The following is a 55,878-nucleotide window of genomic DNA, read 5'->3' as shown; positions in this document are numbered from 1 at the left end:
TTCGGCGTCGCGGCCCATGCCGGCGGTACGCACGATCAGGCCGACGTCATCCGGCACGTTGAGCAGGTCCAGCGCTTCCTTCAGCGCCTGCCGATCCTCGCCCTCGATCCGGCGCGAGACGCCGCCCGCCTTCGGGTTGTTCGGCATCAGCACCATGTAGCGGCCGGCGAGGCTGATGTAGGTGGTCAGTGCAGCGCCCTTGTTGCCGCGCTCTTCCTTCTCGACCTGGACGACCAGTTCCTGGCCTTCCTTCAGCAGCTCGCGGATGTTCGCCTTGTGCGGATCCAGGCCCGGGGTGAAGTACTCGCGGGCAATTTCCTTGATCGGCAGGAAGCCGTGGCGCTCGGCGCCATAGTCGACGAAACAGGCTTCCAGGGAGGCTTCGACGCGGGTGATGCGGCCCTTGTAGATGTTGGCCTTTTTCTGTTCGCGCGACGGGATTTCGATATCGAGGTCGTACAGGGTCTGGCCATCGACGATGGCCACACGCAACTCTTCACGCTGAGTTGCGTTGATCAACATGCGCTTCATTGTATTGTTTTCCTTGGACCTTCCGCGCGTCGCGTGCCTCGGTGGCGCCACTGGGGGCGGCCTGCCGGGGATCGCGCCGCTTGCGGGAGGGCGGCAAAAGTACGACACCATTCCGGGTGCCGGCGATGATTCCTCTAGCTGTCACGCCGCGGCTGCCTGCTCCTTCGAAGGATTCGGACAAACCGCCATCCGACCCGTTACGATGAAAGGGAGCAGCGACCGGGCGCCCGGGGAAGGCGGCCGGCGCAATCCTCGCCGACGTGACGGACGGGGCCCGCACGATCACTGGATCGGGCAGGGCGAAGCGCCGGTCGAGTATCCTATTGAAGCGGATTTTTTTCAATGCAGACGGTAACTTCCCCTGACGTACCTCACGGGGTGCGTCAAGTCGAGGTCGGCCCGGAACGGGACGGCCAACGGATCGACAACGCCTTGGCCACGATGCTGAAAGGCGTTCCGAAGAGTGTCATCTATCGCATCCTTCGCACCGGCCAGGTGCGGGTGAACGGCAAGCGCGCGAAGCCGGACACGCGGCTGGTCGCCGGTGACCTGCTGCGGATTCCGCCGGTCCGCGTCGCAGAAAAGCATGAGACGCGTGGGCCGGCCGCCGGCCAAGTCGCCGAGGCGGCGGCCGCGGTGATCTTCGAGGACAAGCATTTCCTGGTGATCGACAAGCCCTCGGGCATGGCCAGCCATGGCGGCAGCGGGGTCAGCCACGGGGCGATCGAGCTGATGCGCGCGGCCCGTCCGAACGAGCATCTGGAACTGGTCCATCGCCTCGATCGGGACACCAGTGGTGTGCTCGTGTTCGCCAAGACCCGGGCCGGGCTGACCGGCCTGCAGGCGGCGATCCGCGAAGGGCAGGTGGTCAAGCAGTACCTCTGCCTGATGGTAGGGCATCCGTCCAAGGCCAAGTTCAACGTCAACGCGCCGCTGGCCAAGTCGGTGCTCCAGGGCGGAGAGCGCATGGTAAGAGTTTCCGATAACGGCAAGCCATCGCTCACTTTTTTCCAGGAAATGGAACAGTATCCCGGTGCCCGGCTGATGCAGGCGACGCTGGGTACGGGGCGCACCCACCAGATCCGCGTGCATGCTGCGCATATCGGCCACCCGCTGGCGGGCGACCCGAAATACGGCGACAAGGAAGCCAACAAACGCTTCCGCGACCGCGGCCTGCACCGTCTGTTCCTGCACGCCTCGCACATGGGTTTCGAGCTCGACGGCCGTTCGTACGGTTTCTCCGCGCCGCTTCCAGAGGACTTGAAGTCTTTTCTGGATGTCCTTGGATCTAAAAGAAAAAGCGTGCGCTGACCTCCAGCGATCGCAGCACCGGGCCAACCAGCGTGGCGCCGACGACGAGGGCGCTGGCGGCGTGGGCGAGGGCAACCGGAAGCAGGCTGCGGGTGCGTGAGAAGCACGCGGCCCAGAACAGCTCGGCCAGCAGGCATAGCTGCATCAGCGTGCCGTTTGGCGTATGCATCAGGGCGAATAACGCGGCTACGCCCAGGACGGGCCACGGCCCGGATGGCGGGATCCGCTCCAGGCGCGGCAGGGCGAAGCCGAGCAGCAGCCACTGCTGCAGCATCGCCCAGCCAACATAGACCAGCGCGCGGCCCGGCTTTACCGGTTCGAACGGGTGACCCCAGACCAGGCCGACCGCGATCGCCACCGGTACCAGCAGCAGCGGAGCCCACCATCTTGCCGTGGTCCATGGGCCGATCCAGTTCCACCGACCTTCGGTCCGGTCCTGTCGATGGATCCAGCCGGCGAAGGCCAAGGCTCCGCCGAAGGCGCAGGTGGCCGGCCAGCCCGACCGCTCACCCCACTGCAGGCCCGCGACCAGCCACAGCGGGCCGGCGAAGGCTGCCAACAGGGCGAGTCCCGGTGCGCGCGGACGTCGCGCCAGAAGGAGCAGGACTGCGAGGTATGCCGCACAGGCCAGCCAGCCGAAGATCGCGGGCATGGACTTGCCGGGCGGGCGCGGCGGATGGTCGGTCCGCAACGCCAGCGCGCCGGCTTGCCGATGCACGGCATCGTCGCGCCAGGCCAGCAACTGTTCGGCCGACGCGTCGGCCGGAAGCCACACCCACGGCGACGGGATCGAGCCGTCCAGTGCCGCCAGTTGTTCCCTTACGCTCGCCGGCGCGGCCGGCGATGCCGTGGTTGAGGGGTGTCCGTCCGCCCGGTCGGGCGAAGCGAGGGCCACCTGCTGCAGCGTCCACGTGGTCCCGGCGGCGGCCTGGACGCGCAGGCGCAGCATGGTGGCGGCGAGAGGCAGTGGGCAGCGCTGCCCGCCTGCATCGACGGCGTCCAGTTTGCGCAGGTCGATGCGCAGCGGCGTACCGGCCGGCCAGGGCAGGGCCGGGGTGAGACAGGCCCTGCCGCGGCCGTCGGCCCAGACCACGCCTACCCGTGCCGCCGCCCGGCCCGCGGAGCGGAGGGCGAGTATCGGCCAATGGGCGAGATCCAGCCGCTGCGCGACCGGAAAGCCGAGCTCGAACGGTTCGGGGCCAGTGCTCATGATCGCCAGACCGCCGGGGGCGGGGCGAACGCGTCCGTGGCCGAAGACCCTCCCTGCTACCAGGTCGCGCGGGGCGCGCGGGGACCATTCCCAGCGCGGCTGGTCCTGCCGCAGGGCCTGCTCCACCCGGCCGGCGGCGTGCGCCAGATGGACGGCCACGAGTTCCGCGGCGAGCCAGCGAAACGCCAGCAGCGCGATGGCCGTGCATGCCAGCAGGCCGGCAGCACGCGCGAGGCGGATTCCGCCCGAGGGCACTGTCAGCGGGCGAGCAGCGCTTCGACGCGGGCGGCGCAGATGAAGTCGTTGAGCGAGAGGCCGCCGACATCGTGAGTCGACCACAGCACCTTGCAGTGGCCGTAACCGGCTTCGAGATCGGGGTGGTGGTCTTCCTGGTTGGCCATGAAGCCGACGGCATTGATGAAGCCGAGCGTGCGATGGAAGTCGTCGAAGCGGAAGTCCTTGACGATCGCCTTGCCATCGTTGGCCAGCGACCAGCCGGGCATCCCGGCAAGCAGTCCGGCGACCGTGGCCGCGTCCAGCGCATGCTCGCTGCCCCTGCGCGGGGTGCAGTGTTGCTGGGCGAGATCGTCGATGTGCATGCCTTTCTCCGGAGCCAGGGTTCGGGGATGCGAAGGGTCGGAGCTGTGCGGCGAAATGTCAAAGCGGGCGACATGCTTTCGAAACAGCACTAAAATGGTGCTGTTTTCACCCGGGCGGCTCCACGGCACCCATCCAATCGACCGGTATCCCCATGATCGACATCTCCGAGCGGGCCCAGGCCCATTTCCGCAAACTGCTCGCGCAACAGGGCGACGAGGAGCTGGGCATCCGGCTGCGGGTCACCGCCGCGGGCACTCCCGCTGCCGATTGCGAGCTCGAATTCTGCGAGCGGCGGGACCTGACCGGTCGCGAGTGGACGCTCGAGTGCGAGGGCTTTCTGTTCTACCTCGAGGGCGACAGCGTACGGTGGCTCAACGAGGCCAGCATCGATTTCGAGCCGAACCCCACCGGTGGTCAGCTCAACATCCGTGCACCGGGCATCAAGGGGCAGATCCCCGGCCAGGATGCCGGACTGGTGGAGCGCGTGCAGTACGTGCTGGAGGCGGAGATCAATCCGCGCCTGGCCTCGCACGGCGGGCGGGTCAGCCTGCGCGAGATCGATGCCGAGGGCGTGGTGGTACTGCAGTTCGGTGGCGGCTGCCACGGTTGCGGCATGGTCGACGTGACCCTGAAGCAGGGCGTGGAGAAGACCCTGCGCGAGCGGGTGCCGGAGGTGACCGCGGTGCGCGATGCCACCGATCACGCCAAGGGCAGCCAGCCCTACTACGAGGGGCGCCGCGGCGACTCCGCCATGGGGTAGGCGGCAGACAAGAAAAAAGCCCGCCGAAGCGGGCTTTTTCGTGTCCTGTGGCAACGCAGACGCTTACTTGTCGCCCTGGATGTGCCCATTCAGCGTGCTGAGCTTGGTCGGCAGGCTGGAGAAGTAGGCGGTGATGTCCTCGATATCCTGATCGGACAGCGTGGCGGCGAAGCCCTTCATGATGGGGTTGTTGCGGCCGCCGGTCTGGTATTCGTGCAGGGCCTGCTCGAGGTAGCCCTGGTACTGGCCGGCCAGGCGCGGGTACTGCGGATCGACTGCGTTGCCGTCGGCGCCGTGGCAGGCGAAGCAGGCCGCAGCCTTGGTCTTGCCGGCCTGCGGATTGCCGGCCGCCATCAGGGAGGAGGAGGCGAACGCCAGCGCGGCGAACGAGATCAGGGTGAGCGCACGGGTCATGCGGAATCCTTTGGCAGCTTACTTGGCGAGGCTGGAGAGGTAGGCGGCGATGTCCTGGATGTCCTTGTCGGACAGACTCTGCGCCTGGGCCATCATCGTCGGATGGGTGCGGCCGCCGCTCTTGTACTCGTGCAGCGCATTGATGATGTACTGCTCGTTTTGGCCGGCGATGCGCGGCACCGGGTAATCCGGGTAGGCGTTCGTGTAGCCCTCGACGCCGTGGCAGCCGTTGCAGGTGTAGACGAGCTTGCGCCCGGCAGCCTTGTCGCCTTCGGCATGTGCGCTGCCCACGGTGAACAGGGCGGCGGCCGCGGCGAGGCCGAGCAGTTGCAGTCGAGTCATTGCGTTAGATCCCCAGAGTCCGGCAAGTACGTGACACCAAAGTCACCGAAGTATAGAGGCTGCCCGAGACCAGCGACAACAATCCGCCGGCACGCGCGCGCGGCCGCGGGGGCGCCGCGCGAGGGCAGTTTCTTGCGGCTCAGAACAGGCTGCGGAAGATGTGCACGCCGGCGCTGTATTCGCCGATCAGGGTGCCGATGCTGACCAGGAAAAAGTTGAGCAGGGTGCGGGCCACGCGGTTCTTCCACCAGCCGGTCCAGTGGCCGACCTGCTCGCGCAGGGTCTCGAAGTCGCCCACCCGCGGCTTGCGCACCCAGGCTTCCGCCATCGCGCTGATGCCGCCGGCCGGCACGCCGGGGCGGAACGGCTTGATCGGGGCGGCCACGAACGCCGCCGCCACGCTCAGCGGATGCCCGCCGGCGACCAGCGCACCGAGCGCGGCGAAGCCGCCGGTGAACAGCACCCAGTGCCAGAGCGCATCGGCGCCCAGTGCCGCATTGCGGTGGAAGGCGTAGGCGATCATCGCGAACACCGCGAGTACCAGGCCGATGGCCAGCCACTTCGGCCAGCGCGCTTTGGGGGGTGTCTGGGCCAGCTCGGCAGCGGTGGCGCTCGGGTCGCTTCGATCGTCGCGCAGTTGCGCGGCCAGGCCCTTCAGGTGGCCTGCACCGATCACCACCAGTACCTTGTGCGTCGAGGGCGCGGCGAGTCCGGCTTCCTCGCGCAGACGCGCGGCCATGAAGCTGTCGCGCTCGCCGATCAGGCTGCGGTAGAGCGGCTCGGACTGGCTGGCGAATTCGCTGAAGGCGCTCTCCAGCAGGTCGCTCTGCTTGAGTTTCTCGATCTCGTGTTCGGCGATGTCCTCGCGGTCGAACACGCTGGCCAGCAGACTGCCCAACAGCCCGAAGCGCTGCCAGAAGCCGACGCTGCGCCAGGCGCGCTTGAGCGTGGTGCCGACATCGCGATCGACCAGCCACACCGGCGTGCTCCGCGCTTCGGCCCCGTCCATCGCCGCCTTCATCTCGGCGCCCGGCTGGATGCCGTACTGGTCGGCCAGTCGCTGCTGGAACGAGGAGAGCACCAGGCTGGCCGCCACCATGCCGGCCTTGCCCTGGCGGATCACCTGGAACAGGTCGGTGCGGCGGAACGCCTCCGGGTCGCGCATGCCGTGCGCGCGGCTGTCGCACAGCTCCACCGCCACGGCATCGAAGGTTTCGTGCGCGAGCATCGCCTGGACCGCGTCCACGCTGGCACGCGACACGTGAGCCGTACCGAGCAGCACGTACTCCACGCCGTCGCGCTCGACGCGCTCGATCGGCTGGTCGACCAGCGCGGCGGGAAGGGAGGACAGATCGGCGGCGTCAGCGGTCATGCGTTGGAACCGGGGCGGGGGAATGCCAAGCATGGGGACCGCGCCGGTGCCGGACAAGCGCGACCGTCGGCACGGTTCAGTCGCGGGGCGTGGATTCAGTCACGGAATCGCCTGAGCAGATCGCCGTAGGCATCGATGCGGCGGTCGCGCAGGAACGGCCAGATCCGCCGCACGTGCTCGCTGCGCGCCATGTCCACGTCGACGACCAGCAGTTCGCGCGCGTCGGTGCCGGCGCGGGCGAGGAATTCGCCCTGCGGCCCGGCCACGAAGCTGGTGCCCCAGAACTGGATGCCCGCGCCCACGCCCGACGGATCCGCCTCGTAGCCGGTGCGGTTGCACGACAGCAGCGGCAGGCCATTGGCCACCGCGTGGCCGCGCTGCACGGTGACCCACGCCTCGCGCTGGCGGTCCTTCTCGTCCTGCGCGTCGTTCGGGTCCCAGCCGATCGCGGTGGGGTAGAGCAGCAGGTCGGCGCCGGCCAGTGCCATCAGGCGCGCCGCTTCCGGATACCACTGGTCCCAGCACACCAGCACGCCGAGGCGGCCGACCGAGGTATCGATCGGCTCGAAGCCCAGGTCGCCGGGCGTGAAGTAGAACTTTTCGTAGAACGCCGGATCGTCCGGGATGTGCATCTTGCGGTACTTGCCGGCGATCGCCGCCGAGCGGTCGAACACCACCGCGGTGTTGTGGTACAGCCCGGTGGCGCGCTTCTCGAACAGCGAGGCGACCACCACCAGCTTGAGCTCCTCGGCGAGCTTGCCGATGCGCGCGGTACTGTGGCCGGGGATCGTCTCGGCCAGGTCGAATTCGTCCACCGACTCGCGCTGGCAGAAATACGGGCCGTTGTGCAGCTCCTGCAGCAGCACCAGTTCGGCGCCGGCGGCAGCCGCTTCGCGCAGGCCGGCCTCGATCGCGTCGAGGTTGGCGTCGCGGCTGCCGCGATGGGTTTCCTGCAGCAGGGCGACCTTGAGTGTCTTGCGGGTCATCTCGGGAATCCTGTGTCGTGGAACGTCGTCGGCTCAGCCGACCAGCCCGGCCGGCAACTGCATGGTGATGCAGTGCAGGCTGCCGTTCTGCCAGATCAGCGCCCGGCAGGGCACCTGCACGACCTCGCGGCCCGGGTGCGCCTCGCCGATGATCCGCGCCGCTTCGTCATCGGCCGCATCGCCATAGGCGGGCACCAGCACTGCACCGTTGACGATCAGGTAGTTCGCGTACGACGCCGCCAGGCGCCGCCCTTCGTCGATGATCGGTCGGGCCCACGGCAGTGGGTGCAGCGCGTACGGACGACCGTCGGCCGTGCGCAGCGCGGCCAGCTCGCTGCCCATCCGCTGCAGTTCATCGAAATGGGGATCGCTGGCGTCGTCGCAAGCCTGGTACACGATCCGGTCGCCGGGCGCGAAGCGCGCCAGCGTATCGATATGGGCGTCGGTATCGTCGCCTTCCAGGTAACCGTAGTCGAGCCAGAGGATGCGCGAGGCGTGCAGGCCGTCGCGCAGGATGGCGTTCATTTCCTCGCGGGACTGCTCCGGATGGCGCTGGTTGAGGCAGCGCCAGGTGGTCAGCACGGTGCCGGCGCCATCGCTTTCGATGCCGCCACCTTCCAGCGCCCAGTCGATGCGGCGGTGCGCGGCCTGGCCGAACACGCCGGCGTCGACCAGGCCGGCGATCAGTGCGTCGTCCTGCTCGGCGCCGAACTTGCCACCCCAGCCGGTGAAGCGGAAGTCGGTCAGCTGGAAGCGACCGGCGCCGTCGCGCAGGGTGATCGGGCCGGAGTCGCGCAGCCAGGTGTCGTCATACGGCAGTTCGACGAAGCGGACGCGGTCGAGACGGGCCCCCGCCTCGCGGACCAGACGTTCGGCATGGGCGCGCACGGTGGCGTCGGGCACCACGATCACCAGCGATTCGAAGCGGGTCACCGCAGCGGACAGGGCGGCATAGGTGGTCTCGACGGACGCCAGCCGGTCGGCCCAGTCGGTGCCGGCGTGCGGCCAGGCGATCAGCACCGCGGCCTGCGGTTCCCATTCGGCCGGCAGGCGCAGGGTGGAGTCGTTCATCGGGGACATTCGCTCGTCGGGGAAACACGGAACGGCGAATTGTAAGGCACCGGGCTACCCGGTGCGGCAGCCCCGGCCTGCAGGCCGGGGCCGTGGTCGATTACTTCGCGGCCGCCGGATCGGTGTTGTTGCCGGCCGGGGTGTTCAGCACGCTGTGGATCACGTGGTTCTTCTCGAAGTACACGATGAACGTCGCGTAATCCCAGCGGTTGATGACCGGGTGCTTGGCGCTGTCCCCGCCGCGCGGGCTGAGCTTGCGCTGCGGCGCGCCGTACTTCTTTTCCACCTGCGCCATGGTCATGCCGCGGGTGGGCAGGTTCATGCCCTTTTCCTGCTTGACGCGGTTGATCAGCAGGTTGTCCGCGCGGGCGGCGGGCGACAGCGCGACGGCGCCGACGGCCAGGGCGCAGGCCAGTGCCAGGCTGAAACGACGGTTGATCATGATCCCCTCTCCACGGAATGCGTGCTGCGCCGTTTTAGCAGAAGCCCCGACGCTTAGCCACGGCGCGCTGCGGTGTTTGCGATGGGTTGGGCGTTCCCCACCCGTTATGATGTGCGGCTGCGGGCGCGGCGTGCGCCCGGTCCGGACGAATCTTCCCGCATGATCGCTTTTCGCCACTTCGCCCTGCGCCGCGGCAGCCGGCTGCTGCTCTCCGACATCGACCTGGTGATCCAGAGCGGCTGGCGGCTGGGTGTGATCGGCCGCAACGGCTGCGGCAAGTCCAGCCTGTTCGCGGCGTTGCAGGGCCAGCTCGAATCCGATGCCGGCGAGCTGGACATGCCCGGCAAGCTGCGGCTGGCCTCGGTGGCGCAGGAGACGCCGGCGTTGCCCGACCTGGCCATCGACTACGTGATGGGTGGCGACGAGGAGCTGGCCGCCGCGCTGCGCGACGAGGCCGACGCCCAGGCGCGCGGCGACACCGAGGCGATGGCGAAGGCGCATCACCGCATCGAGGAGCTGCACGGCTACGACGCCCGCGCCCGCGCCGGTCGCCTGATGCACGGCCTGGGCTTCGCGCCGGAGACGCACGAGCGCGCGGTGAAGGAGTTCTCCGGTGGCTGGCGCGGCCGCCTGAACCTGGCCCGCGCGCTGATGTGCCCGTCCGACCTGCTGCTGCTCGACGAGCCGACCAACCATCTCGACCTCGACGCCGTGCTGTGGCTGGAAGAGTGGCTGCGCCGCTACCAGGGCACGCTGATGATCATCTCGCACGACCGCGAGTTCCTCGACGGCGTGATCACCCACACCCTGCACCTCAACCAGGGCCAGGCGAAGCTCTACACCGGCAACTACAGCGCGTTCGAGCGGCTGCGCGCCGAGCAGCTGCGCCAGCAGCAGATCAGCTTCGAGCGCGAGCAGGCCGAGCGGGCGCACCTGCAGTCCTTCATCGACCGCTTCAAGGCCAAGGCCAGCAAGGCCAAGCAGGCGCAGTCACGGATGAAGCGGCTGGAGAAGCTGGCCGGCACCGAGGCGGTGCGCGCCGAGCGGGCTTTCAGTTTCAGCTTCCCCCAGCCCGATCGCGTGCCCGACGCCATGCTGCAACTGGGCGAGGTGCGCGCGGGCTATCCGCTGGAGTCGGGTGACGGTTACTCCACCGTGCTCGCCGACGTCGGTTTCAGCATCGAGGCGGGCGAGCGGATCGGCCTGCTCGGCCCGAACGGCGCGGGCAAGTCCACCCTGGTCAAGACCCTGGTCGGCGAGCTGGAACCGCTGGCCGGCGAGCGCAAGGTGCACAAGGACCTGAAGATCGGCTACTTCGCCCAGCACACGGTCGAGAGCCTGCGTGCCGGCTCCAGTCCGCTGGACCACCTGCAGGCCCGCGCGCCCGGCGTGGCAAACCAGGTGCTGCGCGACTTCCTCGGTACCTGGAATTTCGCCGGCGACCGTGCGTTCGAGTCGGTCGACGGTTTCTCCGGCGGCGAGCGGGCGCGGCTGGCGCTGGCCCTTATCGCCTGGGACAAGCCGAACCTGCTGCTGCTCGACGAGCCGACCAACCACCTCGACCTGGAGATGCGCGAGGCGCTGGCCGACGCGCTGGCCGATTTCGACGGCGCATTGGTGCTGGTTTCGCACGACCGCCACCTGCTCGGCATGGTCTGCGACAGCTTCTGGCGCGTGGCGGACACCCGCGTCGAGCCGTTCGACGGCGACCTGGACGACTACGCGCGCTGGCTGCGCGCCCGCGGCAGCCAGGCGAAGAAGGCCGACGCCAAACCGGCCGCGCCGGTGGGATCCCCCGAGGAGCGCCGCCGCAAGGCGGCCGCCCAGCGCGAGCAGGAAAAAGCCTCCCGTTCGCGCGTGAAGAAGATCGAGACGCGCATGGCGACCATCGATGCCGAGCTGGGCAAGCTGGAGGCGAAGCTGGCCGATCCGGCCACCTACAACGGCTCCACCGCCGAGCTGATGAAACTCGGGCAGCAGCAGGCCGACCTGCGCAAGGAGAAAGAGTCGCTGGAGGCGGAATGGCTGGAACTCTACGAGCAACTGGAAGCCTGAGGCCTGCCGGATGAGCACGTCCGTCCCGCTCACGCTGTGGCTGCCCGCGCTGGCGCGTTTCGCGCCGGATCACCCGCTGCACCGCGCGCTGCGTCGCGCCGATCGTCGGCCCGACGGGCCGCGGGGCTATCTCGAAGGCTTGACACATTACTTCGGCACCGGGAGCCGCCCGCTGCCGGCCGCCGCGCTGCAGCGCCAGCACCTGGCCGGCGATGCCGGCGACGCGGTATGGCTCAGTGCCGATCCGGCCTGGGTCCAGGCCGAGATGAACGGCGCACGCCTGCTTGCCTGCGGCCAGCTCGGCCTGTCGATGGACGAGGCGCTGGCGCTGGCCGAGCCGCTGCGTCCGGTGCTCGGCGACGCCGGCATGGCGCTGGAGGTGACCTCGCCGGATCGCTGGCAACTGCGGCTGGCCGACGGCTCGCCGCTGCCGCCATTCGCCGCACCGGAGCAGGCACTGGGCGAGGACCTGTTTCAGCATCTGCCGCAGGGTGCCGAGGGGCGTCGCTGGCGCGTGCTGATCAACGAGCTGCAGGTGCTGCTGCACCAGCATCCGCTCAACGCCGAACGTCGCGCGAAGGGCCTGCCGCCGGTGAACAGCCTGTGGCTGTGGGGTGGCGGGACGCTGCCGGCCTCCGTCACCGCCAGCGTGGCCGGCGTGATCGGCGACGATCCGCTGCTGTGCGCGCTGGCCACGCAGGCCGGCGTTCCGGCCACGCCGCGCTCGATGCCGGCGGTGGCCGATGCCGCGGACGGCCGCCTGGTCGATCTGCAGGACCTGCCGGTCGCCGAGATCGAACAGGCCTGGTGGCCGACGCTGGAGGCCATGCTGGCGCGACGCCCGGTGCAGCTGGATTTCGCCAGCGGCGAGCGCTGGCTGCACAAGCCGCTGCACCGCTGGCGGTTCTGGCGCCGGTGAGCATGGAGCTGCGCCGACGCCAGGCAAAGGGCCCGCCGCAGGGCTGGGCCGGCGACGTACACCCGGTGCTGCAGGCGGTCTATGCCGCGCGCGGCGTGCTCTCGCCGGAACAGGCCGAACACCGCCTGGCCCGGCTGGCCGCGCCGCAGGCGCTCGGCGGGATGGACCGGGCAGTCGCGCTGCTGGTCGAGGCGATCCGCGGCCACTGGTCGATCGTCGTCGCCGGCGACTACGACTGCGACGGCGCCACCGGCACCGCAGTGGCCCTGCGCGGCCTGCGCCTGCTGGGTGCGCGCGACGTGCGCTACGCGATCCCCAACCGCTTCGTGCACGGCTACGGCCTCAGTGCGGCGCTGGTCGAATCGCTGCAGCCGACGCCGCAACTGGTGATCACCGTGGACAACGGCGTGGCCAGCGTCGAGGGCGTGGCGGCGGCGAAGGCGCGCGGCATCCGCGTGCTGGTGACCGACCACCACCTGCCGGGCGAGCGGTTGCCGGACGCCGACGCGATGGTCAATCCGAACCTGCCCGGCGACGGCTTTCCCAGCAAGGCGTTGGCCGGCGTCGGCGTGATGTTCTACCTGCTGCTGGCCACGCGCGCCGCACTGCGCGGGCAGGGGGCCTTCGGCGACGGCATGGAGCCGGACCTGTCGGTGCTGCTGGATCTGGTCGCGCTCGGCACCGTCGCCGACCTGGTGCCGCTGGACTTCAACAACCGCGTGCTGGTCGAGGCCGGGCTCAAGCGCATTCGCGCGGGGCGTGCCTGCGCGGGCATCACGGCGCTGATCGAGGCCGGCAAGCGCAGCGTGGCGACGGTTTGCGCCAGCGATCTCGGCTATGTGGTGGGTCCGAGGCTCAACGCGGCTGGGCGACTGGAGGACATGGGCCTGGGCGTGGAGTGCCTGCTCACCGACGATCCGTCGTGCGCCCAGCGCCTCGCTGCGGAGCTGGACGCGATCAATCGCGAGCGCCGCGACCTGCAGGCCTCGATGGTGGCCGAGGCGGAGCTGATGGTCGGCGCGGCCCATGCCACCGATGCGGTGGGCGTGGCCTTGTTCGAGCCGAGCTGGCATGCGGGTGTGGTCGGGCTGGTGGCCTCCAAGCTGAAGGAGCGCCTGCACCGACCGGTGATCGCGTTCGCGCCGGCAAGCGAGGACGAGACCGAGGTGCTGCGTGGTTCGGCGCGCTCGATCCCCGGTTTCCACATCCGCGACGCACTGGCCGCGATCGACGCGCGCCAGCCCGGCCTGGTCGAGCGATTCGGCGGGCACGCCATGGCGGCGGGCCTCAGCCTGCGCGTCGAGGATTTCGAACGTTTCGCCGCCGCCTTCGATGCAGTGGCGCGCGAATGGCTGGGCGAACGGCCCCTGCAGCCGGTGCTCGACACCGACGGCGAACTCGCGCCGGAGCACCTGCACCTCGACCTGGCGCGACTGCTGCGGCATGCCGCGCCGTGGGGGCAGGCGTTTCCCGAGCCGGTGTTCGACAACGTGTTCGAGTGTCGGTCCTGGCGCGTGATGGGCGAAAAGCACCTGCGCCTGGACCTGCGCGACCCGCGCGACGGCCGCACCCACGAGGCGGTGATGTTCAATGCCTATCACGGCGTGGCGCCGCCACCGGTGCTGCGCGCTGCCTACGAGCTGTCGGTCAACGACTGGCAGGGGCGTGAGAGCCTGCGCCTGCTGCTGCGGCATATCGAAGCGGTGTGAGGCCACTTCACGCCGTGCCGCTTGCGCGGCGGGGCCAATCGGAGTGCCATGGCGACATCGTCCCGCAAGGAGTGTCATCCATGATCGAGCAGATCACCGATCTTCCCGCCGGCGTGCTCGGCTTCCGCGCCCGTGGCCAGGTCACCGCCGCCGACTACGAGAACGTGCTGGTGCCGGATGTCGAGGCCGCCTTCGCGATGAACCCCAAGCTGCGCCTGATGTACCACTGCGGCGAGGACTTCACCGGCTTCGATGCCAAGGCTGCGTGGGACGACGCCAAGCTCGGCATGCGCCATTTCAGCGGTTGGGAAAAGGTCGCCCTGGTCACCGACGTGGGTTGGCTGCGGGTGGCGGCACGTGCGATGCGCTTCGCGATTCCCGCCGAGTTCCGCCTGTTCGCCAATGCGGAGTACGAGCAGGCGCGGGAATGGCTGCTGGCGCCCTGATGCGGTATGGCCGTCCGGAAAATAGTTCTTGCACCGCATCAAAAGTCGTGATCTAGTCGGTCCATGACCCCGTCGTTCACCACCGCCGCCCGCTTTGCCGATGCCCTGCATCGCGCGGCTGCGTGCACGGCGAACGGCCTGAACAACCGCAATGGCAATAACAACCGCCTCAACGGGCGGGCCATCGCGTAGACGCAAGTTTCAGCACCACATACGCGAAAAAGGCCCGCCCAGTGCGGGCCTTTTTCGTTTTACGGCCATGGATGGCCGGAACGCCGGAGACGCAGGAGCGTTTTCCGGCTCCAACAACGGTTTTGAGGACAGAGGGGAAAGGCCATGTGTTCGATCTTCGGGATGTTCGACCTGCAGCCGGGTGACGACCTCGCTGCGTTGCGCCGGCAGGCGCTGGAGCTGTCGCAGCGCCAGCGCCATCGCGGACCCGACTGGAGCGGCGTGTACGTCGACGCCGGCGTGATCCTGGTGCACGAGCGCCTGGCCATCGTCGATCCGGCGTCTGGCGCGCAGCCGCTGCGCTCGCGCGACGGGGCGCTGGCGCTGGCGGTGAACGGCGAGATCTACAACCACCGCGAGCTGCGCGCGGCCAGCGACTACGACTTCACCACCGGCTCGGACTGCGAGGTGATCAACGCGCTGTACCGCGACCTCGGCGGCGACGCCTTCGTGCGCGAGGGCGTGGCAAGGCTCAATGGCATCTTCGCCTTCGCGCTGTGGGACGGCGCCAGCCAGCGCTACGTGATCGCCCGCGACCCGATCGGCGTGTGCCCGCTGTACTGGGGGCACGACGGGGAAGGGCGGCTGTGCGTCGCCTCGGAGATGAAGGCGCTGGTCGGCGCGTGCAACGACGTGGCCGCGTTCCCGCCCGGTCATGTCTACGACAGCGCCACCGGCGAACTGACCCGCTACTACATCAAACCGTGGCGCGATCACGAGGCGACCCGGGGGCAGGGGCCGGAGGGTCTGCGCGAGGCATTCGAGCAGGCGGTGCACCGGCAGTTGATGACCGACGTGCCGTACGGTGTGCTGCTTTCCGGCGGACTCGATTCCTCGCTGGTTGCCGCTTGCGCCGCCCGTTTCGCCCGCGAGCGCATCGAGGACGACGACCGCTCGGAGGCCTGGTGGCCGCGCCTGCACTCGTTCGCGATCGGGCTGGAGGGCTCGCCGGACCTGGCCGCCGCGCAGGTCGCCGCCGACGCGCTGGGCACCGTGCACCACGGCTTCGTCTACACCTTCTGGGAAGGCCTGGACGCGGTGCCCGAGGTGATCCGCCATCTGGAGACCTACGACGTCACCACCATCCGTGCCGCCACGCCGATGTACCTGCTGGCCCGCCGGATCAAGGCGATGGGGGTGAAGATGGTGCTCTCCGGCGAGGGCTCGGACGAACTGTTCGGTGGCTACCTTTATTTCCACAAGGCGCCGTCGGCCGAGGCCTTCCACGAGGAGACCGTGCGCAAGCTCGACGCCCTGCACAGCTACGACTGCCTGCGCGCCAACAAGGCGATGATGGCGTGGGGCGTGGAGGCCCGCGTGCCGTTCCTGGACCTGGAGTTCATCGATGTGGCGATGGGCCTGGATGCCGCCCACAAGATGGCCGGCGGCGGCAAGATCGAGAAGCACGTGCTGCGCGCGGCCTTCGACGGCGCGCTGCCGGAGGAGATCCTGTGGCGGCAGAAGGAGCAGTTCTCCGACGGCGTCGGCTACGGCTGGATCGACGGGCTGAAGGCGCACGCCGAGCAGGAAGTCAGCGACCGCGAGTTCGCCGCGGCCGCCTCGCGTTTCCCGTTCAACACGCCGGCGACCAAGGAGGCCTATTTCTACCGCCGCATCTTCGAGCAGTTCTACCCGGGCGAGGCCTGCGCGGCGACCGTGCCGGGCGGCAAGTCGATCGCCTGTTCGTCGCCGGCGGCGCTGGCCTGGGACCCGGCTTTCGCGACGATGGCCGATCCGTCCGGCCGCGCAGTGCGGGGGGTGCACAGCCAGGCGCTGTAGGCAACGCTTAGCGCAGGTGGTCGTGCAGCAGCAGGCAGGTGTGGCGTTGCTGGAAGTCGAAGAAGAAATCCATGTCGCGTAGGGCGCCACTACCCAGGATGTATGGCCAGCGCAGGTTGGCATCGGTAAAGACGCCGAAGGTCATGCGGATCGGTTGCCCGGATACGACCACCTCGGCGGTGGCCTGGCTGACCCGGGCGTGATGCGTCAAGGGTCCCATGTCGCCGATGCGCAGCCGACGATTGTAGGTGGTGGCCAACTCGTTCTGTACCTGCTGGTTGCCGCTGAGGTAGAAGGCGCTGCCGCTGTCGATCAGCGTGTTCTGCAGGCTGCCATTTATCGGCAGGGCCACCACCACGCGCACGCTGTTGCCCCAGGTGTCTCCGGACACCAGCAGCGGCTCGCGACAGGCCGGTCGGGGCGTCTCCTCGCCATAGATCTGCAGCGTGTCCCGGGAGATCCGGAACGCGCCGAGTTGGCGCAGGATGTCCAGCCCGACCAGCCGTTTGCGACCCGCAACGATCTCCACCGGAGCGTTGCTCACAGTGATCGGGCCGAAGCGCATCCGGTCGAGGATGCCGAAGCGCACCGGTACGTTCTTCGACAGCAGGCCCCGGGTTAGCCCGGCGATCGGTAGCACGCGGACCCCCATGCGACGCGCGGTCTCCTCTCCAAGTACCAGCGGCCCCGCGCCGGTATCCATCACCAGGCGAGTGGTCTGGCCATTGGCCTCGACCTCCAGCGCCCCGCGATCGTCGCGCAGGATGTGCACCAGCGGCACACTGGCGCCCGAGGCCGGGATATCGACGGTCATTGCCGGCACATCGCGGTACTGGTCCACGTACTGCTGCATCTTCTGCAGGGCTTGTGCCGGGACCTTGCCGGTGAAACGGCGAATGATGTCCCGTTCGGCGTCAGTGGCCTCCGCCGCCCCCTTGGCCAGTCGCAGGTTGCCGTTGGCGTACTGGGCGCAGAACAGCGCGGTGCCAGGCTGGCTGTCGATCAGCGCCTGTTCGCACAGGCGCGCATCCTCGCTGGATTTGTCCAGGTTGAAATGGATGCGTTCCAGGGCCATCGCCGCCAGCACCCGTGTGACCGGGTCACTGGTACGCTGGTAGGCGTCGGCCATAACGGGCACGTTAGCGTCGGCGGTCGCCTGGGCCACCAAGTCCCGGCGCGATACGTTAGCCGGTTCACGCTGGGTGGCGCCGGCAACGCCGGCGAGCGCCAACCCGGCAAGCATCATCCATGACCTCATAATTGCATCCTTGGCTGTGGGGCGGGAGGCCGCGATTATACGGATCGGACATGACCGCGCGCGCAGCGGCCGCATGCCCTCTGCTACCATGGCCGGCCATTTTCCCTGTTGCCAACCATCCATGATCGAGACCAATCCGATCCTTGCGCAGATTGCGGACCTCAGCGGCCGCATCGAGTCGCTTAGGGGGTATCTTTGACTACCCGGCCAAGCGCGAACGGCTGGAAGAAGTAACCCGCGAACTGGAGAGTCCCAATGTCTGGGACGACCCGGCCCGCGCGCAGGAGCTGGGCCGCGAGCGTGCCCGCCTGGACACCGTCGTCAACGGCATCGACCGGCTTGGCGCCGGACTCGCCGACGCGCGCGAGCTGCTGGAACTGGCTGCCGCCGACGGTGACGACGACACCGTTGCCTCGGTGCAGGGCGACGTCGCCCTGCTCGAGGTCGAGGTGAACAAGCTGGAATTCCAGCGCATGTTCTCCGGCAAGATGGATGCGGCCAACGCCTATGTCGACATCCAGGCCGGTGCCGGCGGCACCGAGGCGCAGGACTGGGCCGAAATGCTGCTGCGCATGTACCTGCGCTGGTGCGAGTCGCGCGGCTGGAAGACCGAGCTGATGGAGGCCTCCGGCGGCGACGTGGCGGGCATCAAGTCCGCCACCTTCCGGGTCGAGGGCGACTACGCCTATGGCTGGCTGAAGACCGAGACCGGCGTGCACCGGCTGGTGCGCAAGAGCCCGTTCGACTCGGACAACCGCCGCCACACCAGCTTCACCTCGGTGTTCGTGTCGCCGGAAGTCGACGACAACATCGAGATCAACATCAACCCGGCCGACCTGAAGACCGACGTCTACCGTTCGTCCGGCGCCGGTGGCCAGCACGTCAACAAGACCGAGTCCGCGGTGCGCATCACCCACGTGCCCTCGGGCATCGTGGTGGCCTGCCAGACCGGCCGCAGTCAGCACGCCAACCGCGACACCGCGATGAAGATGCTGGCGGCCAAGCTGTACGAGCTGGAGGTGCAGAAGCGCAATGCCGAGAAGGACGCGGTGGAGGCGACCAAGTCCGACATCGGCTGGGGCAGCCAGATCCGCAACTACGTGCTCGACCAGAGCCGCATCAAGGATCTGCGCACCGGCATCGAGCGCTCGGACACGCAGAAGGTGCTCGATGGCGACCTGGACGAGTTCGTCGAGGCCAGCCTGAAGGCCGGCCTGGAGGTCGGCGCCAAGCGCGTCGACGCTTGATCCGGAAACCGGCTCCATCCGTTCGAACCTGCGAGGAGACATCCATGAAGCGTGGAACGTTCCTTCCGTTGTCTGTTGTCGCCTTGCTTGCGTGCGCCGGCATGGCCAGCGCCCAGGCGCAGTCGGCTGGACAGGACATCAAGCGCGACACCAGGGCGGCCGGTCATGACATCGCCGATGGTGCCCGTGACGTCGGCCATGCCACGCGGAAGGTGGCGATCAAGGTCGGCCACGGTGCGCGCGACGCAGGCCACGGCATCGCCAAGGGGGCGCGCGAAGGCTGGGACGCCACCAAGAAAGGCTTCAAGGAAGTGTTCCACAAGGGCGGCTGAGCCAGCCGCCCCCACCACGATCCAACTGACCGGCACCTGCCTGCGCAGGCGAGCCACCCGCTACGGAATCTGCAATGAGCGAAACCCCCGAGAACCCGCCCGTCGACGAGAACAAGCTGATCGCCGAGCGCCGCGAGAAACTCAAGGCGCTGCGCGGCCAGGGCATCGCTTTCCCGAACGACTTCACGGTGGACAGCTTCGCTGGTGACCTCAAGACCGAGTTCGCCGACGCCGAGCGCTGGACCGCCGAGGCGATCGACGCCGAGGCGCGCCGGGTGAAGGTGGCCGGCCGCATCGTGCTCAAGCGCGTGCAGGGCAAGGTCAGTTTCGTGCAGATGCAGGACATGACCGGCCGCATCCAGCTGTTCATCCATGCCGGCACCGTGGGCGACGTGTACGAGGCCTTCAAGGGCTGGGACATGGGCGATATCGTCGGCGCCGAAGGCGTGCTGATGCGCACCAAGACCGGCGAGCTGTCGGTGAAGGTCGAGCAGCTGCGCCTGCTGACCAAGAGCCTGCGTCCGCTGCCGGACAAGCACCACGGCATGGCCGACGTGGAGCAGCGCTACCGCCAGCGCTACGTCGACCTGATCGTCACCGAGGAGGCGCGCCGCACCTTCCAGCAGCGCTCGCGCATCATTGGCTATATCCGCCAGTGGCTGGAGGCCGCTCCGCGCCGCTTCATGGAAGTGGAAACGCCGATGATGCACGTCATCCCCGGCGGCGCCACGGCGCGTCCGTTCATCACCCACCACAACGCGCTGGACATGGACCTCTACCTGCGCGTGGCGCCGGAGCTGTACCTCAAGCGCCTGGTGGTCGGCGGCTTCGACCGCGTCTACGAGATCAACCGCAACTTCCGCAACGAGGGCGTGTCGACCCGGCACAATCCCGAGTTCACCATGCTCGAGCTGTACCAGGCGTACGCCACCTACAACGAGATCATGGACCTCACCGAGAACCTGATCCGCGACACCGCGAAGCAGGTGATCGGCAGCACCGAGCTGCACTGGGACGGCGCCACCATCGACGTCGGCCCGGCGTTCCGCCGCTGGACGATGGAAGACGCGGTGCTCGAGCACAACCCGGAGATCCGGCGCGAGGAACTGCGCGACCGCGCGGCGATGGCCGCCCACGCGAAGCGCCTGGGCGTGCAGGTCAAGGACGGCTACGGCTGGGGCAAGCTGCTGCTGGAGATCTTCGAGAAGACGGTGGAGCACACGCTGATCCAGCCGACCTTCATCACCCAGCACCCGGTCGAGGTCTCGCCGCTGGCGCGAGAGAACGACACCGACCCGGGCATCACCGATCGCTTCGAGCTGTTCGTCAACGGCAAGGAAATCGCGAACGGTTTTTCCGAGCTCAACGACCCGGAAGACCAGACCGCGCGCTTCCAGGCCCAGGTCGACGCCAAGGACGCCGGCGACGACGAGGCGATGCACTTCGACGCCGACTACATCCGCGCGCTGGAAGTCGGCCTGCCGCCGACCGGCGGCCTCGGCATCGGCATCGACCGGCTGGTGATGCTGCTCACCGACGCCTCCTCGATCCGCGACGTGCTGCTGTTCCCGTATATGCGCCCGGAAGCCTGATCGGTTTCCATGCAGGACGACGCAGGCCCGCATCTGCGGGCCTGCGTTTTTTCTTTGGGTCATGGCAGGCCTGTGGCCAAGCCCGCCATGGGCTCACGTGTCCGGAGCGGCAATCGTGTGGCGTGACTGCAGGGGCGTCGTCGCAGGATCGATGGCTCTGGTGGGTGAGCCAGCCAACAGGAAGGGCAGCACTGCCGCGAGGAATGCCTCGGGAGCCTCGCTGTGCAGCCGATGCGATCCCTCCAGTTGGCAGACGCGTGCATCCGGCATGGCAGAGGCCAGAGCATGCTGTCGTTCCAGCGGAACGTGACTGCGCGAGCCGGACAGCAGCAGACTCGGCGCCCGAATTGCGCGGAGCGCGTCCCACCATTCCGGCATCGGGCTGCGCAGGGTGGCGAGCGTCGGTCTTCTCATGCGCCAGTCGAAGCGGTTGAAAAAGACGATGCGCAGCAGGCTGGCTAGGCTGAGCGAAGCGGTCGGCATGGCTCCACGCAGGGTTGCGACATTTGCCTCGTCGCGCGGCGGGACCGGCGGCTCCTCGAGAACCAGTCGGCGCACGCGGGCCGGCTGCTCCGCGGCAACACGCAACGCTACATGTGCGCCCAGGGAATGGCCGACGATGTCCGTGCGGTCGATCCTCAACTCATCCAGCAGCCGGAAGACATCGGCGCCGAATGCTGTGAGCGGATAGCTTGCCGAACGACTGCTGCGCCCGTGGCCACGCATGTCCATGGCAATCACCCGCCAACCCTCGTTACCCAGGGCGCCGGCAAAGCGGTCCCAGGTGTCGGATCGGCCTGCCATGCCGTGCAGCAGCAAGATGCTTTTGTCCACCTCGGGACTGCCGCCAGTGCGGTACGCCAGGCGCTGGTTGCCTTCGACCCGCAACCAGCGATAGCCGGACAGGTGCCTGGTCATGCCCAATGGTGGCGCCGCACGCGTCGCCGCAGCAGCGCGGCCTGCAGCACGTTGACGCTGCTGGAGCCGGCCCAGTACAGGCCGAGGCCGGCGGCCAGGTGCCAGACCATCAGGAACGAGACCAGCACCGGCAGCATCTGCAGCGCGGTCTTCATCTGCGCCGGCATGGCCGGGTTGAGCGTGATCGCGGCGTACGTGAGTGCAGCGACGGCCAGGGCGAGCAGGAAGTCCGGTCGCGCCAGTCGCGGGATCCACAGGAACGAACCGGCTGCAGCCACACTCTGGCGGATCGCGGCGTAGATGCCGATCCCCAGCGGCGCCTGCACCGCGGAGACCAGCAGGCCGCCGCCCAGTCCGCTGGTGATGCCGTGCTGTTTGTTCAGCGCCTGGGCGGCACGGGCATAGGCCATGGGGTCCTTGGCATGGCGCTCGCGCAGGGCGTCGAGTTGCGGTTTCAGCGCCCGCATCCGCTGCTGGCGGTGCCAGCCCTGTTCGGCCAGCCGCAACGTCAGCGGCAGCAACACGAGACGGACGGCCACGGCGATAGCGACGACAGCCAGACCGTAGCTGCCGCCCAGCAGATGGGCGAGGAGCGAAAGCCCTTCGGCGAACGGATGAACGAAAGATTCCACGATGGCGCTTCCCTGTGCATGTCGGTTCCTGCGACATGCGCCCGTTCGGAGCGGTGTTCAAGAGGGCCGCAAGTCACGCCGCGCCGGTGCGCCCCGGCCAGCGCCAGTCCGCATATTCGGGCTGGTCGTAGCCCTCGCTGCAGGCGAAGCGCTGGCAGGCGAGGATGGCGTCCTTCATCCGGTCGCGCACGTGCGCACCGGCGACCAGCAACCCGGGCACGCGGTCGATGGCGTCGATCACCAGGTCGAAGCGGTCGATCTGGTTGCGGATGGCCAGATCCATCGGGGTGTTGATGTTGCCCTGTTCCTTGTAGCCGCGGACGTGCACGTTGCGGCTGTTGTGGCGGCGGTAGAGCAACTTGTGGATCAGCCACGGATAGCCGTGGAAGTTGAAGATCACCGGCTTGTCGCGGGTGAACAGGCTGTCGAACTCGGCATCGGAGAGCCCGTGCACGTGCTCGCTCTCCGGCTGCAGCCGGAACAGGTCCACCACGTTGACGAAGCGCACCTTCAACGCCGGGAAGTGCTCGCGCAGCAGGGCGGTGGCGGCCAGTGCCTCCATCGTCGGCACGTCGCCGGCGCAGGCCATCACCAGGTCCGGCTCGGCGCCGTCGTCGCTGCTGGCCCAGTCCCAGATGCCGATGCCCTTGGTGCAGTGGTCGGCGGCCTCCTCGATGGTCAGGTACTGCAGGTGGCGCTGCTTGTCGGCCACGATCACGTTGATCTTGTCGGTGCTGTCCAGGCAGTGGTCGACGACCGAGAGCAGGCAGTTCGCGTCCGGCGGCAGGTAGATGCGGGTGACCCGCGGGCTCTTGTTGGTGACCACGTCGAGAAAGCCGGGGTCCTGGTGCGAGAAGCCGTTGTGGTCCTGCCGCCACACGGTGGAGGTGACCAGGATGTTGAGCGAGGACACGCTCGCCCGCCACGGCACGTCCAGCGCCTTCTCCAGCCACTTGGCGTGCTGGTTGAACATCGAGTCGATGACGTGGATGAAGGCCTCGTACGAAGCGAGCAGGCCGTGCCGGCCGGACAGCAGGTAGCCCTCCAGCCAGCCTTCCAGCATGTGTTCGGAGAGGATCTCCATCACCCGGCCGCCGCGTTCCAGGTGGGTGCCGTCGGCATCCTCCGGCAGCGTCGCGGCCATCCAAGCCTTGCCGCTGGCCTGGTAGATGTCGTCGAGCCGGTTCGAGGCGGTCTCGTCGGGGCAGAAGAAGCGGAAGCGGTCGGGATTGGCGCGCATCACGTCGCGCAGCAGGCGGCCGGTCGGCCGGGTGTTTTCCTCGGTGGCGGTGCCCGGTTCGGTGACCGCCACCGCGTATTCGCGGATGTCCGGTCGCAGCAGCGCCCGCCGCAGCAGGCCGCCGTTGGCCACCGGGTTGGCGCTCATGCGGCGATGTCCGGACGGGGCCAGTGCCGCCAGTTCGGGCACCAGCTGGCCGTCCGCGGTGAACAGCGTCTCGGGGCGGTAGCTGCGCAGCCACTGTTCGAGCTGGCGCAGATGGCCGGTGTCCTTGTGCGGATCCAGCGGGATCTGGTGGGCGCGCCAGGTGCCCTCCACGCGATGGCCGTCCACCTCCTTCGGGCCGGTCCATCCCTTGGGCGTGCGCAGCACGATCATCGGCCACGTCGGCAGGCCTTCGAAGCTGCCGGTGCGCGCACGGCGCTGGATGTCGGCAATCCGGTCCAGTGCGGTTTCCAGCGTGGTAGCGAGCAGGCGGTGCACGCGCTGCGGCTCGTCACCTTCGACGAAGAACGGCTCATAGCCGTAACCGCGCATCAGGTCGGCGAGCTGGTCGTGGGGAATGCGCGCCAGCACCGTGGGGTTGGCGATCTTGTAGCCGTTGAGGTGCAGCACCGGCAGCACCGCGCCGTCGCGCGCCGGATCGAGGAACTTGTTCGAATGCCAGGCGGTGGCCAGCGGGCCGGCTTCCGCCTCGCCGTCGCCGACCATGCACACCACCAGAAGGTCGGGATGGTCGAACGCCGCGCCGTAGGCGTGCGACAGGCTGTAGCCGAGCTCGCCGCCCTCGTGCAGCGATCCCGGCGTCTCCGGCGTGCAGTGACTGCCCACGCCACCGGGGAAGGAGAACTCCTTGAAGAACCGGCGCAGCCCGTCCAGGCCCGGCCCCTTGTCCGCATACAGCTCGCCGTAGCGTCCTTCCAGCCATGCGTGGGCCAGCACCGAGGGCGCGCCATGGCCGGGGCCGGAGACGAAGATCGCGTCGAGGTCGCGCGCGCGGATCAGCCGGTTCATGTGCGTCCACACCAGGGTCTGGCCCGGGTCCGAGCCCCAGTGGCCGAGCAGCCGGTGCTTGATGTGTTCCAGGCGCAGCGGCTCGTGCAGCAGCGGGTTCTCCCGCAGGTACAGCATGCCGGCGCACAGGTACAGCGAGGCGCGCCAGTAGCGGTCGAGCCGGACCAGTTCGTCGTCGGAGAGGATGTTGGGGGATGGCGTGGACACGGGCAGCCTCCTGGCCGTCGATGATCGTCAGAGGGTGATGGCGTCGCCCTTGCCGGGCATGTGGACTTCAGTGGCGGGAAGCCGCGTGGCGAACGCCTGCATCACGCGCTCGTCGCCGTGTACCAGGATGGTCTTGTCCGGCTTGATCGCCGCGTGCCAGGCGAGCAGCTCGTCGCGATCGGCGTGCGCCGAGAAGCCGTTGATGGTGTGCAGATGGGCGCGTACCGGGATGTCGTCGCCGAACAGGCGCACCGACTTCGCGCCATCGATGAGGATGCGCGCCAGCGTGCCGGAGGCGGCATAGCCGACGAACACCACGCTGGAATCCTCGCGCCACAGGTTGTGCCTCAGGTGATGGCGCACGCGCCCGCCGGTGCACATGCCCGAGCCGGCCATCAGGATCGCGCCGCCGCGGATCCGGTTCAGCGCCATCGAGTCGGCGGTCTCGCGGGTGAAGCGCAGGCCGGGCAGGGCGAACGGATCGCCGCCCTGGGCGAACAGGGCACGTTCCTTCGGGTCGTAGCATTCGGTGTGGCGACGGAAGATCTCGGTGGCGGAGATCGCCATCGGCGAATCGAGGAACACCGGCAGCGTGCGCGGCAGCCGGCCGCTCTCCACGCCGGCGCGCAGGTAGTAGAGGATCTCCTGCGCACGCTCCAGCGCGAAGGTGGGGATCACCACGTTGCCGCCGCGGGCGAAGGTGTCGGTGATCGCGGCATACAGCTCCTCCACCGAGGGCCCCAGCGGCTTGTGCAGGCGGTCGCCGTAGGTGGTTTCCATCACCACCGCATCGGCATGCGGCGGCGGCTGCGGGTCGCGCAGGATCGGCCGGCCGCTGTTGCCGAGGTCGCCGGAGAAGATCACCGAGCGGCCGCCGTCGCCGTCCTGCACGATGCGGATGCTGGCCGAGCCGAGGATGTGCCCGGCATCGTGGAAGGTGGCGGTCAGGCCCGGCGCGAGCTCGATCGGCTGGCCGTAGCGGGCGACGCGGCCAAAGCGGTCCATCGCGTTGAGCGCGTCGAGCGTGGTGTACAGCGGCTGCCCGTCCTTGTCGCCGCGACGCCAGGCGTGTCGCTGGCGGCGCTCGGCATCGGCTTCCTGCAGGCCGGCGGCGTCGAGCATCACCAGCCGCGCCAGCTCGCGGGAGGCCGCGGTGGTGATGATCTCGCCGGAGAACCCCCGATCGACCAGCAGCGGGATGCGACCGCAATGATCCAGGTGGGCGTGGGTGAGCAGCAGGATGTCGATCGATGCCGGATCGAAGCCGAAATCGTCGCCGTTCTGCTCGTCCAGTTCGCGGCTGCCCTGGTACATGCCGCAGTCGATGAGGATGCGCTTGCCGGCAGCTTCGAGCAGGTGGCAGGAGCCGGTGACCTCGCGGTCGGCGCCGTGGAAGGAGATTTTCATGGGCGTGCATCCGTGGCGGTGGAGGGGAGCAGGGGGCTGCCGTTGCGTTCGTGCCAGTCGAGGATCCCCTGCCAGGCTTCCTCGGCGGTCTCGGCGTACCAGAACAGGTCGCGGTCTTCCTCGTCGATGCTGCCGGCCTCGAGCAGGAAGTCGACGTCGAACACGCGGCGCCAGTAGTCCTCGCCGACCAGCACGATGGGAATGGGGGCGCTCTTGCGGGTCTGGATCAGGGTCAGCGCGCCGAACACCTCGTCCAGCGTGCCGTAGCCGCCGGGCAGGGCGACGATGGCGACCGCCCGCTTCATGAAGTGCAGCTTGCGCATGGCGAAGTAGTGGAACTGCATGCACAGTCCGGGCGTGACGTAGGGGTTCGGATACTGCTCGCGCGGCAGCGCGATGTTCAGGCCCACCGTCTGCGCTCCGGCCTCGCACGCGCCGCGATTGGCCGACTCCATTGCACCCGGGCCGCCGCCGGTGAGGATGGCCATGCCGGGAATGCCGGCCAGGCCGACCCGCTGGCCGACCTCGCGCCCCACTTCGTAGTAGCGCGACAGGGCTTCCCGCCGCTCGGCCAGTTGCAGGGCGCGCGCGGTGGCCGGGTCGTCGGGCCGCGAGCCGGCCGCTTCCCGTGCCGAGGCGAGCTCGCGCTTTGCCGTTTCCGGCTCGCGCAGGCGGGTACTGCCGTAGACCAGCACCGTGCGTTCGATGCCGTGGGCGGCGAGCACCAGTTCGGCCTTGAGGTAGTCCACCTGCAGGCGCACGCCACGTGCCGCGTCCTCGTGCAGGAAGGCCGGATCGCTGTCCGCCTCCCGGTACGACGGATGCTGCATGATCGCGCGCAGGCGCTCGTCCACCTGTGGTTCTTCGGCGTGTGCCTTGGGATGCTCCCAAGGCAGCGGCGTGCGGCGCTTGCGGGGTGGTGGCGGCGGACAGTGGCGGCGGTGGTTCAAGTGCGGCTCCTTTGATCGCGGCACGGCGGCCGCGACGGGGTGGTCAGGTCCGGGCGGCGGAAAGCTCGAGGATCTCGTCGGTGATGTCTTCCTGGCGCACGCGCTGGAACTGAAGCGTGAGCGAGGCTTCGGTGCGTTCCAGGTTGCCGTGGGCGGCGATCATCGCCTGCATGCGGGCCTGGTTTTCCGCCGCGTAGGACAGCATCAATGCCTCGCACAGGTCGGCGTGCACGTACTCCACGGCGAGCTGTTCGAGCAAGGCCATCGGCGGCAGGTTCATCAGCGGCGCCTGGCCGTCGGCGAGGTGGGCGGGAAATCGGCCGAAGTCGAACGGCAGCAGCCAGCGTCGAACGATCGCCTGATCCTCGCCCTCGCCCGGACTGCCGTGGACCAGCAGCACCCGGCCCGGTCCGCGCGGTGCGAGCGCCGCGTAGACCGCACCGGAGATCCGGTCGGCCAGCGCGGAGACCTCGTCGGTGTGGGCGGCCATGGGCACGCTCCAGTCCGGCGTGCGCCCGCGGTTGCCGGCCACCATCAGGCCGCGGTCGCCGACGATGAACAGGCGGCTGTTGGCCTTGTCGGCCAGCGGCAGGGCGACGTCGAGCACGCGCTCGTTGAAGCTGCCGGCGAAGCCCTGCTCGGCGCACAGCGCGACCACCAGGACGCCATCGCCGGTTGTCGCCGGCGCAGCGACCGGCTGGCCGGACGGCAAGCTGCCGAGGACCTGGCCGATCGCCTGGCCGATCGTGGCGGCATACAGACGGATCGCCTCCAGCTCGCGTCGCGCCTGCTGCGAGCGGCTCGCCGCGATCGCCCGCATCGCAGAGATCACGCTGCCCAGCTGGCGCGTGGAGTCCAGTCGCGCAGCGACTTCGGCCAGCTGCCCGCTCATGCCGGCGCTCCTTTCGATGCGGCGGCGATCATCGCGACCAGCTCGCGCACCGCGTCCACCAGCATGCCGCGGGTGGACGCATCCAGCGTGTCGCCGATCGGTATCGGCCGCCCCTGGGCCAGGCGGGTCGGCAGTTGCCGGCGCAGCTCCGCGATCAGGCCGGCGGGCTGGCCATCCAGCACGCCGTCGTCCAGTGCCGCGAGCAGGGCGAGTTGCGCGGGCAGCTGCTGCGCGGCGAAACGCGGCTGGCTCAACAGGGCCCGGATCGCCTGGCCACGGGCGATCTGCGCCTTGACCCGGGTGTCGCTGAGATTGCCGAAGCGGGTGAACAGCTCCAGTTCGAGAAACTGCGAATACTGCAGCCGCAGCTGGCCGGCCACCTCGCGCAGCACCGGCGGCTGGGCCTTGCCGCCGACCCGGCTCACCGACAGGCCGACATCCACCGCCGGCCGCTGGTCGGCGGCGAACAGCGAGGTGTCGAACACGATCTGGCCGTCAGTGATCGAGATCAGGTTGGTCGGGATGTAGGCGGCCAGGTTGCCCGCTTCGGTCTGCGCGATCGGCAGCGCGGTGAGCGAACCGCCGCCCTTGGCCGTCGACAGCCTGGCCGCCCGCTCGAGCATGCGGGCGTGCAGGTAGAACACATCGCCGGGGTAGGCCTCGCGGCCGGCCGGCTGATGGGTGAGCAGGGCCAGCTCGCGGTGGGTGGCGGCGTGCTTGGTGAGATCGTCGATCACGATCAGCGCGTGCTGGCCGCGGTCGCGGAAGTGCTCGGCGATGCTGAAGCCGGCGAACGGCGCCACCCACTGCAGTCCGGCCGAGGCCGACGCCGAGGCCACCACGAAGATGGTGCGCTCGGGCGCGCCGTGCGCGCGTACAGCCTCGATCACCTGTTGCACGGCATGGGCGCGCTGGCCGACCGAGACGTACACGCAGACCATGTCCGAGTGCTTCTGGTTGATCATCGCGTCCACCGCCAGCGAGGTCTTGCCGGTGGCGCGATCACCGATCAGGAGCTCGCGCTGGCCGCGGCCGATCGGGAACATCGCGTCGATCACCAGCACGCCGGTGGCGACCGGCTCGCTCACCAGGTCACGCTCGATGATCGCCGGCGCCGGGCGCTCGATCGGCAGGTGGTCCTCGGCCGCCACCGGCTCGTCGCGGTCCAGCGGGCGTCCCAGCGGGTCGAGCACGCGGCCGAGCAGGCCCGGTCCCACCGGCACGCGCAGCACCTCGCCGGTGCCGAGCACCTCGGAGCCGGCCTCGACGCTGTCGTCGTCGTCCAGCAGCACGGCGGCCAGCGTGTCTTCGTCCAGCGAGAGCACGAAGCCCATGCGGTCGTGCTGGAAGCGCAGCAGTTCATGCAGACGTGCCTGGGCCAGGCCGGAGACGATGGCGATGCCGTCGGCGATCCGCTCGACGTGGCCCAGCCCGACCGAGCGCACGCCGAGCCGGCTCTGCGCGACGACGGCCTGGCTGCGGCGCAGCCAGTCGCCGGTGGTGGCGTCAGGCGTGTCGGTCGGCATGGGTCAGCTCGTGCTGCAGATGGTCGAGGTCGGCGCGCAGGTGATTGCTTACCACCAGGTCGGGACTGCGCAGTTCCAGCCCGGCGATCAGGTTGGGATCCACCGCCGGCTGCAGCGGGGCGGAGCGGCCGATGGCCTGCTGGATCGCCTGCACGCAGCGATCCCTTTCGCTCGCTTCGAGCGTGCGCGGCGCCACCAGCGCGAGCGGCGTTGCCGGATCGGCCAGCTTCTGCCGCTGCGAATCCGGCAGTGCCCGCAGCGAGGCGACGAGGTCGTCGAGAAAACCCGCGACGCGTGCCGAGGCCGGCAGGCGATCGAGCAGCCGCGCGGCAATGTCGACGGCCAGCGCAGCGGCGCGCTGCTCGTCGGCGCGCCGCTGCGCGACAAGCTGCTTGTCCCGTTCGGCCTGTGCCTGCTGGCGCAGGGCCCCGGCCTCGGCCTGCGCGGCGGCCAGCAGGCGGATGCGTGCCGCTTCGGCGTCGTTCTGCGCGGCCTTCATCGCCGCGTCGCGCCCGGCGGCGAGTTCGGTCTGCTGTGCCGTCGCTGCCGCCGTGGCCTGGCGCGCGCGGTCGCGCTCGGCCTCGGCGTCGGCCAGCAGTTTCGCCGCGGCCTCGCGCCGCTGCGCGATCACGCGCACCACCGGGCGATACAGCACCCGCGACAGCAGCCAGATCAGGACCAGCGCATTGATCGCCTGCAGCGCCAGCGTCCAGAAGTCGATCTTCATCGAAGGTCGCCGCCTACTTGAGGAACGGGTTGGCGAACAGCAGCAGGATGGCGATCACCAGGCAGTAGATCGCCATCGTCTCGATCATCGCCAGGCCCACGAACAGCGTGCGCGAGATGGTGCCGGCCGATTCGGGCTGGCGCGCGATCGCATCCATCGCGGCCGCCACCGCGCGGCCCTCGGCGAGCGCCGGGCCGATCGCACCGAAGCTCACCGACAGCGCGGCGGCGAGGATGCTGACAACGGGAATGAGGTCGTTCATGACGGGTCTCTCCGATCGGAAGATGCAGGCGCGTCCGGCGCGCGGGAGGGCGGGGCGGGGTGCACGGCAGCGCCGATGAACACCATCGCCAGCACGCTGAAGATGTAGGCCTGGATGGCGCCGGTGAGCAGGTCCAGCGCCATGAACGGGATCGGCACGATCAGCCCCGCCAGCGACAGCGCGATGCCGACCACGAACACGCCGCTCATCACGTTGCCGAACAGACGCACCATCAGCGAGAAGGTGCGGGTGATCTGCTCGACCAGGTTCAGCGGCACCATCAGCCAGCCCGGCTCGGCGAAGGTGGCCAGGTAGCCGCGCACGCCGCGGCTGCGCAGGCCGAACACGATGGTGGCGAGGAACACGATGCCGGCCAGTGCGGCGTCGGTCTCCAGGTGGGCGGTGGGCGGTTCGATACCGGGCACCAGCCCCGACCAGTTCGCGGTCAGCACGAACAGGAAGATGCTGCCGATCAACGCTCGGTAGGGTGCCGGGTCCACCTGCATGGTGTCGCGGATCTGCCCGTCGATGGTTTCCACCAGCAGTTCCAGCACCGCCTGCGTCCGCGAGGGGCGCAGCGAGAGGCGTCGCGTGGCCAGCCATGAACCGAGCGCCAGCGCCGCCACGATCCCCCAGCTCACGGCCACGGCCGAGCTGATCGGGACCGGGCCGAGATGGAACAGGACGTCGGTGCGCAGCGGCGAGCCGATCATGGCCGGGGCTCCCCGGCCGGTGGCGGCGCGTGGATCGCCGCGCGGTCGCGCAGCAGCACGTGGCGCGCCACCAGGAAGCCGCCGAAGCCCGCCAGCAGCGCGGCCAGGCCGAAGTGGAACAGGGCCGCCAGCAGCAGCGCGCTGAGCAGCACGCGCAGGCCTTGCGACGCCAGCGCCAGTCCGGTGCGACCGGCGGCGAGCAGGCGCACGGTGTAGCGCAGTCCGACGAAGTGGAGCAGGCCGACCGCGCCACCGGCGAGCAGCCCGATGCCGATGGCCGGGGCCAACGGAAGCGTTGCGAGGGGAGGGCTCATGGCAGGTTCCTCATTGACGGTGCATCCAGCGCCAGGCGAACCACAGGCCCAGCCCGGCACCGACGGTGAGCAGGGCGGCGGCGAACGTGACGCCGGTACGCAGCCAGCGGTCCAGCCAGTGCCCGGCCAGCACGCCGAGCAGGATCGGGGTGACGATGGTCCAGCCCAGCACGCCGATCTGCGCCAGGCGGATGCTGGCCGGGGTGGCCGGATCGTCGCGGTTGGCCTCGTCGCGCTGGCGCGCGCGCCGGGCGGCCGTGGTGACCGGGTCGCGGCTCTCTTCCGTGCGCGGGTCGGGTGCCGGCGTCGTCATGGTGCGACGTTCCTCGGGCCCGGGCGCAGGTAGCGCAGCAGGGTGCGCACGGCGCGGGCGTGCAACTGCATCTGTTCGACCCGCGCGCGGCGGTCGGCATCGGCCTGGTCGGCGCGTGCGCTGCGCACGGTGGCCTCCAGTGTGCCGAGCTGGTCGCCACGCACGGCGCCGCGACAGGCCACGTGGAGCTGCGCTCCCTCGCTCATCCGCAACACGCCGCCGCGCAGCGCGCAGTAGCCGTGCTCGCCGCCGGTACGCTGCCAGCGCAGCACGGTGGGCACCAGCACGGTGATCAGGTCGGCGTGGCCGGGCAGGATGCCGAAGCTGCCGCTGGCGTCCTCGCCGCGCACCGCGGTCACGTCGTCCAGGTCGAGCACGACCTGCTGCGGCGTGGCGAGCACCAGGTGCAGGTGGCCGGTCATGCCGCGGCCTTCGTGGCGGCGGCTTCCTTGGCCTGGGCTTCGGCCAGCGTGCCGACCATGTACAGCGAACTCTCGCGCCAGCCGTCGCAGTCGCCGCGCAGGATCGCCTCGCAGCCGTCCAGCGTGTCGGCCAGTGCCACGCTGCGGCCGGGCATGCCGGTGAAGGCTTCGGTGACGGCGAACGGCTGGGTCAGGAAGCGCTGCAGGCGGCGCGCCCGCTCGACCAGCCGGCGGTCCTCGGCGCCCAGTTCGTCCACGCCGAGCAGGGCGATCACGTCCTGCAGCTGGCGATAGTGTTCGATCACCCGCCGCACCTCGGTGGCGATGCGCACGTGGCGTTCGCCGAGCAGGTCGGCGTCGAGCATGATCGACGAGGAGGCGATCGGGTCGATCGCCGGATACATGCCCTGCGCGGCCATCTCGCGCGAGAGCACCACCATCGAGTCCACGTGCGAGGCCAGTGCGGTGACCGCCGGGTCGGTGAAGTCGTCGGCCGGCACGTAGACCGCCTCGATCGCGGTGACCGCCACGCCGTCCACCGAGACGATGCGTTCCTGCAAGGCGGCCACCTCGTCGGCCAGGGTGGGCTGGTAGCCCACGCGCGAGGGCTGCCGGCCGAGCAGGCCGGACACTTCCGAGCCGGCCTGCACGAAGCGGAAGATGTTGTCCATCAGCAGCAGTACGTTCTGCCGCCGCTCGTCGCGGAAGTATTCGGCCATGGTCAGTGCGGTGAACGGTACCCGCCAGCGCGCGCCCGGCGGCTCGTTCATCTGTCCATAGACCAGCACGGTGTGGCCGAGCACGCCGGTGTTGCGCATGTCCAGCAGCATCTCGTGTCCCTCGCGCGAACGCTCGCCGACGCCGGCGAACACCGAGATGCCCTGGTAGCGCTCGACCATGGCGTGGATCAGCTCCATCACCAGCACGGTCTTGCCGACACCGGCGCCGCCGAACATCGCCGCCTTGCCACCCTGCACCAGCGGGGTGAGCAGGTCGATCACCTTCAGGCCGGTGGCGAACAGCGTGCTGGTGCCGCTCTGCGCGGCCAGCGGCGGAGCGGCGCGGTGGATCGGTCGGCGCGGCACGTCGGCGGGCAGGGCGGGGCCGTCGTCACCCAGCTGGCCGGTGACATCGAGCAGCCGGCCGAGTACCGCCGGGCCGACCGGCACCCGCAGCGGCTGCCCCTGGGCCTGCACGCGCAGTCCGCGTGCGATGCCTTCGGTCGATTGCAGGGCGATCGCACGCACGTCCGTCGTGGAAAGTTGCGAGGTGACCTCCACCAGCAGCGGCGTGCCGTCGTCGCGCAGCACGTGCAGGGCCTCGCCGACCGCCGGCAGCGGCGGCTGTGCGAAACGCACGTCGAGCACCGCGCCGCGCACCGCCGTGACCTGTCCATCGTGCATCCCGGCCATGAAAGAAGCTCTCGTTCTCCAGGGTGGGCGCGCCACCCGCATGCGATGCCCCATGGTCGGGCATCGGCGCACTGCGGGAGTTGACTCGCATCAATCCGGAACGGATCAGCCCGCCATCAGCTCCAGCGTGGCACGGGCGGCGATCCACTCCTCGTTGGTCGGCTCGACCACCACGCGCACGCGGCTTTCCGGGCCGGACACCACCGCAGCGTGCGCCGCGTTGGCGCGGGTGTCCAGCGCGACGCCGAGCCAGCCCAGCGCGTCGCAGACGCGCTCGCGGATCACTGCGTTGTGTTCGCCGATGCCGGCCGTGAACACCAGCATGTCCAGGCCGCCGAGCACGGCGGCGAGCGCGCCGATCTCGCGCACGATGCGTCGCACGTAGAGCGCCAGCGCCTCGCGCACGGGGGGCTCGTCCTCGCGCGGCAGCAGTTCGCGCGGGTCGGGCGACACGCCCGAGACGCCGAGCAGGCCGGACTCGTGGTAGAGCATGTGGCCGACCTGTTCCACGCCGAGGCCGCGGATCTGCATCAGGTACAGCAGCGCGCCGGGGTCGAGCGCGCCGCAGCGCGTGCCCATCATCAGGCCATCCAGCGCGGAAAAGCCCATCGTGGTGGCGACGCTGCGCAGGTCGTGCATGGCGCACAGGCTGGCGCCGCTGCCCAGGTGGGCGCAGATCGTGCGGCCACGCGCGCCGGCGCCGTAGCGCTCGGCCAGCACCGTGGCCATGTAGGCGTAGGACAGCCCGTGGAAGCCGTAGCGACGCAGGCCCTCGTCCCAGAGCGCACGCGGCAGTGGCAGCATCTGCTCCACCTTTGGCACGGTGTGGTGGAAGGCGGTATCGAAGCAGGCGACCTGCGGCAGGTCCGGGTGCAGGCCGAGCAGCGCCTCGATCGCCTCCAGCGCGAACGGCTGGTGCAGCGGCGCCAGCGGGATGTAGCTGCGCAGGTCGGCGAGCACCGCGGCGTCCACCCGCACTGGCGCGAAATACTTGCTGCCGCCGTGCACCACGCGATGCGCCACGGCGGCCAGCCGGCGGTCGCCGAGCCGGGCCTGCAGTCGCTCGCGGATGTGCATCAAGGCGCCGGTGTACGGATCGGAGCTGTCGAGCGCGAGCATCGCATCGGGCTCGCCGGCGGCTTCGTAGCGCGGCGACGGCCCGGTGATGCCCTCGATCTTGCCGCTCCAGGCCGGATGGCGCGGAAGCGGCGAGACCGCGGCGTCGAACAGCGCGAACTTGATGCTGGACGAGCCGCAGTTGAGCACCAGCAGCAGATCGCCTGCCGCCTGGGTCATCGGAAACGCGCTCACAGCGGATGGCTCCGGTAGTGATGGGCCAGCAGCAGTGCCACCGCACAGGAGGCCATCCGCGACTCGCGCGAGTCGGCGCGGCTGGTGAGCACGATCGGCACCTTCGCGCCGATCACGATACCGGCGCTGGCCGCACCGCCGAGGTATTCGAGCTGCTTGGCCAGCATGTTGCCGCTCTCCAGATCCGGCACCACCAGCACGTCGGCCTGGCCGGCCACCGGCGAGACGATGCCCTTGATCCGCGCAGCCGCCGCCGATACCGCGTTGTCGAACGCCAGCGGGCCGTCGAGCACGCCGCCTTCGATCTGGCCGCGGTCGGCCATCTTGCACAGCGCCGCCGCGTCGAGCGTGGCCGGCATGTGCGGGTTGACCGTTTCCACCGCGGCGAGGATCGCCACGCGCGGCTGCGCCACGCCGATCGTCTGGGCCAGGTCGATGGCGTTGCGGATGATGTCGGCCTTCTCTTCCAGCGTCGGTGCGATGTTGATCGCCGCGTCGGTGATGATGAACGGCCGCGGGTAGGCCGGCGTCTGCATGATGAAGCAGTGGCTGATCCGCCGCTTGGTACGCAGGCCGCTGCCCGCGGCGACCACGGCACCCATCAACTCGTCGGTGTGCAGGCTGCCCTTCATCAGCGCATCGACCTCGCCGGCCGCGGCCAGCTCGACCGCCCGTGCCGCTGCGGCGTGGCTGTGCGGGACATCCTCGATGGCGATGCCGGTCAGGTCGAATCCCGCCTGGGCGGCCACCGCCTCGAGCCGCGCACGCGGGGCCACCAGCACCGGTTCGATCAGCCCCGCGCGCCAGGCATCGACGGCGCCGCCGAGACTGGACTCGTCGCAGGGATGGACCACCGCCATGCGGATCGCGCCCAGCGGCTTCACGTAGTCGAGCAGGCGCTGCACGCCGTCGTTGCCTCTCGTCAGGCGGACTTCGGGCAGGGTGGCGCGCGGCCGGACAATCTTCTCCACCGGCGCCAGCACCAGGGCTTCGCCCTTGATCGCGCACTGGCCGGCCTGGTCGATGCAGCTGCAGTCGAGCACCAGCTCTTTCCTCGCCTCGTCCCTGGAGCGCACGGTGACCCGGATGGTCAGCGTGTCGCCGATGTGCACCGGGGCGAGGAATTTCAGCGTCTGCGACAGGTAGATCGTGCCGGGGCCGGGCAGGCGGGTGCCGAGCACGGCCGAGATCAGCGCCGCGCCCCACATGCCGTGCGCGATCACGCCGTGGAAACGGGTGGAGGCGGCGAAATCCGGATCCAGGTGCTGCGGATTGACGTCGCCGGACATCACGGCGAACAGCTGGATGTCCTCGGCGGTGAGCGTGCGCTCGATCGCCGCGGTGTCGCCGACGGCGATTTCCTCGAAGGTGCGGTTGCGGATGAAGTGGATGTCGTCGGCGTCGCCAGGTGGGCCGGCGGGGGCGGCGGGGGTATCGGGCATGGACGCGCTCCTTGGGTCCGCGGAAGGAATTCAGGCCATGTGCTGGCCGCCGTTCATCGCCAGGTTCGCCCCGGTCATGAACGCGGCCGCATCGCTGCAGACGAAGGCCACCAGCGCTGCGACCTCGCCGGTGCGTCCCAGCCGTCCCATCGGGATCTGCGAGAGCACCTTGGTCTTGAGCACCTCTTCGGGCACGGCTGCCACCATCCGCGTCTGCAGGTAACCCGGCGACACCGTGTTGACCGTGATGCCCTTGGTCGCCAGCTCCAGCGCCAGCGACTTGGTGAAGCCGTGCATGCCGGCCTTGGATGCGGCGTAGTTGGTCTGGCCGAAGGCGCCCTTGGAGCCGTTGACCGAGGCGATGTTGACGATGCGCCCCCAGCCGCCGCCGATCATGCCCTCGACGAACGCCTTGGTGACGTTGAACAGCGAATCGAGGTTGGTGTGCATCACCGTGTCCCAGTCCACCTTCTGCATCTTGCGGAAGCTGGCGTCGCGGGTGATGCCGGCGTTGTTGACCAGGATGTCCACCACGTGGCCGTCGGCGCGGATGCGTTCGGCGCAGGCGGCGCAGGAGTCGGCGTCGGCCACGTCCATCTCGTAGGTGAGGTAGCTGCGGCCCTGGGCGGCGTGTTCGGCCAGCCAGGCGTCGACGTCGCTGCGCCCGGGCGAGTGGGTGACGATCACGCGGCAGCCGGCATCGTGCAAGGCCTGGGCGATCGACTCGCCCAGGCAGCCCATGCCGCCGGTAACCACGGCAGTGTGCTCAGCTTGCATGGTTCTTGCCTTTGCCCGTGGCCTTCGCACCGGACCCGCCAGCAGGCGGCGTGAACATCTTCATCAGCGCGCTGAAATCCGGCACGGCGCCGCTCATCGGCATGCCCATCGGCAACGACTTGCCGGCGTCGCTGACGGCACGGGTGAGCGATTTCTGCCAGTCGGCCAGCGCGTGCTGCATGCCGGCGACGAAGCGCGTCTGCTCGGCAATGGCGGTCTCGGTACATGCCTGTGCGTCGCCCACGCGCTTCTGCATGCGACGCCATGCCGTGCTGCCGGGAAGGTTGGTCAGGTCTTTCCAGTCGCTGGCCCGGGACAGGTCTTCCAGTTCCTTGCGGGTCTCCTCGACATCGTCCTCGAGCGCCTTGTCGCCGAGGTCGGCCCACTGCTGGCGAGCCTCCTGCAGCAACAGGCCCATGTTCAACCACAACTGGACGTTGGCCTTGTACAGCTCCATGGGAAGGTTGGTATCGATGCTCATGATCATGTCCTCGCTTCGGGTGCGGTGGTTGGCGTGAGGCCGGCATCCCTGGGGCGTCGTCGCGGGCGATACCGGCGGTCGTCCGCAAAGGTGGCCGCGCTCCATGACAATCCGTGCGGCCACCCGGGTGTTGTGTGTCCTGTGTAGAGCCTTCGTTCCCTTCCGTTCAGTTGAGGATGTGGTAGCCGGCGTCCACGTACAGCGTGTCGCCGGTGATCGAGCGCGCGGCCTCACTGGCTAGGAACACGCACAGGCGGCCCACATCGTCGATATCCACCGGGCGTCGCAGCGGCGCGCGCTGCACCGCTTCACGCAGCAACTGGTCGAACTGCTCGATGCCGGAGGCGGCGCGTGTCGCCAGCGGGCCCGGCGAGATCGCGTTGACGCGGATGCCGGCCGGGCCGAGTTCGGCGGCCAGGTAACGCACCGACGATTCCAGCGCGGCTTTCACCGGCCCCATCAGCCCGTAGTGGTCGATCACCTCGTCGGCACCGAGGTAGCTCATGGTCATCAGGCTGCCGCCGCGGTCCATCAGCGGCTCGGCCAGCCGGGCCATGCGGATGAACGAATGGCAGGAGATGTCCATCGCGCGCAGGAAGCCGTCGCGCGAGCTGTCGGTAACGCGGCCGTGCAGGTCGTCCTTCGGCGCGAACGCGATCGAATGCAGCACGAAATCCAGCCGGCCCCACTGGTTCTTCACCGCCTCGAATACCGCGTCCAGTTGGCCGGCCTGGGTCACGTCCAGCGGCATCCGGATCGGTGCGTCCAGGGTCTGCGCCAGTGGCTCGACCCAGGGCCGGGCCTGCTCGTTCAGCCAGGTGACGGCCAGCTGTGCACCCGCGGCATGCAGCGCCCGCGCACAACCCCACGCGATGCTGTGCTCGTTGGCGATGCCGACCACCAGGCCCTTCGCGCCGCTCAGACCGGACATGTTCAGGTCTCCCGCACGTAGTGGCCGGGGGCGTCGGCGAGCGGACGGTAGCCGGCGCGGGCGTTGCCCATCGATGGTGCTGCCACCGGCTCGCCCGAATGCGCGTCCAGCCATTGCAGCCAGGCGGGCCACCAGGAGCCGTCGTGCATCGGTGCCCGCTGCAGCCAGTCGTCGGGGCCGATGTAGGGAGCGCCTTCCGCACGCTGCAGCAACTGGTAGCTGCGGTGCGGGTGCCCCGGCTCGCTGACGATGCCGGCGTTGTGTCCGCCGCTGGTCAGCACGAAGGTCAGGTCGGCGACGGTGAGGTAGTGCAGCTTGTACACCGAGCGCCAGGGCGCGACGTGGTCGGTCTGCGTGCCGACCACGAACACCGGCAGGGTGATGTCGCTCAGCGCCACCGGTCGGCCGTCCACCGGGAACCGGCCTTCGGCCAGGTCGTTGTGCAGGAACAGCCGGCGCAGGTATTCCGAGTGCATGCGTGCCGGCATGCGGGTGGCATCGGCGTTCCACGCCATCAGGTCGTTCATCGGCGGGCGCGTACCCATCAGGTACTCGCCGACCATGCGCGACCACAGCAGGTCGTAGGAGCGCAGCATCTGGAACGCACCGGCCATCTGCTGGGCGGTCAGATAGCCGGTCTGCGACATCTGCGCCTCGAGCAGGGAGACCTGGCTTTCGTCGATGAACAGACCCAGCTCGCCCGGCTCGGTGAAGTCGGTCTGCGCGGCAAACAGGGTCGCCGAGGCAAGCCGGTGATCTCCGTCGCGGGCCATCGCCGCCGCGGCGACCGACAGCAGGGTGCCGCCCAGGCAGTAGCCCACGCCGTGCACCTTCCGCTTCGGCACGATCGCTCCCACCGCATCCAGCGCATCCATCACGCCGAGCCGCAGGTAGTCCTCCATGCCCAGCTCGCGGTCGTCGGCATCCGGGTTCTTCCAGGAGATGCAGAACACCGTGTGGCCCTGGTCGACCAGGTAACGGATCAGCGAGTTGTGCGGCGAAAGATCCAGGATGTAGTACTTCATGATCCATGCCGGCACGATCAGGATCGGCTCCGGCCGCACCTTGTCCGTCGTGGGCGTGTACTGGATCAGCTCCACCAGCCGGTTCTTCATCACCACCTTGCCCGGGGTGACGGCCAGGTTGCGGCCGACGGCGTAGTCCTCGGTGCCGGCCGGCGGCGCGCCGATCGCCAGCCGGTCCAGATCGTCCAGTGCGTTGAGCCAGCCGCGCCACAGGTTGGTGCCGGCCTGCTCGATCGTCTGCTTCAGCACCACCGGGTTGGTGACCAGCTGGTTGCCCGGCGACCACATGTCCAGCCACTGCCGGGCGACGAATCCGGCGACGTCGGCATGGTGCTTCTCCACGCCCTCCACGCCATGGGTGGCTTCCTCCCACCAGCGTTCGGCCATCAGGAAAGCCTGATGCATCACGTTGAACGGCCAGCGTCCCCATTCGGGCTCGCGGAAACGGCGGTCGCCGGGACGGGGCGTCACGCAGCCGCCATTGGGAGCGGCACCGGGGAGGGCGCAGCGGGCGGCGTAATCCGCCAGCGCCTGCCATTGCCGCAACCCGAGGTGCATGAGCTCCAGGCGCTTGCCGGGGGATGCGGCCAGGTGCGCCGCCCAGTCGCTGAAGGCCAGTTCCAGCGAAGCGGGGGAGATCGAGGCGGTCCATCGCGCCAGCGCTGCACGGACCTGGCGGTCGGTGCGCGCCGCAGCCGTGGGCTGGGGCGTCCTCGGGGCGGGAGCGACTTCCTTCATCGGATCATCCGGATACGCGGGTGGGGGCCCGGCATCGGCATGAATGCCTTGCCATGCCGGGAGCACGGGCAGGATGCGCTGCGGCATCGGGGCAGGCCTTGACTGAGGTCAACCAGCGGTCCGAACGTTTCTGCGATGCAGCATCGGGCCTGCGACGGCAGTGGCTGAAGTAAAATGCCGCTTTGCCCAGTCAGGAAGCGCCCCGCATGTGGTTTGCCGTCCACGCCAAGGACCACCCCGATTCCCTCGCCAAGCGCATGGCCGCCCGGCCTGAGCACCTGGCCCGCCTGCACGCGCTGCAGTCCGAAGGACGTCTGCTGCTGGCCGGTCCGTTCCCGGCGATCGCCTCGGAGGACCCGGGCCCGGCCGGCTTCACCGGCAGCCTGATCATCGCCGAGTTCGCCAGCCAGGCCGACGCCGAGGCCTGGGCCGGCGCCGACCCGTACGTGGCGGCCGGCGTCTACGCCGAGGTCGAGGTCAAGCCGTTCCGCAAGACCCTGCCATGAGCGCGGCGATGGTCGAGCAGATCCGCGAGCGTCTCGCCGCCGCGCTGGCGCCGACCGAGCTGGACGTGCAGGACGAGGGCCACAAGCACGCCGGTCACGCCAACGCGGGCAAAGGCCATTTCCACGTGCGCATCGTCAGCGCCGCGTTCGCCGGGGTGCTGCCGATCAAGCGCCACCGCATGGTGTACGCGGCGCTGGATGGCCTGATGGACAACGGGATCCACGCCCTGTCCATCGATGCACGGGCACCTGACGTGTAAAATCATCCGCTTGCATTAACTTCTTCAAGTGGATTCCGCCGTCGCAACGCATTGCGGCGGCGTCTGCCGTTTGGCACAGTGCCCCGTCGCCCCGCGCCCGCGTGGGCGCTCTCAAGGAATATCGAGCCGCCGATGCGCCTGACCACCATCAAACTTGCCGGATTCAAGTCGTTCGTCGATCCGACCACGTTGCACCTGCCCACCAACATGACCGGCGTGGTCGGTCCCAATGGTTGCGGCAAGTCCAACATCATCGACGCGATCCGCTGGGTGATGGGCGAGAGCGCTGCCAGCCGCCTGCGCGGCGACTCGCTGACCGACGTGATCTTCTCCGGCTCCAACTCGCGCAAGCCGGTCGGCCAGGCCACGGTGGAGCTGATCTTCGACAACGCCGACGGCTCGGTGCAGGGCGAGTACGGCCAGTACGCGGAGATCTCGGTCAAGCGCCAGGTCACCCGCGACGGCCAGTCGTCCTACTTCCTCAACGGCGCGCGCTGCCGCCGCCGCGACATCACCGACCTGTTCCTCGGCACCGGCCTGGGGCCGCGCAGCTACTCGATCATCGAGCAGGGCATGATCAGCCAGATCGTGGAGGCCGCGCCGGAGGACCTGCGCACCCACCTGGAAGAGGCCGCCGGCATCTCCAAGTACAAGGAGCGCCGCAAGGAGACCGAGAGCCGCATCAAGTCCACCCGCGAGAACCTCGATCGCGTGCGCGACGTGCGCGACGAGGTGGACAAGCAGCTCGAGCACCTCAATCGCCAGGCCCGCGCCGCCGAGCGCTGGAAGGCGCTGAAGGAAGAGCAGACCCGCAAGGAAGCCGAGCTGCGCGCCCTGGAGTACCGCGCGCTGAAGGGCCAGCACGACGGCGAAGGGCAGGGCCTGTCGGCCGCCGAGATCGCCATCGAGAAGAAGCTCGCCGAGCAGCGCCACGTCGAGGCGCAGCTGGAAACCGTGCGCGAGCGGCACGTCGCCGCCAGCGATCACCTGAACGGCGTGCAGGCCGAGGTCTACAAGGTCGGCGCCGAGATCGCCCGCGTCGAACAGCAGGTGCGCTTCAACAAGGAGACCGCCGAGCGGCTGCAGCGCGCCCAGGGCGAGGCCGAACGCGAGCATGCCGAGCTGGCCTCGCACATCGCCACCGACCGCGAGCAGATCGAAACGCTGCGCCTGGCGCTGGCCGAGGGCGAGCCCAAGCTCGAAGCCCTGCAGCAGATACAGGACGAGACCGCCGAGGCCCAGCGCAGCACCGAATCGAAGCTCTCCGACTGGCAGCAGCGCTGGGACGCCTATACCCGCACCGCGGGCGAATCGAGCCGCGCGGCGGAAGTGGAACGCACCAAGCTCAACTACCTCGACCGCCAGGCCGTGGACCTGGCCAGGCGCCGCGAGGCGCTGGAGGCCGAGCAGAAGGCCACCGATGTCACCGCGCTGGACGCGGCCGCCGAACAGCTGGAAATCGAGCACGAGACCCAGCGCGAGCGCGTCGAGACGCTGGGCCAGATGCTCGACCAGCACAAGTCGGCGCACGAGAAGGTGCTCGACGAGGAGCGCCAGGTGCAGTCGGCGCTGAACGAGGCGCGCCAGCAACTGCAGACCGCGCGCGGCCGGCTGTCCTCGCTGGAAGCCCTGCAGCACGCCGCGCTGGGCCAGGAGGAATCGGCCGCCAGCGGCTGGCTGGCCGGCTTCGGGCTGGACAAGGCTCGCCGCCTGGGCGAATCGCTGCAGGTGGACGCGGGCTGGGAGTCGGCGGTGGAAACCGTGCTGGCCGGCCTGCTCGACGGCGTGCTGGTGGACGATCCGCTGGCGCTGGCCAACGATTTCGCCTCGCTGGGCGAGGCCGACCTTGCCCTGCTGGCCGCGCAGGCTGGCGGGCAGGGCGCCGAGGGCACGCTGGCCGCGCGCGTGCGCGGCCCGGCCGCGGCGATGCAGCTGCTGTCGCAGGTGCACACCGCCGACACGCTGGAGGAAGCGCGCAACCGGGTCGGTTCGCTCGCTGCCGGCCAGTCGGTGATCACCCGCACCGGCGAATGGCTGGCCCCGCAGTGGGCGCGCGTGCGCCGGGCGCAGGGCAACCAGGTCGGCGTGCTGGCGCGCGAGCGGGACATCCGCACGCTGACCGACCAGATCGCCACGCTGGAGGCGCACATCGAGGAGGCCACCGGCCAGCTCGAAGACCTGCGCACCGCCAAGTTCGAAGCCGAGCGCGGCCGCGATGATGCCCAGCGCGAGCTGTACAACGCGCACCGCCGCCAGTCCGAACTGGCCGGCCAGTTGCAGAGCCACCGCGGCAAGGTGGAGACCGCCCGCGCCCGCGCGGAGAAGGTCGCGGGCGAGCTGTCCGCGCTGATCGAGCAGCTGGACGAACTGCAGGGCCAGACCCGCGAGGCACGGGCGCGACTGGACGAGTCGGTCAACCACATGGGTGACCTGGAAGACCAGCGCCGCGAGCTTGAGAACGAGCGCCGCGCGCTGCTGGAGGCCCGCGAAGAAGCCCGCATGAACGCCCGCGAGGCCGCCGACCAGGCGCACGCCCTGGCGCTGTCGATGGAGTCCAAGCGCTCCTCGCTGGCCTCGCTGGAGCAGGCGCTGGCCCGGCTGGATACCCAGCTGCGCACGGTCGAGGCCCGGCGCACCGAGATCGCCGAACAGCTCGCATCCGGCGCCGATCCGATCGCCGAGCTGGAAGCCGAGCGCCAGACCTACCTCGACCAGCGCCTGCTGGTCGACCGCCAACTGGTCGAGGCCCGGCGCGCGCTGGAAGACTGCGACATCGAAGTGCGCAAGCTGGAACAGCAGCGCCAGTTGCACGAGCAGGAGCTGGCCGCGCTGCGCGAGCAGCATTCGGAGAAGCGCCTCGCCGCCCAGGCGCTGCAGATGCGCGCGCAGCAGCTGGCCGACGCGATCGCCGCGTCCGGCCTGGAACTGGAGGCGCTGCTGGCCGAACTGGCCGAGGACGCCGATGCCGACGCCTGGCGCCGCCAGCTCACCGACATCGGCCAGAAGATCGTGCGACTGGAGCCGGTCAACCTGGCCGCGATCCAGGAGCACGCCGAGCAGAGCGAGCGCAAGACCTACCTGGACAACCAGCTCAACGACCTCACCAGCGCGATGGAAACGCTGGAGGACGCGATCAAGAAGATCGACCGCGAGACGCGCCAGCGCTTCAAGGAGACCTTCGACCGCGTCAACGCCGGCGTGCAGGAGCTGTTCCCGCGACTGTTCGGCGGCGGCCACGCCTACCTGGAGCTGACTGGCGACGACCTACTCAGCACCGGCGTGGCGATCATGGCCCGGCCCCCGGGCAAGCGCGTATCGAACATCTCGCTGCTGTCCGGTGGCGAGAAGGCGCTGACCGCGGTGTCGCTGGTGTTCTCCATCTTCGGCCTGAACCCGGCGCCGTTCTGCCTGCTCGACGAGGTGGACGCACCGCTGGACGAGGCCAACGTCGGCCGTTTCTCCGCGATGGTGCGCGAGATGAGCGAGAAGGTGCAGTTCATCTTCATCAGCCACAACAAGGCCACCATGGAAGCCGCCACCCAGCTGTGCGGCGTGACCATGCGCGAACCCGGCGTGTCGCGCCTGGTGCAGGTGGATCTGGCCGAAGCGGCTAAACTTGCCGGCGCCGCCTAAAGGACATTCGCCATGACGCTCGAGATTCCCCTCGCTCTGGCCTGGAACGCCAACGTCGGTATTCCGTTGCTGATCGCCGGTGTGATCGTGCTCGGCCTGGTCTGGTTGTTTGGCCAGCCGAAGAAGGAGCAGGGCAAGCGCCGACCGGCTCCCGAGCCGGCCGCCGGGGGCCACCAGGAACGTCGCGAGCCGACCATGGGCCACACGAGTCTGGCCGACGATCCGTTCTTCAGTTCCCTCGATCGGGTGGCGCAGTCTCCGGAGCACGATCTGCCGGAACAGCCGGAGCAGGGCGAGCTGGACATGGGCCTGCGCCAGGAGCTCGAGAAGCTCGGCGCCACGCTCGCCGGTGAGCGCGGGAACGAGCCGGGGCAGGCCAGGAACACCCCGCGACCGTCCAGCCAGGCCGAGTCGATCATCAATGCGCTGCGTTCACCCGGCGCGCTGTTCGGCAACGATGCGCCGGCTCCGGCCCCGCAGCCGACGGTATCGGCCGCACCGGCACCTGCACCGGTGGCGCCGCCCGCAGCCGAGCCGGCCCCGCGGGAGATGCCGCGTTCCGATCTCGGACGCCGGCCGCCGCAGATGCCGGTGGACCGCATCGTCACGCTGTTCGTGGTGGCCCGCGAGGGTGAGCTGTTCCACGGACCGGACCTGGTGGTGGCGGCGGAGAAGGCCGGCCTCGAGTTCGGCGACATGGGCATCTACCACCGCCTGGTCGACGGCAAGCGCGAGCTCGGCCCGATCTTCAGCGTGGCCAACATGCTCAAGCCCGGCAACTTCGACCTGGGACGGCTGGAATCGCTGCGCACGCCCGGCCTGAGCTTCTTCATGACGCTGCCGGCACCGATTCCCGCGCTCGACGCCTGGGACGCCATGCTGCCGACCGCCCAGCGCATCGCCGAGCTGCTGGACGGCCACGTGCTCGACGAGGAGCGCAACGCGCTCGGCCGCCAGCGCATCGCCCACATCCGCGACGAACTGCGCGGCTGGGACCGCGACCACGAGGGCGAAGAGATCATCTTCGGCCGCTGAGTTCCGGTGGCCGCCGCCGGGGCGTCGCAGACATCGGGTTCACGCCCGGGGGACGTCGCGATCAGGTGATGCGGGGCAAGCTCACGCTGTCAGCGGTTATCCGCAGCAGTGGAGGGCATGCCACGATGAAACATCGCACTGTGTTCTGCGCCCCGGACATGGCCGTCGTTCGTCGAGCCATGGATGCCGCGCGCAAGGCGGGAGTGGATGACGACGACCTCTCCCTGATCGCGCGATCGGACATCTCGCTGGACGAGATTCCCGACGACCGCAAGTTGGTGGAAGGCGACTTCTATCCAGCGGCGATGAAGGGAGTCGTCGGCGGCGGCACCGTGGGTCTGCTGGCCGGGCTTGCCGCTGCCGTTTTCGCGCCGATCGGCATCACCGTCGCCGGAGTGGTCGGATGCACCGTGGCGGGGGCGTCACTTGGCGGCTGGTCAACCGCCTTGGCCGGCTCAGCGGTGCCGGACCCCGTGCAGCGCGAATTCGAAGACGTGATCGAGCGTGGCGAAATCCTGCTGGTGGTGGTGTTGAGCGCACGTAATCGTGTGCACACTTAAGTCCATGATTTTGCGGCAGCGGGGGCCCTTCGCGGACACCCGTGTCCGCTCAAAGCCTCGTGCTTTCGTGTGCCCCTATTTCCCAGCTGCGCACTCATAGGGGACCAGATACGGTTCTGCGCACTCGCAGGTATACCTTTTTTTGTTGGACGCGTTACTGGCGGGTCCTTTTTAGGGGCGCTTGCGAGTCCGCCCCCGAGCAGCTGCCCTTTGGCGGCGGCGGTTGGCCGCGTCTGCTTGGTCGAGAACGTCGGCTTCACCGGAATTGACGCGGGCGATAGGGCGCCAGACAACGCGAACTGCGGAAAGGTCGCTGTTTTCGAGGATCACAATCACCCATGGTTGGCTCAGGTGCGGCCGATCTCGCGACATGCCGTAGAGTTCGGGGACGTGGCGTGACAGGACCGACCTCAGTCCCTCGGCATATCCGCGACAAAGAATGGCTCGACAAGCCTGCAAGACAAGGTGCGCTTCATTCGGCGAAACTTGCCCGTGGTACCCCATCGCCAAGCTGTTGTTGATTGCCACATCGACCAGACGAATAGCGGCTCTGTAGGTGGACGGGTGTAAACACGTGAGATTGAGGTACTGCTGGCCTGCGACACTCGTAGGCGGGAGCATGGATACTGACCCTGAATACTCCCGATGGGCGGGTTGAAATCCCTTTGGGACCTCAATCCCAAGACCTGCCAAGAACAAACGCATTTCGCGGTCGGTGAGCGTGTGAGGAGGCAGTTTCAAAGCAAGATTGCAGGCGACCTTGGCGATAGCTCTCCGCATCAGGTTGGGGACTTGCAAGAACCCTGGGCGCTCTTGGTGAAGGACATCTAAGCGGCGGAAGCTTTCGAGTTCGTCCAGAACTTCCACCTGGTGCGCCTGTAGTGATTCAACTTTTGCGACATTACGGTTCCAGCGGCTCACGACTCCCGTCTTTTGCATTCCAACGAGGTCGGCCAGGGCTGCGTGAGATCCTGAGGGTGCATCTGGAACAAGGAGCAGTGCCTCTGCGCGTTGTTCGGCTACCCACGCTAGATACGTTTCAAGGAACGCTCGCGCGCCTTTCGGGGCTAGGGAGGTGGCCGCTATGGCCCGCTCAGTTACCAGCATGTCGTGCCCACAGATTCTGCAGCGAAGATTAGCGTCGACCACCCAATCAGCCTGGGTGGCGGTTGGCGCGTGGCATTGAGGGCATTGAGTGCGTAGCGCGCAACCGTGCCAGGGACACTGGTGAAACCAGGGAAGCTGGTGCAGCAGTGTGTGGAAGCCCGTTGCAAGGCACACGGGACAGTAGCGGAAGCTCCAGGGATCGCGCAGCAACTCTGCATGAGTACGGAAGGGAAACCAGTTCGAGAGGTTCCACTCGTGGGGGATCTCGGCTAGACCAAGCGCCTTGGCGAGTGCCGCCTGCCGCGCGCGGGAGAAGGTCATCACTTCGGAAAGGTCGTCGGCACGGCGCAACCGAAGACCGAAATTGGCAAAGAGGTCCCTCGGTGCGAGGACGTTCAGTCGAACGAGGCGTGCTAACAAGCCAAAGGCTGATGTTGCTGGGATAGCGGACAGATCGCTGCCTACCCAGGGTGATTGGGTCATTGCACCAAAGGGCGTTAGGTGCTCACGGGATTCGCCTTCGAGGAGCTGCAACGACACAACACGCGGTGCGTCCTTCATTCTTGGCCTCCTTGGTAACCGGGCTCGATATGGAGGTAGCACGCCCGCATCAGCGCGTTGCGGATGTCAGCCTTGGTGAGCTCAATGAAATCAGGGTTTTCGCCGGCGATGCGGACAAGCACGAAGTAGACGAAATGCTCGAATGTCTGCATTGGCCATTCACAGACCGCGCCCAGACCATGCTCGGTGCGAATGTCATTGATGACCTCCTTGATGAGATCAATCTGGGTACCCAGCCGCCAGCCGGCCGCGTAGGCCTTGGCCGCGAAGTGGCGGGTATGGCTGATGCCTGAACCCTGCGGCCAGATTAGCTCTTCATCGTACTCACGAAAGGCGAGAGCAACATCCGACAACGCCTGCTGGCATCGTTCATTTTCAGGAATGTCCCACAGCAGTCCCGTGTAGCTGTGTGTAGTGGTGAAGTAGCGCCCAAACAAATGGCGTGGGGGGCGTTTATCAATGCCGGCTGGGCCGTATCTACTCGCATCGCACTGGTTGATGAGGATATGGAAAGTGCGTACGTACTTTTCTAGCTCGTTATCGATGGTCAGCAAGTTTTCGTATTCGTCAACGGTAAAGCGGTTGGCTTCGTTGAAAATCAAACTGACGACTTCGGCGCCATGACGTTGGGCCTGTTCACGGAGCATGCGTGTGTAACGCATGATGCTTTGGACACTAAGAGCGGTTTTCGCTACGACCTGACCGTGTTGCTCAAGTAGCCCGTTGGCGAAATACCCCTCGCCTGGTTTGGTCGGACGTGTATAACTGTACTCGGCGATGTACATGGGAAACGGGCGCCAGCGGGTGGATTGCACCAGCTGGCGAGCTCCGTATGTTTTTCCAAAACGGGCAAAGCCCTCTAGCCACAGGGCATTGGCACCCATCTCGATGCTGTTCTTTGTGTCGCTAGCCAAGCGTTCGGCGGGGCGTGTGAAGATGAGGGGACGCCGCGCCCTGAGCATAGGGTGAAGTTCGTCAGTCATGAATTGTCCTCAGCCGCGCCGAGCGCGCGGCAGCATTGGATCAACGCAGGCGTACGGGACCGCCTCGGGGTGGAAGGCCGGCGAGTGAGTTCACGGCGAGAGATGATCCGGCCTTGCGAGAGGGGGGCTTCGCGGGCACGACCCCACTAGCTATTGCGTCCGCTGCCCATTTTATCGAACGGGCCCGCTCGCGGACGTCGGCGTGGTAAGCCTCAATGGCATCGTCAATACCGTTGAGTCCTGCACGATGGCTGCGACGCCATTGTTCAGCCCGGCGCCGCATCTCGAGTGTATGTGGAGTGCGCGCATAAGGTGGTAGCGCATGCAGCGCGACATATGGCAGCCCCTTCTCATCAAGGAGCTGAAGGACACGCGCATCGCTATCGTCGACGTGGCCGGGGAAACGCTTCCCGACGAGGTCCCAACGTGCATTGAGCTTTTCACTGCGATATGTGGCGTAGCCGTAGTTCACATGCGGCAACACCCCATTCGCTTTGCTCCCTCGAAGGGTGACTTCCACACGGAAGCGGGTGAGGTCGCTTGCATCCAAGGTGCTTCTGGTTGAGCGCAGTACCAGACCACCACTTCTTATGAAGCGTTCGATGATCTCCCGCGAGCTCCGGTCGTTTAGTTGCGCGTTTGGCGAGACGTTGTAGGTCGTGATCGCCACATCCATGAAGTTTTCCAGTAGATCTAGAAAGATCGGGTAGTCGCTTGCACTCCTGCCGGATACACGCTGTTCAACACGATCGCGGGTTGCTGGTTCGAAACCGCCGGCCAGGAAGCGCAGCACTTCCTCTTCCATGCGCTTGAAGAATGCCTCAATGACGGCACGCGTCTCAGGTATGCCGGCCACCCCAAAGTGATAGATGCCTAGCTGGTGGTGAAGCATCGTGCGCCGTGCGTGCTTAGCGATGTTCCCAGAGAAGTTGTCCATCGAAAGCTGTAGCGGTCGCGGAGTGGGCGTATCGGAAGAGGGCATCCATGCGTTAGGCAGGTACACTAGGTGTGAACCGCTCAGGTCCTGTGGCTGCCATGGAAGGAGGGCACGAGCGAGCGTTCGCAGCAGGTCGATCTGGTCGTAGGACGGACCTACCACCAACCGCCATGCCAAGCACCCTCGGGATCCGACATCTACTTCTGCCAGGAGCCACATACCTGAAATGGGCGCGAGGGTGTAGGTGCCATCAGCCAGTGGTACCGCGACCACCATGTCTTTTACGTCGATCCAATGAGCGTCGAATTGCGCCTCGTCGAAGGGTTCGATGGTTAGCAAATCATCCAGTCGTGTGAGCTTGGGCGCCGTCGTGTATGCCATCGTCGCTTCGGCCCGCCTGATGCGCTCGCGGCTGATGAGGGTCGAGAGGGCTCGTCGCCCTTTGTCCCGGCTCGTGAGCGGATAGTTGTTCTCTAGTCCTTCGACCTTGAGTATGCGTTTCATCTCCTTATGGAGGCGATCGAAGGCAGGGCTCGTCCTGGTCCGTGTCGGCAAGGCGCCGGTGAATCTCGTGATCAGCTCGTGAAGCTTTGGGAGGGCCTCAACCAGCCGCGTCATCGCATGCGCATGCCCGCTCTGCGGGATACCCGCGGTGCGTGGCCGTGGATCGACAAGTCGTGCACCCGGGATACATACAGCGAACCCCAACAGACTGCCGTCGAGCCCTGGTTGAGTAACGAGATCGAGCATGCGGCGCAGCGTCTTTCGGTGCAGACCGTAGCGCTTGGCGACTGCCTTGATTGATGTCCCTTGTATGAGCTCGACCAATGCGGCCACGCGATTATCGATAGCTCGCCTCGTGTGATCATCCACATCTCTCATCGCCTTGGTATCAGGCCGTGGCAGGGTCAGTAGGGTCTGCGCCTCTTGTTCGGTAAACCGGGGGCTCATGTGCGCATCCTCCGTTCGATGACGGTGCGACGAGTGAGTCCATGCGATGGATCGAAGGTCAATGCGCCCAGACAAACTAGCTCGCATATCACCGCATGCAAGTCCGACGGGGGTAATGGGGCCAGCGCTTCTTCGACCTGATCGATGCGGGCACGTTTGGCGTGAGCGAAATAGTCGAGAAGTCGAGTGCGAAGGGCCAGCCCGCTGTCGAGCGTCTGCGCGACCTGTGTGAAGGCGAGCAATCGGTTACGCACCATAAGCATGCCGCCTTCAACACGAACGTCGTATTCGGTGACACATCGGAGGTTGATTGACGCAGCAGATGCAGCATCCGTTAGACGTCTGGATTCCCGCGGCGATCGGGAGCCGCCAGGATTGGCGATACAGTCGGCTTCACACACCACGAGTAGGAACTCTTCGCGACCAGACCGATGACGCACCCAGAAGTCCAGCTCCAGGCTTTTACCCCCGACCGCCAGTTTGCGTGGCCGCTCGACGTAGGCGCTGATTTGCGGATCGCATTCAAGAGAGAGCGCAACACTCAGTGCAAGCAGTCCGTCAACTTCTACGGCTCGGCTTTCCTTTACGGATTGGAAGCCATAGACATCTCGACGTTCAAACTCTCGGCGACCGAACCGCCGAGGCGCACAGGGGCGCGGTGAGCCATCATGGAGTCTCGTGGTTACCTCAAAGGGCGCCGTCGCAGAAGATTGATTTGTAGTTGCCATCACGCCCCCTCCGATAATGTCTCTAGAGCGCTTGCCGAGTGGCCGGGGAAGCGAGGAGCTTGTTGAAACGGAGGCGTCGAAACTGCCAGTCGCAGATACGCGAACAATTTAGTGAAAGTTTGCTTGGCGGATGATGGGCGGCCGGGAGGCAGGAAGCCTGGGCTGAGGCTCACAGGCACAATATCCGCCGCGAGGTGTACCGCCGACCAAGAAGGTCGTTGCAAGCTGGTGATCAAAAAGCACGGCGCTGTTTCGGCCCACGGTGTGGGCCGGCCAAAGAAGGCGATCGTCATCGAAGGCTCCAGTGAAGAAAAGCTGCCCGTACCCGGCACTTCTGGGGAAGGCGGGTAGACGTCGGCGAAAAACGGGGTTAGCCTTCTGGCACCTGTAGTGTCTTAGCTGAGCCCGCCCCCGGTCCGACCCGGGGGTTTTCAGTTTTTGCCGTAGACAAAATTGTTGCTGCTGCTTGAACTCTGTGTTGACTTCTCCTTTTGAGCTTTGGCCTAACTCGGGTTGCTCTAGGGATCGAATCGCTAAAGCACCGCATGCCTAGTTTTAGGCTGCTGCCGTGAGCTAGTCCGTCCGTTGGACATGACGTCCTCCACTTTCAAGTAAGTACAAGAATTCTGCGACGGCACTGGCTGTGGCGAACCATCCGCGCCTTGGTGGCATCCGTATGAGGGCGATTGGCAGCTGACCTCGGGACCGTGCTTTCCGAATTGCGCCGACCGACGGGTACCTAAGCACGATCGCAAGATCGGACAGTGTCAGCAGGTCACCAAATCGCTGGCGAAGAGACGCTTCACGTTCGGCTTTGGTCTTCATCTCTTCGACTGTCCTCCTCAGTCTCCCTTGCTTGCCGACCATGGAGAGTGCCGCCCTGCATGGCAAGAGCATGGTTTGAAAAGGCGACATACATGTCGAATTCATGAACTAGACGTTTGATTTGTTTTGTGATAAGCGTTCTCGATGTCGAACGCCGCGCGAATCCTTGGAACTAGGCTTTGGTTGAGGCTCGTCCTGTTGAGGTTGGGAATCACTAAGGCATCAAAAATCGTCGATAAGCTCGACAAACCATTTTCTCAGCTAAACCGCGCGTACGGCATTGACGGGCGTGGGCCGACGTCTTGGGAGAAAGGTAAGACTGCAGTATCGACGCGCATCGCTCACCGAGTGGAGAGTCGAGTACCTAACACCGAATATGTGCTCGGGATTTACAGGCTGCTTTCCCCTCGTGCTTTGAGCGCTCCCGCTGCTCTACGAATAGTTCAAGGTCTGTACTGTCGGCAAATCGACGGCGAAAAACGTTGGGCGCTTCCGCCACCAGGCATCTTCCCGTCGCCTCCGGGGGAAGTTGTGTTTTACGCATGGGAGGACTCTGCTTCACTCTCGCGACGCGGTGATCTTCCCGGGTTCCTCGCAATCCTGGCGCTACTAAGGACCGCTGTCGCCCGCAGCGAATTTCAGAGGAGCGCGGAGCTCGCAATTCACATGTATACGGCGCTCCCAAGCGTCTGCCGACTAGCCTGGGTGAGGCCGGACATCGACCTTTTGCTTCAATGCATAGAGGACATGATGGGCGTTGGCGGCATCCGCTGGTTCTTCACACGGATCCTCATTGACTGGGAGGCGTTCAGGGCTGAAGTATTGATGCCCACCGCATGGCAGGGAACACCTCCGTGGATCCTTTCAAGAGATGTAGCTGAAGGCCGCCCCGCTTCTCCTCGTCCAGTTCCACTTCTTGAAGATGTTGTGCCTCTGCACCATTGGGTTCGCCGGCCAGCAGAGCCGGGGCACGAGAAGGTAAGGCGGGGGAAGCGGCGCCTCCCTTTCTTCTTTCCCAAGGCAGACTCATGAGGGGATCATGCGAACAGCTGGGATAGAAATCTTCCTGTTCGAGTGAGGGGCAAGGCATGCCCTTCTTCCAGAAGCGCAGGCGGTGTGCTGGTCTTCTGGATCGTCGACTTCCTCGCTCAACCGATGCTTTCTTGAGCATCCATCGTTAGGTAGCGAAGTGGGCTAGGAGGATTCAGCCGCCTTTAGCAGACGATCTTTCTCCGATGCAGGAAGTTGATCAAACGCCAGGATCATGCGTGCCAAGCGCTCATCATCAGCGAACAAATAGGCGGTGGGGACGGACAGCGCAGCAGCTAAGCGCTCAATTGTCGCCATGTCCGGCTCGTGGACCCCAAGTTCGTAGCGGTTGATGCGCGTACTGGCCACGAACGGGTCCAAGCCTGCCTGAATGCCGAGTTGTTTTTGCGAAAGCTCACGCAGAGCACGCGCCTGCTTAAGGCGTTGCTGGAAGACCAGCCGAATGTCCGTTCGTCGGGGCATGAAACGAATCTGCGGAGGAGGTCCTACGAGATTCGTAACTTTGCCTTGCGCCCGATACTACGAGTTTCGTAGCATCACGCGCAAGCGACACCCCTCAAGCACCGGTTTGCTTCCCTTATGCGGCTCGTACTCGACGACGACAGCGGCATCTCTCTCCCCCTCAATGACGTTGTCCGGGAGGCTTGGCTGCTGCAATACAATCGGGCAGCACACACGGGAGCTATCGACGGATTCCGGGAGCGCTTAGCTTCCTGCTTCGCGACGAGCTTGGCCGAATGTTTGGACACCGACCTCAAACCCCCAACCGACGCCCAGATCCAGTACGCCACTAGCATCGCACGAGAGCTTGGCATCGCTCTGCCATCGGAGGCGCTGCGCTTTCGTGGGCCCATGGGGGAATTCATTGATCGGTTTGCTGAGGCGCTGCGGCAAAAGCGTCGAGGCTATTTGAAGGACGAGTAGGGCGCATGATCGTCCGGCGAGAGGGCTTCGTGCGAGATGATCCAAGAGAGGTTGTCTAGTGGAGACTTCGAGCGTGGCAACAGTGACCAAGAAGAAGTTCGACGCGCTGTTGGAGGCTGCGAGGGCGGCAGCAAACCCCGCAGAGGCCATAGCGTCGGAAGATGCGGTCTTCAGGGCTCTTTTGGAGCTAACGGTGTACGCGCATGTTCCCGCTGAACACGTTCCGCCTGATCGGATCCGCTTCATCCAATTTGTTCGTCCCGATAACGCTCAGACTGTCCTACCGTTCTTCAGCGATCGCGAGCAGGCGGAAGAGGTCGCTGCTGTGAGACAAGTCGGCATCGTCGCGATGACTGGTCGCCGCCTCCTCGAGCTGACCCGGGGCGCGACGTTGATGCTGAACCCCAATAGAGATCGTGTCGCCCTGTATCCCCCGGAGGTGACCGCCTTGTTGGACGGGCGTTCCCTCGGCCACTTTTTTCATGAGATTTGCGAGCAGGAAGAACAAGTTGGGTTCTGCCCACCTTCAGTTCCGACCGAAGCTTTGGTGCGAGTTCTCCAAACGTTGTTTGCACGCGAGGCGGCGGTGCGGGCTGCTTATCTGGTGGAAATGCATCGTGGCGTTGATCTATCGGAGGTCTCTTTGCTTTTGACCTTGGTCGTGACCTTCGGGAGTGAAGAGCGCATCGTCCAGCTCACCTCATTGGAATTGAACTCGCTGTCCCCTGGTCCGCGGTTGCCCGTCACTATGTCTTGCAAGTCGCCCGATGAACTTCTGCCAGAGCATTGCCGGTACGGTATCCAGTTCTACGGAACCTGAGAGAAGAGGAGCCTCCCGCGTCGCCGAGCACGTGCATATGCGGGCACGGGAACAATGTGGACTGGGCTGCGTGTGACGTAGCGATGAGGCGTAAGGGGGCGGCTTGAGCGAACCGAGGCCGTCCCTCGCTCCGAGGAACCTCGACGGCCAGGCTCAAGCCACGAGACACCGTTTTCATTCTGATTAATCCTTTCCTCCCGAGGATCCAGAACATGACGACTCCGAGCGAACGAGCAAGATCCTTGGTGTGGGCCGGCGCGTTTTTGGTCGAGTTGAACAAGGACCAGACCCTGCCTCTCGGTATCCGTAGAACTGCGGCAGTCATCGCGCGGCACTTCCCAACGACGCTGGACATCAAGCGCATGGCATCAGCGCCTTTCCCTGACGTGGAGATGGGCTCTTCAGCGGAACTCGCCGACTGGCTGAAGGACTACCCGCAAGGCGCGCTGCTTGACTCCACGCGGTTGAGAATTCCGGAGGAACAGCCAGCGCCAAAGAGCAAGCGAAAAGGTAAGGACTAGCTCGGCTCGTGATTGGTCGAACCCTGGCCCTGCGGCCACCCGCGCACGGTGAGATACGTTTCTGGCGCGTCGGGTCTCGCAGCGCGGTCCCGACTCGTAGTCAGCAGACCGTGAGGCGACGTCTGTCGGTGATCGGGTGATTAGGGAGCATTATCGTGGGTAGCCTCAGTGCCCCCCTTGAGGTCGCTCTGGCAGATCTGGCGACGAAATTCGGGA

Annotated in this window: 53 protein-coding genes (1 of these 53 only partly in view); 18 read left to right on the top strand and 35 right to left on the bottom strand. The window is 67.5% G+C overall.

Annotated elements, in window-relative coordinates; genetic code table 11:
• Window positions 1-531, bottom strand: the beginning of a protein-coding gene (locus tag C693_RS0104465; RefSeq protein ID WP_017461055.1) for an Rne/Rng family ribonuclease. It extends 2,568 nt beyond the left edge of the window; only the first 531 of its 3,099 coding nucleotides appear in the window; the start codon lies at window positions 529-531; the stop codon falls past the left edge of the window.
• Window positions 532-873: 342 nt separating this feature from the next.
• Between C693_RS0104465 and C693_RS0104460 the strand changes: the two genes are divergently transcribed.
• Window positions 874-1,842 (top strand): RluA family pseudouridine synthase, encoded by a 969-nt coding sequence (locus C693_RS0104460; RefSeq protein ID WP_083868232.1) that lies wholly within the window; start codon window positions 874-876, stop codon window positions 1,840-1,842.
• Here C693_RS0104460 and C693_RS0104455 read toward each other — a convergent pair.
• A complete protein-coding gene (locus tag C693_RS0104455; protein ID WP_157798550.1) occupies window positions 1,820-3,211 on the bottom strand; it encodes a CPBP family intramembrane glutamic endopeptidase in 1,392 nt (463 codons plus the stop codon). The two genes, C693_RS0104460 and C693_RS0104455, sit on opposite strands and share 23 nt — an antisense overlap.
• A gap of 98 nt (window positions 3,212-3,309) precedes the next feature.
• Window positions 3,310-3,651 carry a 4a-hydroxytetrahydrobiopterin dehydratase gene (locus tag C693_RS0104450; RefSeq protein ID WP_017461052.1) on the bottom strand — a complete coding sequence of 114 codons (342 nt, stop codon included), beginning with the start codon at window positions 3,649-3,651 and terminating at the stop codon, window positions 3,310-3,312.
• 152 nt (window positions 3,652-3,803) lie between these two features.
• On the opposite strand from C693_RS0104450, the gene C693_RS0104445 reads away from it, so the two are divergent.
• Window positions 3,804-4,412 carry an NfuA family Fe-S biogenesis protein gene (locus C693_RS0104445; RefSeq protein WP_017461051.1) on the top strand — a complete coding sequence of 203 codons (609 nt, stop codon included), beginning with the start codon at window positions 3,804-3,806 and terminating at the stop codon, window positions 4,410-4,412.
• 63 nt (window positions 4,413-4,475) lie between these two features.
• Here the strand turns inward: C693_RS0104445 and C693_RS0104440 are convergent, their stop codons facing one another.
• The 6 genes from C693_RS0104440 to C693_RS0104415 all read right to left on the bottom strand — a co-directional run bounded on the left by C693_RS0104440 (window position 4,476) and on the right by C693_RS0104415 (window position 9,039).
• Entirely contained in the window at window positions 4,476-4,826 is a 351-nt protein-coding gene (locus C693_RS0104440; RefSeq protein WP_017461050.1) for a c-type cytochrome, read from the bottom strand.
• An 18-nt stretch (window positions 4,827-4,844) separates the two neighbouring features.
• On the bottom strand, window positions 4,845-5,168 hold the full coding sequence (locus C693_RS0104435) for a c-type cytochrome (RefSeq protein WP_017461049.1): 324 nt from the start codon (window positions 5,166-5,168) through the stop codon (window positions 4,845-4,847).
• Between the two features lie 139 nt (window positions 5,169-5,307).
• A complete protein-coding gene (locus C693_RS0104430; protein WP_017461048.1) occupies window positions 5,308-6,540 on the bottom strand; it encodes a TraB/GumN family protein in 1,233 nt (410 codons plus the stop codon).
• A gap of 95 nt (window positions 6,541-6,635) precedes the next feature.
• Window positions 6,636-7,526, bottom strand: a complete 891-nt coding sequence (locus C693_RS0104425) for a carbon-nitrogen hydrolase (protein WP_017461047.1) — start codon at window positions 7,524-7,526, stop codon at window positions 6,636-6,638.
• A gap of 33 nt (window positions 7,527-7,559) precedes the next feature.
• Window positions 7,560-8,597 (bottom strand): agmatine deiminase family protein, encoded by a 1,038-nt coding sequence (locus tag C693_RS0104420; protein WP_017461046.1) that lies wholly within the window; start codon window positions 8,595-8,597, stop codon window positions 7,560-7,562.
• Window positions 8,598-8,697: 100 nt separating this feature from the next.
• Window positions 8,698-9,039, bottom strand: coding sequence for a hypothetical protein (locus C693_RS0104415; RefSeq protein ID WP_017461045.1), 342 nt, complete (start codon window positions 9,037-9,039; stop codon window positions 8,698-8,700).
• Window positions 9,040-9,198: 159 nt separating this feature from the next.
• Here C693_RS0104415 and C693_RS0104410 point away from each other — a divergent pair, with 159 nt between their 5' ends.
• The 6 genes from C693_RS0104410 to asnB all read left to right on the top strand — a co-directional run bounded on the left by C693_RS0104410 (window position 9,199) and on the right by asnB (window position 16,178).
• A complete protein-coding gene (locus C693_RS0104410; protein ID WP_017461044.1) occupies window positions 9,199-11,094 on the top strand; it encodes an ABC-F family ATP-binding cassette domain-containing protein in 1,896 nt (631 codons plus the stop codon).
• Window positions 11,095-11,104: 10 nt separating this feature from the next.
• Entirely contained in the window at window positions 11,105-12,013 is a 909-nt protein-coding gene (locus C693_RS0104405) for a hypothetical protein (RefSeq protein ID WP_017461043.1), read from the top strand.
• 2 nt (window positions 12,014-12,015) lie between these two features.
• Window positions 12,016-13,722 carry a single-stranded-DNA-specific exonuclease RecJ gene (gene recJ, locus C693_RS0104400; RefSeq protein ID WP_017461042.1) on the top strand — a complete coding sequence of 569 codons (1,707 nt, stop codon included), beginning with the start codon at window positions 12,016-12,018 and terminating at the stop codon, window positions 13,720-13,722.
• Between the two features lie 80 nt (window positions 13,723-13,802).
• Window positions 13,803-14,168: an STAS/SEC14 domain-containing protein gene (locus tag C693_RS0104395; protein WP_017461041.1), complete on the top strand. Its 366-nt coding sequence runs from the start codon at window positions 13,803-13,805 to the stop codon at window positions 14,166-14,168.
• A gap of 63 nt (window positions 14,169-14,231) precedes the next feature.
• On the top strand, window positions 14,232-14,360 hold the full coding sequence (locus C693_RS24355) for a hypothetical protein (RefSeq protein ID WP_017461040.1): 129 nt from the start codon (window positions 14,232-14,234) through the stop codon (window positions 14,358-14,360).
• A 144-nt stretch (window positions 14,361-14,504) separates the two neighbouring features.
• A complete protein-coding gene (gene asnB, locus C693_RS0104385; protein ID WP_017461039.1) occupies window positions 14,505-16,178 on the top strand; it encodes an asparagine synthase B in 1,674 nt (557 codons plus the stop codon).
• 7 nt (window positions 16,179-16,185) lie between these two features.
• Here asnB and C693_RS0104380 read toward each other — a convergent pair whose 3' ends face one another.
• On the bottom strand, window positions 16,186-17,436 hold the full coding sequence (locus C693_RS0104380; protein WP_043598461.1) for a retropepsin-like aspartic protease: 1,251 nt from the start codon (window positions 17,434-17,436) through the stop codon (window positions 16,186-16,188).
• A 121-nt stretch (window positions 17,437-17,557) separates the two neighbouring features.
• Between C693_RS0104380 and prfB the strand changes: the two genes are divergently transcribed.
• From prfB to lysS, 3 genes are all read left to right on the top strand, one after another.
• A protein-coding gene (gene prfB, locus C693_RS0104375; RefSeq protein WP_100243644.1) for a peptide chain release factor 2 occupies window positions 17,558-18,683 on the top strand; the annotation gives its coding sequence in 2 pieces (ribosomal slippage) (window positions 17,558-17,632 and window positions 17,634-18,683; 1,125 coding nt in all).
• A gap of 44 nt (window positions 18,684-18,727) precedes the next feature.
• On the top strand, window positions 18,728-19,015 hold the full coding sequence (locus C693_RS0104370) for a hypothetical protein (RefSeq protein WP_017461037.1): 288 nt from the start codon (window positions 18,728-18,730) through the stop codon (window positions 19,013-19,015).
• 74 nt (window positions 19,016-19,089) lie between these two features.
• Window positions 19,090-20,607, top strand: coding sequence for a lysine--tRNA ligase (gene lysS, locus C693_RS0104365; RefSeq protein ID WP_017461036.1), 1,518 nt, complete (start codon window positions 19,090-19,092; stop codon window positions 20,605-20,607).
• 93 nt (window positions 20,608-20,700) lie between these two features.
• On the opposite strand, the gene C693_RS21080 is transcribed toward lysS, so the two are convergent.
• The 20 genes from C693_RS21080 to C693_RS0104265 form a co-directional block, all read right to left on the bottom strand.
• Complete coding sequence (locus C693_RS21080; protein ID WP_017461035.1) at window positions 20,701-21,525, bottom strand: alpha/beta fold hydrolase; 825 nt, start codon at window positions 21,523-21,525, stop codon at window positions 20,701-20,703.
• Window positions 21,522-22,157, bottom strand: coding sequence for a membrane protein insertase YidC (gene yidC / locus C693_RS0104355; RefSeq protein ID WP_017461034.1), 636 nt, complete (start codon window positions 22,155-22,157; stop codon window positions 21,522-21,524). The genes C693_RS21080 and yidC overlap by 4 nt, the downstream gene beginning before the upstream one ends.
• Before the next feature lie 73 nt (window positions 22,158-22,230).
• The gene (locus tag C693_RS0104350) at window positions 22,231-24,618 is read right to left on the bottom strand and encodes a phosphoketolase family protein (protein WP_017461033.1); all 2,388 of its coding nucleotides are present in this window, start codon (window positions 24,616-24,618) and stop codon (window positions 22,231-22,233) included.
• 27 nt (window positions 24,619-24,645) lie between these two features.
• The gene (locus tag C693_RS0104345; protein WP_017461032.1) at window positions 24,646-26,025 is read right to left on the bottom strand and encodes an MBL fold metallo-hydrolase RNA specificity domain-containing protein; all 1,380 of its coding nucleotides are present in this window, start codon (window positions 26,023-26,025) and stop codon (window positions 24,646-24,648) included.
• The gene (locus C693_RS0104340; RefSeq protein WP_017461031.1) at window positions 26,022-26,975 is read right to left on the bottom strand and encodes an LOG family protein; all 954 of its coding nucleotides are present in this window, start codon (window positions 26,973-26,975) and stop codon (window positions 26,022-26,024) included. Before C693_RS0104340 ends, C693_RS0104345 begins: the two co-directional genes overlap by 4 nt.
• A 43-nt stretch (window positions 26,976-27,018) precedes the next feature.
• The gene (locus C693_RS0104335) at window positions 27,019-27,867 is read right to left on the bottom strand and encodes a F0F1 ATP synthase subunit gamma (RefSeq protein WP_017461030.1); all 849 of its coding nucleotides are present in this window, start codon (window positions 27,865-27,867) and stop codon (window positions 27,019-27,021) included.
• Window positions 27,864-29,393 (bottom strand): F0F1 ATP synthase subunit alpha, encoded by a 1,530-nt coding sequence (locus C693_RS0104330; RefSeq protein ID WP_017461029.1) that lies wholly within the window; start codon window positions 29,391-29,393, stop codon window positions 27,864-27,866. The genes C693_RS0104335 and C693_RS0104330 overlap by 4 nt, the downstream gene beginning before the upstream one ends.
• Window positions 29,374-30,120 carry a hypothetical protein gene (locus C693_RS0104325; protein WP_017461028.1) on the bottom strand — a complete coding sequence of 249 codons (747 nt, stop codon included), beginning with the start codon at window positions 30,118-30,120 and terminating at the stop codon, window positions 29,374-29,376. The genes C693_RS0104330 and C693_RS0104325 overlap by 20 nt, the downstream gene beginning before the upstream one ends.
• 13 nt (window positions 30,121-30,133) lie before the next feature.
• Window positions 30,134-30,382: a F0F1 ATP synthase subunit C gene (locus tag C693_RS0104320; RefSeq protein WP_017461027.1), complete on the bottom strand. Its 249-nt coding sequence runs from the start codon at window positions 30,380-30,382 to the stop codon at window positions 30,134-30,136.
• On the bottom strand, window positions 30,379-31,095 hold the full coding sequence (locus C693_RS0104315) for a F0F1 ATP synthase subunit A (RefSeq protein ID WP_017461026.1): 717 nt from the start codon (window positions 31,093-31,095) through the stop codon (window positions 30,379-30,381). Before C693_RS0104315 ends, C693_RS0104320 begins: the two co-directional genes overlap by 4 nt.
• Window positions 31,092-31,409, bottom strand: a complete 318-nt coding sequence (locus C693_RS21075) for an ATP synthase subunit I (protein WP_083868230.1) — start codon at window positions 31,407-31,409, stop codon at window positions 31,092-31,094. The genes C693_RS0104315 and C693_RS21075 overlap by 4 nt, the downstream gene beginning before the upstream one ends.
• 10 nt (window positions 31,410-31,419) lie before the next feature.
• Complete coding sequence (locus tag C693_RS0104305; protein WP_017461024.1) at window positions 31,420-31,722, bottom strand: AtpZ/AtpI family protein; 303 nt, start codon at window positions 31,720-31,722, stop codon at window positions 31,420-31,422.
• The gene (locus C693_RS0104300) at window positions 31,719-32,144 is read right to left on the bottom strand and encodes a F0F1 ATP synthase subunit epsilon (protein ID WP_017461023.1); all 426 of its coding nucleotides are present in this window, start codon (window positions 32,142-32,144) and stop codon (window positions 31,719-31,721) included. The genes C693_RS0104305 and C693_RS0104300 overlap by 4 nt, the downstream gene beginning before the upstream one ends.
• Entirely contained in the window at window positions 32,141-33,547 is a 1,407-nt protein-coding gene (gene atpD, locus C693_RS0104295; protein WP_198506835.1) for a F0F1 ATP synthase subunit beta, read from the bottom strand. The genes C693_RS0104300 and atpD overlap by 4 nt, the downstream gene beginning before the upstream one ends.
• A gap of 114 nt (window positions 33,548-33,661) precedes the next feature.
• A complete protein-coding gene (locus tag C693_RS0104290) occupies window positions 33,662-34,852 on the bottom strand; it encodes an acetate/propionate family kinase (protein ID WP_026107174.1) in 1,191 nt (396 codons plus the stop codon).
• Between the two features lie 11 nt (window positions 34,853-34,863).
• Window positions 34,864-36,309, bottom strand: coding sequence for a bifunctional enoyl-CoA hydratase/phosphate acetyltransferase (locus tag C693_RS0104285; protein WP_017461020.1), 1,446 nt, complete (start codon window positions 36,307-36,309; stop codon window positions 34,864-34,866).
• A gap of 30 nt (window positions 36,310-36,339) precedes the next feature.
• Window positions 36,340-37,086: an acetoacetyl-CoA reductase gene (phbB, locus tag C693_RS0104280; protein WP_017461019.1), complete on the bottom strand. Its 747-nt coding sequence runs from the start codon at window positions 37,084-37,086 to the stop codon at window positions 36,340-36,342.
• Window positions 37,076-37,567: a phasin family protein gene (locus tag C693_RS21070; protein WP_157798549.1), complete on the bottom strand. Its 492-nt coding sequence runs from the start codon at window positions 37,565-37,567 to the stop codon at window positions 37,076-37,078. Before C693_RS21070 ends, phbB begins: the two co-directional genes overlap by 11 nt.
• A 166-nt stretch (window positions 37,568-37,733) precedes the next feature.
• Complete coding sequence (fabI, locus tag C693_RS0104270) at window positions 37,734-38,498, bottom strand: enoyl-ACP reductase FabI (protein WP_017461017.1); 765 nt, start codon at window positions 38,496-38,498, stop codon at window positions 37,734-37,736.
• Between the two features lie 2 nt (window positions 38,499-38,500).
• Window positions 38,501-40,261 (bottom strand): PHA/PHB synthase family protein, encoded by a 1,761-nt coding sequence (locus C693_RS0104265; protein ID WP_017461016.1) that lies wholly within the window; start codon window positions 40,259-40,261, stop codon window positions 38,501-38,503.
• 206 nt (window positions 40,262-40,467) lie between these two features.
• On the opposite strand from C693_RS0104265, the gene C693_RS0104260 reads away from it, so the two are divergent.
• The 5 genes from C693_RS0104260 (at window position 40,468) to C693_RS21065 (ending at window position 46,255) form a co-directional block, all read left to right on the top strand.
• On the top strand, window positions 40,468-40,767 hold the full coding sequence (locus C693_RS0104260) for a YciI family protein (protein WP_017461015.1): 300 nt from the start codon (window positions 40,468-40,470) through the stop codon (window positions 40,765-40,767).
• Window positions 40,764-41,027 carry a BolA family protein gene (locus tag C693_RS0104255; RefSeq protein ID WP_017461014.1) on the top strand — a complete coding sequence of 88 codons (264 nt, stop codon included), beginning with the start codon at window positions 40,764-40,766 and terminating at the stop codon, window positions 41,025-41,027. Before C693_RS0104260 ends, C693_RS0104255 begins: the two co-directional genes overlap by 4 nt.
• A gap of 132 nt (window positions 41,028-41,159) precedes the next feature.
• Complete coding sequence (smc, locus tag C693_RS0104250) at window positions 41,160-44,660, top strand: chromosome segregation protein SMC (protein WP_017461013.1); 3,501 nt, start codon at window positions 41,160-41,162, stop codon at window positions 44,658-44,660.
• 12 nt (window positions 44,661-44,672) lie between these two features.
• Window positions 44,673-45,695, top strand: coding sequence for a cell division protein ZipA (gene zipA, locus C693_RS0104245; RefSeq protein WP_017461012.1), 1,023 nt, complete (start codon window positions 44,673-44,675; stop codon window positions 45,693-45,695).
• Between the two features lie 125 nt (window positions 45,696-45,820).
• Window positions 45,821-46,255, top strand: coding sequence for a hypothetical protein (locus C693_RS21065; protein ID WP_157798548.1), 435 nt, complete (start codon window positions 45,821-45,823; stop codon window positions 46,253-46,255).
• A gap of 171 nt (window positions 46,256-46,426) precedes the next feature.
• Here the strand turns inward: C693_RS21065 and C693_RS22925 are convergent, their stop codons facing one another.
• The 5 genes from C693_RS22925 to C693_RS0104215 form a co-directional block, all read right to left on the bottom strand.
• A complete protein-coding gene (locus C693_RS22925; protein ID WP_083868229.1) occupies window positions 46,427-47,923 on the bottom strand; it encodes a TniQ family protein in 1,497 nt (498 codons plus the stop codon).
• Window positions 47,920-48,906 (bottom strand): hypothetical protein, encoded by a 987-nt coding sequence (locus C693_RS0104230; RefSeq protein ID WP_100243642.1) that lies wholly within the window; start codon window positions 48,904-48,906, stop codon window positions 47,920-47,922. Before C693_RS0104230 ends, C693_RS22925 begins: the two co-directional genes overlap by 4 nt.
• Before the next feature lie 40 nt (window positions 48,907-48,946).
• Window positions 48,947-50,794, bottom strand: a complete 1,848-nt coding sequence (locus tag C693_RS22920) for a hypothetical protein (protein WP_083868228.1) — start codon at window positions 50,792-50,794, stop codon at window positions 48,947-48,949.
• On the bottom strand, window positions 50,791-51,522 hold the full coding sequence (locus C693_RS23555; protein ID WP_157798547.1) for a hypothetical protein: 732 nt from the start codon (window positions 51,520-51,522) through the stop codon (window positions 50,791-50,793). Before C693_RS23555 ends, C693_RS22920 begins: the two co-directional genes overlap by 4 nt.
• A gap of 2,019 nt (window positions 51,523-53,541) precedes the next feature.
• Complete coding sequence (locus tag C693_RS0104215; RefSeq protein ID WP_017461006.1) at window positions 53,542-53,859, bottom strand: helix-turn-helix domain-containing protein; 318 nt, start codon at window positions 53,857-53,859, stop codon at window positions 53,542-53,544.
• Between the two features lie 535 nt (window positions 53,860-54,394).
• Here C693_RS0104215 and C693_RS0104205 point away from each other — a divergent pair.
• Entirely contained in the window at window positions 54,395-55,141 is a 747-nt protein-coding gene (locus tag C693_RS0104205; RefSeq protein ID WP_241762630.1) for an SseB family protein, read from the top strand.
• A 212-nt stretch (window positions 55,142-55,353) separates the two neighbouring features.
• Window positions 55,354-55,662 (top strand): BPSL0761 family protein, encoded by a 309-nt coding sequence (locus tag C693_RS0104200; RefSeq protein ID WP_043598459.1) that lies wholly within the window; start codon window positions 55,354-55,356, stop codon window positions 55,660-55,662.
• Window positions 55,663-55,878: the final 216 nt, after the last annotated feature.

This window comes from Dyella ginsengisoli LA-4 (genome assembly GCF_000334915.1).
Lineage (GTDB): Bacteria > Pseudomonadota > Gammaproteobacteria > Xanthomonadales > Rhodanobacteraceae > Dyella_A > Dyella_A ginsengisoli_A.
Note: the sequence above shows the minus strand (reverse complement) of the source record. Positions and strands in the feature narration are given on the sequence as shown.

What these genes read in the sequence shown, in the direction of transcription:
- C693_RS0104460 (WP_083868232.1), top strand. Translation starts at nt 874, where the DNA reads ATGCAGACGGTAACTTCCCCTGACGTACCTCACGGGGTGCGTCAAGTC.
- C693_RS0104450 (WP_017461052.1), bottom strand. Translation starts at nt 3,651, where the DNA reads ATGCACATCGACGATCTCGCCCAGCAACACTGCACCCCGCGCAGGGGC.
- C693_RS0104445 (WP_017461051.1), top strand. Translation starts at nt 3,804, where the DNA reads ATGATCGACATCTCCGAGCGGGCCCAGGCCCATTTCCGCAAACTGCTC.
- C693_RS0104440 (WP_017461050.1), bottom strand. Translation starts at nt 4,826, where the DNA reads ATGACCCGTGCGCTCACCCTGATCTCGTTCGCCGCGCTGGCGTTCGCC.
- C693_RS0104435 (WP_017461049.1), bottom strand. Translation starts at nt 5,168, where the DNA reads ATGACTCGACTGCAACTGCTCGGCCTCGCCGCGGCCGCCGCCCTGTTC.
- C693_RS0104430 (WP_017461048.1), bottom strand. Translation starts at nt 6,540, where the DNA reads ATGACCGCTGACGCCGCCGATCTGTCCTCCCTTCCCGCCGCGCTGGTC.
- C693_RS0104425 (WP_017461047.1), bottom strand. Translation starts at nt 7,526, where the DNA reads ATGACCCGCAAGACACTCAAGGTCGCCCTGCTGCAGGAAACCCATCGC.
- C693_RS0104420 (WP_017461046.1), bottom strand. Translation starts at nt 8,597, where the DNA reads ATGAACGACTCCACCCTGCGCCTGCCGGCCGAATGGGAACCGCAGGCC.
- C693_RS0104415 (WP_017461045.1), bottom strand. Translation starts at nt 9,039, where the DNA reads ATGATCAACCGTCGTTTCAGCCTGGCACTGGCCTGCGCCCTGGCCGTC.
- C693_RS0104410 (WP_017461044.1), top strand. Translation starts at nt 9,199, where the DNA reads ATGATCGCTTTTCGCCACTTCGCCCTGCGCCGCGGCAGCCGGCTGCTG.
- C693_RS0104405 (WP_017461043.1), top strand. Translation starts at nt 11,105, where the DNA reads ATGAGCACGTCCGTCCCGCTCACGCTGTGGCTGCCCGCGCTGGCGCGT.
- recJ (WP_017461042.1), top strand. Translation starts at nt 12,016, where the DNA reads ATGGAGCTGCGCCGACGCCAGGCAAAGGGCCCGCCGCAGGGCTGGGCC.
- C693_RS0104395 (WP_017461041.1), top strand. Translation starts at nt 13,803, where the DNA reads ATGATCGAGCAGATCACCGATCTTCCCGCCGGCGTGCTCGGCTTCCGC.
- C693_RS24355 (WP_017461040.1), top strand. Translation starts at nt 14,232, where the DNA reads ATGACCCCGTCGTTCACCACCGCCGCCCGCTTTGCCGATGCCCTGCAT.
- asnB (WP_017461039.1), top strand. Translation starts at nt 14,505, where the DNA reads ATGTGTTCGATCTTCGGGATGTTCGACCTGCAGCCGGGTGACGACCTC.
- C693_RS0104380 (WP_043598461.1), bottom strand. Translation starts at nt 17,436, where the DNA reads ATGAGGTCATGGATGATGCTTGCCGGGTTGGCGCTCGCCGGCGTTGCC.
- C693_RS0104370 (WP_017461037.1), top strand. Translation starts at nt 18,728, where the DNA reads ATGAAGCGTGGAACGTTCCTTCCGTTGTCTGTTGTCGCCTTGCTTGCG.
- lysS (WP_017461036.1), top strand. Translation starts at nt 19,090, where the DNA reads ATGAGCGAAACCCCCGAGAACCCGCCCGTCGACGAGAACAAGCTGATC.
- C693_RS21080 (WP_017461035.1), bottom strand. Translation starts at nt 21,525, where the DNA reads ATGACCAGGCACCTGTCCGGCTATCGCTGGTTGCGGGTCGAAGGCAAC.
- C693_RS0104345 (WP_017461032.1), bottom strand. Translation starts at nt 26,025, where the DNA reads ATGAAAATCTCCTTCCACGGCGCCGACCGCGAGGTCACCGGCTCCTGC.
- C693_RS0104335 (WP_017461030.1), bottom strand. Translation starts at nt 27,867, where the DNA reads ATGAGCGGGCAGCTGGCCGAAGTCGCTGCGCGACTGGACTCCACGCGC.
- C693_RS0104330 (WP_017461029.1), bottom strand. Translation starts at nt 29,393, where the DNA reads ATGCCGACCGACACGCCTGACGCCACCACCGGCGACTGGCTGCGCCGC.
- C693_RS0104325 (WP_017461028.1), bottom strand. Translation starts at nt 30,120, where the DNA reads ATGAAGATCGACTTCTGGACGCTGGCGCTGCAGGCGATCAATGCGCTG.
- C693_RS0104320 (WP_017461027.1), bottom strand. Translation starts at nt 30,382, where the DNA reads ATGAACGACCTCATTCCCGTTGTCAGCATCCTCGCCGCCGCGCTGTCG.
- C693_RS0104315 (WP_017461026.1), bottom strand. Translation starts at nt 31,095, where the DNA reads ATGATCGGCTCGCCGCTGCGCACCGACGTCCTGTTCCATCTCGGCCCG.
- C693_RS21075 (WP_083868230.1), bottom strand. Translation starts at nt 31,409, where the DNA reads ATGAGCCCTCCCCTCGCAACGCTTCCGTTGGCCCCGGCCATCGGCATC.
- C693_RS0104305 (WP_017461024.1), bottom strand. Translation starts at nt 31,722, where the DNA reads ATGACGACGCCGGCACCCGACCCGCGCACGGAAGAGAGCCGCGACCCG.
- C693_RS0104300 (WP_017461023.1), bottom strand. Translation starts at nt 32,144, where the DNA reads ATGACCGGCCACCTGCACCTGGTGCTCGCCACGCCGCAGCAGGTCGTG.
- atpD (WP_198506835.1), bottom strand. Translation starts at nt 33,547, where the DNA reads ATGCACGATGGACAGGTCACGGCGGTGCGCGGCGCGGTGCTCGACGTG.
- C693_RS0104290 (WP_026107174.1), bottom strand. Translation starts at nt 34,852, where the DNA reads ATGACCCAGGCGGCAGGCGATCTGCTGCTGGTGCTCAACTGCGGCTCG.
- C693_RS0104285 (WP_017461020.1), bottom strand. Translation starts at nt 36,309, where the DNA reads ATGCCCGATACCCCCGCCGCCCCCGCCGGCCCACCTGGCGACGCCGAC.
- phbB (WP_017461019.1), bottom strand. Translation starts at nt 37,086, where the DNA reads ATGCAAGCTGAGCACACTGCCGTGGTTACCGGCGGCATGGGCTGCCTG.
- C693_RS21070 (WP_157798549.1), bottom strand. Translation starts at nt 37,567, where the DNA reads ATGAGCATCGATACCAACCTTCCCATGGAGCTGTACAAGGCCAACGTC.
- fabI (WP_017461017.1), bottom strand. Translation starts at nt 38,498, where the DNA reads ATGTCCGGTCTGAGCGGCGCGAAGGGCCTGGTGGTCGGCATCGCCAAC.
- C693_RS0104265 (WP_017461016.1), bottom strand. Translation starts at nt 40,261, where the DNA reads ATGAAGGAAGTCGCTCCCGCCCCGAGGACGCCCCAGCCCACGGCTGCG.
- C693_RS0104260 (WP_017461015.1), top strand. Translation starts at nt 40,468, where the DNA reads ATGTGGTTTGCCGTCCACGCCAAGGACCACCCCGATTCCCTCGCCAAG.
- C693_RS0104255 (WP_017461014.1), top strand. Translation starts at nt 40,764, where the DNA reads ATGAGCGCGGCGATGGTCGAGCAGATCCGCGAGCGTCTCGCCGCCGCG.
- smc (WP_017461013.1), top strand. Translation starts at nt 41,160, where the DNA reads ATGCGCCTGACCACCATCAAACTTGCCGGATTCAAGTCGTTCGTCGAT.
- zipA (WP_017461012.1), top strand. Translation starts at nt 44,673, where the DNA reads ATGACGCTCGAGATTCCCCTCGCTCTGGCCTGGAACGCCAACGTCGGT.
- C693_RS21065 (WP_157798548.1), top strand. Translation starts at nt 45,821, where the DNA reads ATGAAACATCGCACTGTGTTCTGCGCCCCGGACATGGCCGTCGTTCGT.
- C693_RS22925 (WP_083868229.1), bottom strand. Translation starts at nt 47,923, where the DNA reads ATGAAGGACGCACCGCGTGTTGTGTCGTTGCAGCTCCTCGAAGGCGAA.
- C693_RS0104230 (WP_100243642.1), bottom strand. Translation starts at nt 48,906, where the DNA reads ATGACTGACGAACTTCACCCTATGCTCAGGGCGCGGCGTCCCCTCATC.
- C693_RS22920 (WP_083868228.1), bottom strand. Translation starts at nt 50,794, where the DNA reads ATGAGCCCCCGGTTTACCGAACAAGAGGCGCAGACCCTACTGACCCTG.
- C693_RS23555 (WP_157798547.1), bottom strand. Translation starts at nt 51,522, where the DNA reads ATGGCAACTACAAATCAATCTTCTGCGACGGCGCCCTTTGAGGTAACC.
- C693_RS0104215 (WP_017461006.1), bottom strand. Translation starts at nt 53,859, where the DNA reads ATGCCCCGACGAACGGACATTCGGCTGGTCTTCCAGCAACGCCTTAAG.
- C693_RS0104200 (WP_043598459.1), top strand. Translation starts at nt 55,354, where the DNA reads ATGACGACTCCGAGCGAACGAGCAAGATCCTTGGTGTGGGCCGGCGCG.